The 57,671-nt window shown below is 44.1% G+C and carries 54 protein-coding genes and 2 pseudogenes (2 of these 56 cut by a window edge); 15 read left to right on the top strand and 41 right to left on the bottom strand.

The genetic code is table 11. The annotated features are described in order from the left end of the window. From BLV00_RS12450 to BLV00_RS12440, 3 genes are all read left to right on the top strand, one after another. Positions 1 to 68: the 3' end of a P-II family nitrogen regulator gene (locus tag BLV00_RS12450; protein ID WP_093045298.1), read on the top strand. It extends 274 nt beyond the left edge of the window; 68 of the gene's 342 nt are visible here — the last part of the coding sequence; the start codon falls outside the window, past its left edge; it ends in the stop codon at positions 66 to 68. Between the two features lie 20 nt (positions 69 to 88). After that, on the top strand, positions 89 to 1,471 hold the full coding sequence (locus tag BLV00_RS12445) for an ammonium transporter (protein ID WP_093045297.1): 1,383 nt from the start codon (positions 89 to 91) through the stop codon (positions 1,469 to 1,471). Between the two features lie 351 nt (positions 1,472 to 1,822). Continuing rightward, positions 1,823 to 1,921, top strand: a complete 99-nt coding sequence (locus tag BLV00_RS12440; RefSeq protein WP_143030722.1) for a putative holin-like toxin — start codon at positions 1,823 to 1,825, stop codon at positions 1,919 to 1,921. Between the two features lie 229 nt (positions 1,922 to 2,150). Here BLV00_RS12440 and BLV00_RS12435 read toward each other — a convergent pair whose 3' ends face one another. From BLV00_RS12435 to BLV00_RS12370, 14 genes are all read right to left on the bottom strand, one after another. Further along, positions 2,151 to 2,408, bottom strand: a complete 258-nt coding sequence (locus BLV00_RS12435) for a hypothetical protein (RefSeq protein WP_093045295.1) — start codon at positions 2,406 to 2,408, stop codon at positions 2,151 to 2,153. 293 nt (positions 2,409 to 2,701) lie between these two features. Then, entirely contained in the window at positions 2,702 to 3,805 is a 1,104-nt protein-coding gene (locus BLV00_RS12430; protein WP_176791512.1) for a homogentisate 1,2-dioxygenase, read from the bottom strand. A gap of 66 nt (positions 3,806 to 3,871) precedes the next feature. Beyond that, positions 3,872 to 4,789 carry a fumarylacetoacetate hydrolase family protein gene (locus BLV00_RS12425; protein WP_093045293.1) on the bottom strand — a complete coding sequence of 306 codons (918 nt, stop codon included), beginning with the start codon at positions 4,787 to 4,789 and terminating at the stop codon, positions 3,872 to 3,874. Beyond that, positions 4,786 to 5,415 carry a flavin reductase family protein gene (locus tag BLV00_RS12420; protein ID WP_093045292.1) on the bottom strand — a complete coding sequence of 210 codons (630 nt, stop codon included), beginning with the start codon at positions 5,413 to 5,415 and terminating at the stop codon, positions 4,786 to 4,788. The genes BLV00_RS12425 and BLV00_RS12420 overlap by 4 nt, the downstream gene beginning before the upstream one ends. Before the next feature lie 90 nt (positions 5,416 to 5,505). After that, positions 5,506 to 6,627, bottom strand: a complete 1,122-nt coding sequence (gene hppD / locus BLV00_RS12415; RefSeq protein ID WP_093045291.1) for a 4-hydroxyphenylpyruvate dioxygenase — start codon at positions 6,625 to 6,627, stop codon at positions 5,506 to 5,508. A gap of 37 nt (positions 6,628 to 6,664) precedes the next feature. After that, on the bottom strand, positions 6,665 to 7,885 hold the full coding sequence (locus tag BLV00_RS12410) for a dihydrolipoamide acetyltransferase family protein (RefSeq protein ID WP_093045290.1): 1,221 nt from the start codon (positions 7,883 to 7,885) through the stop codon (positions 6,665 to 6,667). Between the two features lie 15 nt (positions 7,886 to 7,900). After that, positions 7,901 to 8,899 (bottom strand): alpha-ketoacid dehydrogenase subunit beta, encoded by a 999-nt coding sequence (locus BLV00_RS12405; RefSeq protein ID WP_093045289.1) that lies wholly within the window; start codon positions 8,897 to 8,899, stop codon positions 7,901 to 7,903. Then, positions 8,881 to 9,966 carry a pyruvate dehydrogenase (acetyl-transferring) E1 component subunit alpha gene (gene pdhA / locus BLV00_RS12400; RefSeq protein WP_093045288.1) on the bottom strand — a complete coding sequence of 362 codons (1,086 nt, stop codon included), beginning with the start codon at positions 9,964 to 9,966 and terminating at the stop codon, positions 8,881 to 8,883. The genes BLV00_RS12405 and pdhA overlap by 19 nt, the downstream gene beginning before the upstream one ends. A gap of 34 nt (positions 9,967 to 10,000) precedes the next feature. Then, positions 10,001 to 11,107 (bottom strand): Leu/Phe/Val dehydrogenase, encoded by a 1,107-nt coding sequence (locus tag BLV00_RS12395; protein ID WP_093045331.1) that lies wholly within the window; start codon positions 11,105 to 11,107, stop codon positions 10,001 to 10,003. 70 nt (positions 11,108 to 11,177) lie between these two features. After that, positions 11,178 to 11,576: a thioesterase family protein gene (locus tag BLV00_RS12390; RefSeq protein ID WP_093045287.1), complete on the bottom strand. Its 399-nt coding sequence runs from the start codon at positions 11,574 to 11,576 to the stop codon at positions 11,178 to 11,180. A 105-nt stretch (positions 11,577 to 11,681) separates the two neighbouring features. Beyond that, a complete protein-coding gene (locus BLV00_RS12385; RefSeq protein ID WP_093045286.1) occupies positions 11,682 to 12,476 on the bottom strand; it encodes an ABC transporter ATP-binding protein in 795 nt (264 codons plus the stop codon). Next, positions 12,460 to 13,476 carry an ABC transporter permease gene (locus BLV00_RS12380; RefSeq protein WP_093045285.1) on the bottom strand — a complete coding sequence of 339 codons (1,017 nt, stop codon included), beginning with the start codon at positions 13,474 to 13,476 and terminating at the stop codon, positions 12,460 to 12,462. Before BLV00_RS12380 ends, BLV00_RS12385 begins: the two co-directional genes overlap by 17 nt. A gap of 19 nt (positions 13,477 to 13,495) precedes the next feature. Further along, a complete protein-coding gene (locus BLV00_RS12375; protein ID WP_093045330.1) occupies positions 13,496 to 14,485 on the bottom strand; it encodes an ABC transporter substrate-binding protein in 990 nt (329 codons plus the stop codon). 381 nt (positions 14,486 to 14,866) lie between these two features. After that, positions 14,867 to 15,832, bottom strand: a complete 966-nt coding sequence (locus BLV00_RS12370; RefSeq protein ID WP_093045284.1) for an NAD(P)H-dependent flavin oxidoreductase — start codon at positions 15,830 to 15,832, stop codon at positions 14,867 to 14,869. A gap of 69 nt (positions 15,833 to 15,901) precedes the next feature. Between BLV00_RS12370 and BLV00_RS12365 the strand changes: the two genes are divergently transcribed. Next, positions 15,902 to 16,411, top strand: coding sequence for a gamma carbonic anhydrase family protein (locus tag BLV00_RS12365; protein ID WP_093045283.1), 510 nt, complete (start codon positions 15,902 to 15,904; stop codon positions 16,409 to 16,411). A gap of 229 nt (positions 16,412 to 16,640) precedes the next feature. Here the strand turns inward: BLV00_RS12365 and paaX are convergent, their stop codons facing one another. Then, positions 16,641 to 17,519 (bottom strand): phenylacetic acid degradation operon negative regulatory protein PaaX, encoded by an 879-nt coding sequence (paaX, locus tag BLV00_RS12360; protein WP_093045329.1) that lies wholly within the window; start codon positions 17,517 to 17,519, stop codon positions 16,641 to 16,643. A 130-nt stretch (positions 17,520 to 17,649) separates the two neighbouring features. Further along, on the bottom strand, positions 17,650 to 18,222 hold the full coding sequence (locus BLV00_RS12355; RefSeq protein ID WP_093045328.1) for a M15 family metallopeptidase: 573 nt from the start codon (positions 18,220 to 18,222) through the stop codon (positions 17,650 to 17,652). A gap of 189 nt (positions 18,223 to 18,411) precedes the next feature. Between BLV00_RS12355 and BLV00_RS12350 the strand changes: the two genes are divergently transcribed. Beyond that, positions 18,412 to 19,872, top strand: coding sequence for a hypothetical protein (locus BLV00_RS12350; protein ID WP_093045282.1), 1,461 nt, complete (start codon positions 18,412 to 18,414; stop codon positions 19,870 to 19,872). Between the two features lie 125 nt (positions 19,873 to 19,997). Beyond that, on the top strand, positions 19,998 to 20,675 hold the full coding sequence (locus BLV00_RS12345; protein WP_093045281.1) for a serine/threonine protein kinase: 678 nt from the start codon (positions 19,998 to 20,000) through the stop codon (positions 20,673 to 20,675). Between the two features lie 65 nt (positions 20,676 to 20,740). On the opposite strand, the gene BLV00_RS12340 is transcribed toward BLV00_RS12345, so the two are convergent. From BLV00_RS12340 to BLV00_RS12330, 3 genes are all read right to left on the bottom strand, one after another. After that, positions 20,741 to 22,282: a BCCT family transporter gene (locus tag BLV00_RS12340; protein ID WP_093045280.1), complete on the bottom strand. Its 1,542-nt coding sequence runs from the start codon at positions 22,280 to 22,282 to the stop codon at positions 20,741 to 20,743. A 135-nt stretch (positions 22,283 to 22,417) separates the two neighbouring features. Continuing rightward, on the bottom strand, positions 22,418 to 23,464 hold the full coding sequence (locus BLV00_RS12335; RefSeq protein ID WP_093045279.1) for an ArsR/SmtB family transcription factor: 1,047 nt from the start codon (positions 23,462 to 23,464) through the stop codon (positions 22,418 to 22,420). Positions 23,465 to 23,591: 127 nt separating this feature from the next. Beyond that, complete coding sequence (locus BLV00_RS12330; RefSeq protein WP_093045278.1) at positions 23,592 to 23,936, bottom strand: hypothetical protein; 345 nt, start codon at positions 23,934 to 23,936, stop codon at positions 23,592 to 23,594. A gap of 250 nt (positions 23,937 to 24,186) precedes the next feature. On the opposite strand from BLV00_RS12330, the gene BLV00_RS12325 reads away from it, so the two are divergent. The 3 genes from BLV00_RS12325 to BLV00_RS12315 all read left to right on the top strand — a co-directional run bounded on the left by BLV00_RS12325 (position 24,187) and on the right by BLV00_RS12315 (position 28,006). Next, a complete protein-coding gene (locus BLV00_RS12325) occupies positions 24,187 to 26,532 on the top strand; it encodes a M14 family zinc carboxypeptidase (RefSeq protein ID WP_093045277.1) in 2,346 nt (781 codons plus the stop codon). A gap of 207 nt (positions 26,533 to 26,739) precedes the next feature. After that, positions 26,740 to 27,306, top strand: coding sequence for a YiiX/YebB-like N1pC/P60 family cysteine hydrolase (locus tag BLV00_RS12320; protein ID WP_093045276.1), 567 nt, complete (start codon positions 26,740 to 26,742; stop codon positions 27,304 to 27,306). Positions 27,307 to 27,373: 67 nt separating this feature from the next. Next, complete coding sequence (locus BLV00_RS12315) at positions 27,374 to 28,006, top strand: spore coat protein (RefSeq protein ID WP_093045275.1); 633 nt, start codon at positions 27,374 to 27,376, stop codon at positions 28,004 to 28,006. Positions 28,007 to 28,191: 185 nt separating this feature from the next. Here the strand turns inward: BLV00_RS12315 and BLV00_RS12310 are convergent, their stop codons facing one another. The 20 genes and pseudogenes from BLV00_RS12310 to BLV00_RS12215 form a co-directional block, all read right to left on the bottom strand. After that, positions 28,192 to 29,508 (bottom strand): aspartate aminotransferase family protein, encoded by a 1,317-nt coding sequence (locus tag BLV00_RS12310; protein WP_093045274.1) that lies wholly within the window; start codon positions 29,506 to 29,508, stop codon positions 28,192 to 28,194. A gap of 12 nt (positions 29,509 to 29,520) precedes the next feature. Beyond that, entirely contained in the window at positions 29,521 to 30,918 is a 1,398-nt protein-coding gene (locus BLV00_RS12305) for a YjiH family protein (protein ID WP_093045273.1), read from the bottom strand. Between the two features lie 84 nt (positions 30,919 to 31,002). After that, the gene (locus BLV00_RS12300; RefSeq protein WP_176791510.1) at positions 31,003 to 32,364 is read right to left on the bottom strand and encodes a sigma-54 interaction domain-containing protein; all 1,362 of its coding nucleotides are present in this window, start codon (positions 32,362 to 32,364) and stop codon (positions 31,003 to 31,005) included. 436 nt (positions 32,365 to 32,800) lie between these two features. Beyond that, entirely contained in the window at positions 32,801 to 33,679 is an 879-nt protein-coding gene (locus BLV00_RS12295; RefSeq protein WP_093045271.1) for an SMP-30/gluconolactonase/LRE family protein, read from the bottom strand. Positions 33,680 to 33,770: 91 nt separating this feature from the next. Then, positions 33,771 to 35,319: pseudogene (locus tag BLV00_RS12290) on the bottom strand (long-chain-fatty-acid--CoA ligase). 189 nt (positions 35,320 to 35,508) lie between these two features. Continuing rightward, the gene (locus tag BLV00_RS12285; protein WP_093045270.1) at positions 35,509 to 36,714 is read right to left on the bottom strand and encodes a thiolase family protein; all 1,206 of its coding nucleotides are present in this window, start codon (positions 36,712 to 36,714) and stop codon (positions 35,509 to 35,511) included. Beyond that, positions 36,711 to 37,577, bottom strand: a complete 867-nt coding sequence (locus BLV00_RS12280; RefSeq protein WP_093045269.1) for a 3-hydroxyacyl-CoA dehydrogenase — start codon at positions 37,575 to 37,577, stop codon at positions 36,711 to 36,713. The genes BLV00_RS12285 and BLV00_RS12280 overlap by 4 nt, the downstream gene beginning before the upstream one ends. A gap of 140 nt (positions 37,578 to 37,717) precedes the next feature. After that, positions 37,718 to 39,235, bottom strand: a complete 1,518-nt coding sequence (locus BLV00_RS12275) for an aldehyde dehydrogenase family protein (RefSeq protein WP_093045268.1) — start codon at positions 39,233 to 39,235, stop codon at positions 37,718 to 37,720. Positions 39,236 to 39,378: 143 nt separating this feature from the next. After that, entirely contained in the window at positions 39,379 to 40,152 is a 774-nt protein-coding gene (locus tag BLV00_RS12270; protein WP_093045267.1) for an enoyl-CoA hydratase-related protein, read from the bottom strand. 11 nt (positions 40,153 to 40,163) lie between these two features. Continuing rightward, positions 40,164 to 40,940 (bottom strand): enoyl-CoA hydratase/isomerase family protein, encoded by a 777-nt coding sequence (locus BLV00_RS12265; protein WP_093045266.1) that lies wholly within the window; start codon positions 40,938 to 40,940, stop codon positions 40,164 to 40,166. After that, positions 40,933 to 41,241: an EthD family reductase gene (locus BLV00_RS12260; RefSeq protein WP_093045327.1), complete on the bottom strand. Its 309-nt coding sequence runs from the start codon at positions 41,239 to 41,241 to the stop codon at positions 40,933 to 40,935. Before BLV00_RS12260 ends, BLV00_RS12265 begins: the two co-directional genes overlap by 8 nt. 80 nt (positions 41,242 to 41,321) lie before the next feature. Then, positions 41,322 to 41,819: a 1,2-phenylacetyl-CoA epoxidase subunit PaaD gene (paaD, locus tag BLV00_RS12255; protein WP_093045265.1), complete on the bottom strand. Its 498-nt coding sequence runs from the start codon at positions 41,817 to 41,819 to the stop codon at positions 41,322 to 41,324. 26 nt (positions 41,820 to 41,845) lie between these two features. Further along, positions 41,846 to 42,658 (bottom strand): 1,2-phenylacetyl-CoA epoxidase subunit PaaC, encoded by an 813-nt coding sequence (gene paaC / locus BLV00_RS12250; protein WP_093045264.1) that lies wholly within the window; start codon positions 42,656 to 42,658, stop codon positions 41,846 to 41,848. Beyond that, complete coding sequence (gene paaB, locus BLV00_RS12245; RefSeq protein WP_093045263.1) at positions 42,655 to 43,008, bottom strand: 1,2-phenylacetyl-CoA epoxidase subunit PaaB; 354 nt, start codon at positions 43,006 to 43,008, stop codon at positions 42,655 to 42,657. The genes paaC and paaB overlap by 4 nt, the downstream gene beginning before the upstream one ends. 31 nt (positions 43,009 to 43,039) lie before the next feature. Beyond that, positions 43,040 to 44,008, bottom strand: coding sequence for a 1,2-phenylacetyl-CoA epoxidase subunit PaaA (gene paaA, locus BLV00_RS12240; RefSeq protein WP_093045262.1), 969 nt, complete (start codon positions 44,006 to 44,008; stop codon positions 43,040 to 43,042). A gap of 438 nt (positions 44,009 to 44,446) precedes the next feature. Next, the gene (locus BLV00_RS12235; protein ID WP_093045261.1) at positions 44,447 to 45,409 is read right to left on the bottom strand and encodes a LacI family DNA-binding transcriptional regulator; all 963 of its coding nucleotides are present in this window, start codon (positions 45,407 to 45,409) and stop codon (positions 44,447 to 44,449) included. 197 nt (positions 45,410 to 45,606) lie between these two features. After that, entirely contained in the window at positions 45,607 to 46,242 is a 636-nt protein-coding gene (locus BLV00_RS12230) for a uracil-DNA glycosylase (RefSeq protein ID WP_093045260.1), read from the bottom strand. Between the two features lie 966 nt (positions 46,243 to 47,208). After that, complete coding sequence (locus tag BLV00_RS12225; protein WP_093045259.1) at positions 47,209 to 48,195, bottom strand: sodium:calcium antiporter; 987 nt, start codon at positions 48,193 to 48,195, stop codon at positions 47,209 to 47,211. A 144-nt stretch (positions 48,196 to 48,339) separates the two neighbouring features. After that, positions 48,340 to 49,455 carry an NAD(P)/FAD-dependent oxidoreductase gene (locus tag BLV00_RS12220; RefSeq protein WP_093045258.1) on the bottom strand — a complete coding sequence of 372 codons (1,116 nt, stop codon included), beginning with the start codon at positions 49,453 to 49,455 and terminating at the stop codon, positions 48,340 to 48,342. Positions 49,456 to 49,518: 63 nt separating this feature from the next. Next, complete coding sequence (locus BLV00_RS12215; RefSeq protein ID WP_093045257.1) at positions 49,519 to 50,022, bottom strand: GyrI-like domain-containing protein; 504 nt, start codon at positions 50,020 to 50,022, stop codon at positions 49,519 to 49,521. 175 nt (positions 50,023 to 50,197) lie between these two features. On the opposite strand from BLV00_RS12215, the gene BLV00_RS12210 reads away from it, so the two are divergent. Beyond that, a complete protein-coding gene (locus BLV00_RS12210) occupies positions 50,198 to 50,632 on the top strand; it encodes a VOC family protein (RefSeq protein ID WP_093045256.1) in 435 nt (144 codons plus the stop codon). Between the two features lie 109 nt (positions 50,633 to 50,741). Beyond that, a complete protein-coding gene (locus tag BLV00_RS12205; RefSeq protein WP_093045255.1) occupies positions 50,742 to 51,035 on the top strand; it encodes a phospholipase in 294 nt (97 codons plus the stop codon). A 44-nt stretch (positions 51,036 to 51,079) separates the two neighbouring features. Here the strand turns inward: BLV00_RS12205 and BLV00_RS12200 are convergent, their stop codons facing one another. Next, on the bottom strand, positions 51,080 to 51,301 hold the full coding sequence (locus BLV00_RS12200; protein WP_093045254.1) for a hypothetical protein: 222 nt from the start codon (positions 51,299 to 51,301) through the stop codon (positions 51,080 to 51,082). A 321-nt stretch (positions 51,302 to 51,622) separates the two neighbouring features. Between BLV00_RS12200 and pflB the strand changes: the two genes are divergently transcribed. From pflB to BLV00_RS12180, 4 genes are all read left to right on the top strand, one after another. Then, the gene (pflB, locus tag BLV00_RS12195) at positions 51,623 to 53,875 is read left to right on the top strand and encodes a formate C-acetyltransferase (RefSeq protein WP_093045253.1); all 2,253 of its coding nucleotides are present in this window, start codon (positions 51,623 to 51,625) and stop codon (positions 53,873 to 53,875) included. A 54-nt stretch (positions 53,876 to 53,929) separates the two neighbouring features. After that, on the top strand, positions 53,930 to 54,661 hold the full coding sequence (gene pflA / locus BLV00_RS12190; RefSeq protein WP_093045252.1) for a pyruvate formate-lyase-activating protein: 732 nt from the start codon (positions 53,930 to 53,932) through the stop codon (positions 54,659 to 54,661). A gap of 205 nt (positions 54,662 to 54,866) precedes the next feature. Further along, positions 54,867 to 55,820, top strand: a complete 954-nt coding sequence (locus tag BLV00_RS12185; protein ID WP_093045251.1) for an ABC transporter ATP-binding protein — start codon at positions 54,867 to 54,869, stop codon at positions 55,818 to 55,820. Next, the gene (locus BLV00_RS12180) at positions 55,817 to 56,593 is read left to right on the top strand and encodes an ABC transporter permease (RefSeq protein WP_093045250.1); all 777 of its coding nucleotides are present in this window, start codon (positions 55,817 to 55,819) and stop codon (positions 56,591 to 56,593) included. The genes BLV00_RS12185 and BLV00_RS12180 overlap by 4 nt, the downstream gene beginning before the upstream one ends. Before the next feature lie 130 nt (positions 56,594 to 56,723). On the opposite strand, the pseudogene BLV00_RS12175 reads toward BLV00_RS12180, so the two are convergent. Then, a pseudogene (locus BLV00_RS12175) lies at positions 56,724 to 57,671 on the bottom strand (RNA-guided endonuclease TnpB family protein); it runs 166 nt beyond the window's last position.

Below are 57,671 nucleotides of genomic sequence, written 5' to 3'. Positions count from 1 at the left end.
TCATCCACCCGATCGAAGACGTTTATCGTATCCGCACCGGCGAACAAGGAAAAAAAGCCTTAATTTAAACAGGAAGGAAGATATAAAAATGAAGAAAAAAATCATATCATTATCAACTGGATTAATGGTGATTCCAACCTTTGCTTATGCCTCTCCCTCTGTTGAATCTGTGGTCAGTTCAGTAGATATGGTCTGGATGATGATCGCTGCGTTCCTGGTATTTTTCATGCATGCCGGATTTGCTATGGTAGAAACAGGTTTTACCAGATCTAAAAACGCACTGAACATCTTAATGAAAAACCTCATGACGATGTCAATCGCCTCCGTCCTTTACTTCTTAGCAGGCTATGGATTCATGTTCGGTGAATCACTGGGCGGCTTCATAGGTTCTAACGGTTTCCTTTTAAACGGACACAGTGATCAAATCGGTTTCTTCGTTTTCCAGGCTGTATTTGCAGCTACATGTGCCACTATCATCTCTGGTGCTGTCGCCGAACGGATGAAGCTAGGTTCATACCTGATGCTGACTGTATTTATGACTGGTCTGATTTATCCGATTGTCGGTCATTGGATTTGGGGAGGAGGCTGGCTGGCTGAATTGGGATTCATCGACTTTGCCGGCTCCACTGTTGTCCACTTGACTGGAGCCTTGGGAGCAATCATAACCGTCCTATTCCTGGGACCACGACTTGGCAAATATACGAACGGCAGAGTAAATGTCATCCCCGGCCACAACATTCCACTAGGAGCACTCGGGGTCTTCATCCTATGGTTCGGCTGGTTTGGATTCAATGGCGGAAGTACCCTGGCTGCAGATCCAGCTTTGATCCCAGCAGTAATTGCCACCACCTTGCTATCTGCCTCTGGGGGAGTCATCGCTTCTGCCGCTTACTCCTACATTAAATTTCAACAAATCGATGCTTCTCTGACACTTAATGGAGCACTTGCCGGTTTAGTAGGAATTACAGCAGGTACAGCCAACGTATCACCAATTGGAGCTACTATCATCGGATTGATTGCCGGAATTATCTTAGTGGAAGCTGTCCAATTATTCGATCGCGTATTGAAAATCGACGACCCTGTCGGAGCTATCGCAGTACACGGTGTTTGCGGAATTTGGGGAACACTCGCTGTCGGTATATTCTCTGTAGAAGGAGGATTACTTTACGGCGGCGGGGCAGCACTACTCGGCGTGCAAGCAATCGGTATAGCTGCTGTGATTGCATGGACGATGGCTGCTACCTCCGTCGCTTTGGTCATTGTGACTAGATTCGGATCCATCCGTGTGTCCCGTGAAGAAGAGGTCGCCGGGCTGGACTTCTCCGAACATGGGTCTTCCGCTTACGAGTCATCCCGAGGCATATTCAATGAAAACTACAGCCAGAATGTCGGAGCAGACTTCGGTGTAGGTCTCATCAAACGGCTGGACGATTTAAAATCCAGAAAACGAAAACCAAGACAAATTCACTAGTATTTTCTTATACTTTAATCCTTTAACAAGGTTAAACTTTCTTAAAGTGCTAAAAAGAAACACCGCCTCCGGTCAGTTGATCGGGGCGGTGTGCCTATGTTGTTCCTATGTATAAAATGCGCAGCCAAAATGTCTCTAATACATCCACAAACACTCTATCGAAGACAGATGACCTTATGAACTATTTCCATGTTTAATAGCATACTTTTCTCCTATATCTTGCATATTTATCCCTAATTACAGAACGTTTGTTCCCCTTTTGTGAAATATATGGTATCCTTGTAAATAGATATCGATCTTGTAGGGAGAGGTCGGCTAGCCCCATGTCCTAAGAAGAAGGGGGTGACGCCTATGATGGGTACGTATGAAGTCCTGATGGTGATGCTTGCGTTCGGCACCTTTATTCTTACGTTGCTCGCCCTGGTCATCAAACTGACCAATAAAAAATAGACCTCCCTATTAACCCTGGACAAGTTGATTGGGAGAGGTCTATTCCTGACGGCCGATCCCCTGGGGGAATCGATATCCATATGACCGCAGTTGGCGCTGCGGTCTTCTTACCTTATGTCTGTATCACCCTAATGATACCACAAAATCTCAAAAATAGTATAATGATTCTCATTTTATTATCGAAATGACTGTTATTTTTTTGACTATATATGTTGGAAATTATCTTAACCTATTTGTCCTGCTCCTCATTATACTGGCTTTTGACTTCCTCCACTCTTTCCTTTAACTCCTCTAATTGCTTATTCATCATACTTACTTGGGCTTTCAATTCTTCAAGCTTTTCAGATGTTTGTTCTGAATATTTTTTTAATATTCCGTCCATATTCAAATCAGATGTGGTAAACTCCAACTGTTTCAACCCGGAAAGCGCGTTCGTCACAGTATCATCTTTTAGCAATGCTGCTGCAGCTTTCCACACCCCATCCATATCTATGGAGGTTTCTTTTTTTTTGTTGCTCTGACTGATTGTTTTCCTCAGACATTTATATTCACCTCTCTTTGTAGATAGTTGTTAATGTAACCCTCTGGGGAATATAGAATGAATCCCCCAAAGAGCTCACTTTGTTTAGATGGTGCCGAGAATGTCGTTGATACAATTTCTAACAATTTCCTGTTGCTCAGGTGTACCCAGAAGTACAGCAACGAGAAGCGCTACCAAGAATAAAAGCGCAATCCATAAAAATATCGAAGCCACAGACTGCAGCTTCGACCGTAATGCAATTATTCAACCCAGGTATACATATAGTTCGAGTCCTCATAACCCTTTGCATTTTTGACTACTTTAAGCGGCCGGAATGTATCGACCATGACCGCAAGCTCCAGGGTTTCTATTTTGCCAATGCTCGCTTCTGTCGTACCAGGATGGGGTCCATGCGGAATTCCGCTCGGATGCAGGGTAATCGAACGCTCATTAATCCCTTTCCTGCTCATGAAGTTCCCTTCCACATAATAAAGCACTTCGTCACTGTTCACATTACTGTGATAGTACGGAGCTGGAATTGACTCCGGATGGTAGTCGAACAGCCGTGGAACAAACGAACAAACGACAAAGTTATGCCCCTCAAATGTCTGGTGTACTGGAGGCGGCTGATGGATTCGTCCCGTAATTGGTTCGAAGTCTTCTACATTGAACACCCATGGATATAAATAACCGTCCCACCCGACGACATCCAGAGGATGGTGGTTGAAGATATGTTTATGCACATACCCGCGGGATTTAGTAAGTACTTCAAATTCTCCCTTTTCATCATAGGATTCTAACTTTTCCGGTCCACGGATGTCCCGCTCACAAAATGGACTATGTTCCAATAACTGACCATATTCATTCCGGTAGCGCCTCGGTGTAGTAATCTGGCTGAATGACTCTACAAAGAAGATAAGATCCTCATCCTCAGGGACCAGTCGATAAATGGTTCCAATCGGGATAACAATATAATCACCTTTGCGGTAAGTAATCGTACCGAACATACTTTCAATTCTTCCTGATCCAGTATGGATGAACAACATTTCATCGCCATCCCCATTGCGATAAAAAGCGTCCATCGGTTCGGTCACTTTCATGGTGCCCATTAATAAATCTTCATTTCCCAGCGTATAATTGCGAGCATCCAAAGCATTTCCGCCTCTATCAGCTTCCGGCGTCAAGAAATGGCGGTGCCTCAGTGCATCCTGTTCTTCGTATTCAGGCAGGTAATGATACAATCGCTTCGCTTTTGTTACCTCAGTCGGCATGTGATGATGGTAAAGAATGGACTGCGTCCCTGAAAACCCTTTTGTTCCCATCACTTGTTCACGAAATAACGTCCCGTCTTCTTTTTTGAACATCGTATGTCGCTTATGGGGGATCTCCCCTAAACTGCGATAAAACACCCTGCTCCCTCCTTCAACTGCTTAAATAATTTTATTCAATAGTTTTCCTAACCCTGTAATTTCAAGGGAAACTTCATCCCCCGGTTCCAGCCATCGGTGGACATCGGTTCCTAACTCTAAGATACAGCCAGTACCCACCGTGCCTGAACCGATTAATTCTCCGGGGAAGAGCGTGACATCTGCTGAAGCACGCTCGATCATCTCAGCAAATGTATAATGAATTGTCTCAAAGTTGCCCTCCGAAAGGACCTCTCCATTTACTTCCGCTTTCATTTTCAAGTCATAACGCCCGTCTTTTTGAAAAGCAGCAAGCTCATCTTTCGTGACCAGCCACGGTCCAATCGAGGTAGCGAAATCTTTTCCCTTGGCAGGTCCAAGCCCCACCTTCATTTCCTTCCGCTGCAAGTCCCGGGCACTCCAATCGTTCATGATGCAATAGCCGAATATGTAATCATCCGCCTCTGCAGCAGCTATATTCCGGCCTTGTTTACCAATGACACAGGCGATTTCCAATTCGTAATCAAGCCATTCACAATTTTTTGGCCGCGCTACTTCTTCTTCAGGACCTTTAATAGCCAGATGATTAGAAAAGTAAAAGACAGGAACCTCATACCATTCCGGCACGACCTCCAATCCGCGCTTTCCCCGCGCTGTCTTCACGTGTTCTTCAAAAGCATAGAAATCACGGACACTGACAGGCCGAGGCAAAGGCGCCAGCAACTCTACATCATCCAAATGATAGACTCCTTTATCACCGGCTTGCACTGTATTCGCCAATGTATGGACCAGTTCACGATACTCTTTTTCATTTTCAATGAATGTCACTAGTTGATCTGGTAATTCTCCATTTGAAGCCTCGTGCATATCCACTATTATCTCTGTATCTATCCAGCCTGCAGCTATATCCCCTCGTTTGTTGCGGAACGTGATATATTTCATTTCAATCCCTCAGAGCTTTTCTTTCGTTCTAACGTAAATGTTTCGGCAATTGCTTTTGTATAATTCTGTCCCGCCAGCCGTCCAATCGGATTCAATTTATCTGTATCGATTCGCCCGTTTTCGTATAAATCATCGTTGACTTGAACAACCTTTACCTTTCCGATCACCAGGCTGCCGGCTCCTGGCTCATTTCCGAAATGGAGCAGCTCATGAAGCTCGCACTCCAAATGTACCCTGCTTTCTTTCACACGAGGCGGCTTAACGGAGGCACTCGCTACTTTCGTTAAAAGGGCAGCCTCGAATTCATCGGTACCATACTGGTATTCGATCGCGGTGTTATTCATTTGTTCTACGAAATCTTCACTGACAACGTTAATGACAAACTCCTTCGTCGCTTCAATGTTCCGTAATGTATCCTTCTTTTCTCCATCTGTACCCCGCAGCATCGGCGCGAAGCACACCAGCATCGGATCGGCACAGATCCCGGTAAAAAAGCTGAACGGAGCCAGATTCGCGTTTCCTTGTGTATCGACTGTAGAAACGAAAGCAATCGGCCTCGGCAGTACGGAGCCGATCAAAAGTTTATAAGCGTCTTTCCAGGCTAGACTATCCGGTTTAATTTCCATACTCCATCCCCACACTTTCCTATAAGTCTATTTCTAGTAAAAAAAGGGAGAATACTATACTATTCTCCCTTCCTTTTATTTGTTCCGGCCTTATAGATTACCTCGTCGTTCTTGTTCCCGTTCGATGGACTGGAATAAGGCTTTGAAGTTTCCTTCTCCGAAGCCGCGAGCCCCTTTACGTTGGATGATTTCGATGAACATGGTAGGACGGTCGACGATCGGTTTTGTGAAAATCTGTAATAGATACCCTTCATCATCACGGTCTACTAAAATCTTCAACTCTCTCAATTTATCTATTTCTTCGTCAATTTCTCCCACACGATCAGTGAGCTCATCGTAGTAAGCATCTGGGGTATTGAGAAATTCCACGCCATTTTCACGCAGCTTGGTTACCGTGTCGACGATATCCCCAGTAATCAAGGCGATGTGCTGGACACCAGGTCCGTTATAGAAATCAAGGTACTCTTCAATTTGGGACTTCTTTTTGCCTTCAGCTGGTTCGTTGATCGGGAATTTGATCCGTCCGCCGTTATGCATCACTTTTGACATCAGCGCGGAATATTCGGTTGTAATATCTTCATCTGAGAAGTGGCGCATTTCCTTAAAGCCCATGACTTTTTCATAATAAGACACCCATTCTTCCATCCGCTCTACATTTCCGACTACATGGTCGATAGCGGCAATGCCAGTGGATTGATGCGGGATTTCGAAATCTGCAGGAAGGAATCCAGGCATGAACACCCCTTTATAATCTTTGCGCTCTACGAGCGTGTGGATGGTATCGCCATACGTGCCAATCACCGCTTTTTTCACTGTTCCGTACTCATCATCAATCGTGAATGGTGGTGTGATTTCAATGGCACCACGGGATACCGCTTCTTTATAAGCTTTATCGACATCGTCTACCGTCAGGGCGACGTCTTTCACCCCATCCCCATGCTTTTTCGTGAATTCAGCAACTCTGCTGCTTTCTGTCAATGTACCCGTCACAACTATTCTGACCTTGCGCTGTTGCAGCACATAGGAAACCGTTTCGCGATTACCTGTTTCCAATCCGGAATAAGCGACTGGTTCAAACCCGAATGCGGTACAGAAGAAATGGGCTGCCTGCTTGGCGTTACCAGTGTAATACTCCAAATAGTCTACTTCTTTGACTGGAAAAAAATCCTCAGCCGCTTCTGGCGCCTGCTTTTTCGTCACTTGTTCTTTCATTCGTGATCCCTCCATAATCAATTAATAAAAATTCTTATCATTTCAAGTCAATTAATAGTAAATACGGACGTTCAATTAAGGCCTGCACCCGGTTGGTAAACGCAACAGCCGTGCCACCGTCTGCCACTCGATGATCGAAAACCATCGAAATATTCATCATGGAACGGATCGCTATTTCATTTTCATTAACCACCATCGGACGCTTTTTTGTTTTATGAAAAGCCATCAGTCCGACTTCTGGATAATTGATGATCGGGGTAGCCCCGATACTGCCTCCCAGCGGGCCGACATTGCTGATGGTAAATGTGCTTCCTGTCATTTCCTCTCGCTTCAGTCGATTCTCGCCAGCTTTTTGTGTCAATTCTTTCATCTCTTCATGGATAGTCTGCAATGACTTCTTCTCTACATTTTTAAGTACGGGGACAATCAGTCCCTCTGCTGTATCCGTAGCAATTCCAATATGATGCTCTTTTACCAGCCGGATGGCTTCGTTCTCTTCATCGAGCCTGGAATTGAAAACCGGAAACTCCTGAAGCGCCACGGATACTGCTTTGATAAAAAAGGCTGTCGCGGAAATAGCCAGTTTTTCCTGCTTCAGTTCTTGTCTGATATCAAGCAATTCGGTGACATCTATTTCTTCAAAGTGGGTGCAATGTGGAATAGTGAAAAGGGACTGCGTCATTTTATTAGCAATCTGCTTCCTTCTTCCCCGGAATGGTATCATCTCCGACTCATCCACTGATTCCACACTTACCTTTTGCTCTTTAACCTGATGGGAGTGCTCAGGTTCCGGTACAGCAGCGAAGCGTTTGACATCGTCTACTGTAATCCTCCCCCTGACACCTGTCCCTTTCACCTGTTCAATATCTACATCAAGCTCGCGGGCCACCTTTCTCGTGTATGGAGCAGCCTTGACACGCCGGTCCGGAGCGGTAACTTCAAAACTTTGCACAAACGGTGTTTCTGCTTTCACCGGTTCTTTCTCTATTTCCAGCGTAGCGGCGGTTTCCCGCTCCGCTTCTCGGGCTGTTTCAAGCACTACCACTGTAGTCCCGATGGAAATGGTCTTTCCTTCTTCCACTAACAGTTCCTTTACGACCCCTTGCTGCGGGGCCGGGATTTCCGCTGTCATTTTATCCGTAGAAACTTCTACCACCGGTTGATCGACAACCACCTCGTCCCCAGGCTTCACAAGAAAATGTGTAACCTCTGCTTCGGTCATCCCTTCCCCGATATCATGAAGCTTTATCTCAACCATCGTCATCCTCCCCTGTTAAAACTTGATCACCTTTTCAATCGCATATTTCACCCTTGCAGGTGTCGGCAGATATTCATCTTCGAAGCTGAAAAATGGAACCGGGGAATCAAAACCTGTTACCCGCTCGACTGGAGCCTTTTGATACAGGAAAGAAGTATCATTGACGATAGCCAGCACATCGTTCCCCACTCCTCCTGTCCCGTGGGCTTCATGGACAATGACTGTCCGCCCGGTTTTTTGGACAGATTCGGCAATCGTATCCCGGTCGATTGGATACAACGTTCGGAGATCGATAAGTTCACAGGAAACACCTGTCGCTTCCATCTCTTTTACTGCCTGAGCGGCGACGGGTACCATTGCCCCCCAGGTGATGACAGTTACGTCCTCCCCTTCCTGGACCTTTTTCGCTTTCCCGATTTCAACCGTATATTTCCCTTCCGCTACTTCTTCCCTCGAAGAACGATAGCATCGCATCGGTTCCAAATATAAAACAGGATCAGGGTCTTCGATAGCGGCAATCAAAAGGCCTTTTGCATCCGATGGCGAAGCGGGACAGACGACTTTCAAGCCCGGCATATGTGTAAAAATCGCTTCCGTGCTGTCGGAATGAATTTCAGGAGCCCGAACCCCCGCCCCATAAGGAGCACGGATTACGATTGGTACGGTGTAATGTCCCATTGTTCTGGAACGCAGCCGTGAGGCATGGGTCATGATCTGTTCATAGGCAGGATAAATGAAGCCAAGAAACTGAATTTCGGCTACAGGTCGAAGTCCGTTAACCGCCATCCCAATTGCCGCACCGATGAATCCCGCTTCACTTAGCGGGGTATCCATGACACGATCCTCCCCGAATTCTTCCTGCAGGTGATCGGTCGCCCGGAATACACCGCCGTTCTTCCCGACATCTTCTCCAAGCACCAGCACCCGGTCATCTTCTTCCAGCATCGTGCGCATCCCATCTGTAATTGCCTGGACGAGGGTCATCGTTTTCTTCTTTACTGCTGTTGATTCCATACTGGAACCCCCTTTTTCGCTTGGAAGTATTGCTGCTTTTGCTCCTGGAGCTGCCAGGTAGGTTCCGCAAACACATGATCAAAGATATCGTTAGGATCAACAGGCGGAAAACTTTCCATCTCAGCAACTGCAGCATCTACTTCGTGAGCCGCTTGTTTCTTAACTTCTTCCGCCCACTGTTCATCAAACCAGCCTTGATTTTTTAGCAGACGTTCCACCCGTAATACAGGATCTGCCTCTTCCCGTCTTCGTTCACTTTCCAATTGGTCCCTATATTTAGTCGGGTCATCTGCGGTGGTGTGCGCCCCATAACGCCATGTCACCGCTTCGATCAACGTCGGCCCTTCCCCGCTGCGCGCACGGTCAAGTGCTTTCAATGTTTCAGCGTAAACAGCAAAAACATCGTTGCCATCCACCCGGACCCCGGGCATATCATAAGCCAGGGCTTTTTGGGCGATCGTTTTTGTATTCATTTGTTTTTCCATTGGAACAGAAATCGCATAGCCGTTATTCTGATTGAAAAATACGACTGGTGCGTCAAACACACTCGCCATGTTTAAACCTTCATGAAAATCCCCTTCTGAGGTTGCTCCGTCACCAAAGTAGACGATGGCAGCGTTTTTGGACCCTTTCCGTTTTTCCGCAAAAGCTGCTCCTACCGCATGCGGCAACTGGGTGGCAATCGGAATTCCAGGGGGAAAGATATTCTTCCCTTCAGGCGGGATGCACCCTTCGTTTCTTCCATTCCAAAACAATAAGATATTTTTCAGGGAGTGCCCGAAAGTCATCGTCGCCCCATGATCCCGATAAGATGGGAACATCCAGTCATTCGTTTCCAGAGCCATCGCACTCCCGACCTGGCTTGCTTCCTGGCCTTCAAATGGAGCGTAAGTGCCGATCCTCCCCTGGCGTTGCAGGCTTATCCCCTTCCTGTCAAACGTACGAATGCGGATCAGCTGTTGGTAGAAAGTTCTAGTCAGCTTCTCCGTCACCACTTCTTTGTATTCTTTTTCCTGGACATTTCCATTTTCATCTATCCACATTTTTATAGGAAAGTCATTTTCCATCGAATCACCCTTTTTTAAGGCATTAACTACTTGGTTAATTTCGCACGGCCCATTTCGGCCGCTTCATATGACTGAAGAAGCTATTGCGCTGGGCACGGGATTCAATCCGTCTTTCACATAACAAATTAGAAGCTTCTACTGTACAGATGCCGCTATCCATCGATTCCTGAAAAACATCCAATAATGATGTATAGATAGCTTTCGTTTTTCTCAAGACCCTTGCCTTGTTCGGTTCATATAATTCATCTGCGACCTGAATCAATCCGCCTGCATTGACGATATAATCAGGGGCGTAAAGGATGCCTTTTTCCTGCAATGTCTTCCCATGATGGATATCCAACAGCTGGTTATTCGCCGAACCTGCCACTGCTCTGACCTTCAGCTGCTCGACTGTCTCATCATTGATGACACCGCCAAATGCACACGGCACGAAAACATCAGCTTCCACATGATAAATCTCTTTATCATTGACTACTTTTACAAAACCGTTATATTCTTTCGCTTTTGATAACACCTCATCGATGGCTGACTGGTTGATATCCGTCACATACAGATTGGTTCCTTCTTGAAGAAGGTGCTCAGCAACTTTAGCACCAACTTTGCCTAAACCCTGGATGGCATAGGTTTTTTCTCCCAGCTCTTTGCTTCCCCATACCGCCTGGTTCGTGGCTTTTATTCCATAAATGACACCTAGAGCAGTAGGCACAGATGAATCGCCACTGCCTCCATATTCTTCTTCCACACCTACAATGCAGTTCGTTTCTTTTAAAGCATGCACAAAATCTCCAGGAGTGGTGCCCATGTCTGTCCCTGTGTAGAAACGCCCATTCAATGACTCGACAAACTGCCCAAACGCGCGGAACAATTCCGGGTTTTTATCTTTTGCCGGATCCCCGATGATAACAGCTTTTCCCCCGCCAAAATCGACATCGGCTGCAGCACATTTGTAGGTCATCCCTTTGGACAGGCGCAGAACATCTTCCAATGCTGCATCGACACTCTCGTAAGGCTGCATCCTGCATCCGCCAAGAGCAGGCCCAAGGGTTGTGTTGTGAATCGCGATAATTGCTTTCAACCCTGTCGCTTGATCGTTACAAAACAACACTTGCTGATGCTCACTAATACGTTCAAACATATCCATATTCATCATGAGTCCCCCTTTTGCAATACTTCCCCGGTAAGCGCTTTCATTTATGGCTAAAAGAATTTATCTATGTTTTATTCTCCACCCGCAGTATTTCTCTAATTTTTACTTTAGGAAGGATGACTTGCTTCACTTCTCCCGTGCCAATGATATTCCCATCACTTTCTGCCACCACTTCCGTGACCACTATATTACGCTTTATTGCTGTCACAGTAGCGGTTATATCAATGGTGACCCCCTCTGGAGCAGGACTGACATGTTTGACCGAGACAGCACCACCCATCCCTTCTTCACTATCTTCCAGATAGGGCAATATAATCTTCCTCGAAGCCCATTCCATATAATATACTAGGGATACCGTGGAAAAAGTCGGGTGGACGACCTCACCTCCAAATTGTGCGAACATTTCACTCGCCACTTCCGTTTGGATGGCAGCTGATTGCCCTTCCCGCATGCCTGGCTTCATCATGCTCCCCCCTTATCCTGAATTTCTACCAAACTGCTCTCTATGTATCCTGGCCAAAAAAATACCAGATCCGGTGATTTTTTTGACAGGGATATTTGCCACCGATCAACTTAGCAATGCGCGATCGTTAGCCATCTGTTCGCCTCGGATCCGCTGGAACTCAGCCATCAATTTGTCTACGGTAAGGTGCTTCTTCTCTTGCTCGTCAACTTTCAAAATGATTTGTCCTTTATCCATCATGATCAAACGGTTGCCCAAATCTAAAGCTTGCTGCATATTGTGGGTCACCATCAAAGTAGTCAGATTATATTTGCCTACGATTTCTTTGGTCAGGTTGGTGATCAATTCTGCTCGTGATGGGTCAAGGGCAGCTGTATGCTCATCCAATAACAGGATTGCAGGCTCTGTAAATGTCGCCATCAATAACGACAACGCCTGCCTTTCCCCACCTGAAAGCAGTCCTACTTTTATATTCAGCCTGTCTTCCAGCCCCAAATGGAGCGTCTCCAATACTTCCTTGAAGTAAGCCCGGCGACTTTTAGTCACACCTTTTCGAAATGTCCTTCTTTTATTTCTGGAATAAGCCATTGCTAAATTTTCTTCGATTGTCATTGCAGGCGCGGTTCCCGCCATCGGATCCTGAAATACTCGCCCAATCAGCTTTGAACGCTTATACTCAGGAACAAGGCTGACATCTTTTCCGTCAATGCGCACCATCCCTGTATCTGGAAGCAGCACGCCGGAAATGATATTCATCAGCGTGGACTTGCCTGCACCGTTACTCCCGATGACCGTCACAAAATCCCCGGAATTCATGGAAAGGTCAACATCGTCCAGCGCTATTTTTTCGTCCGGTGTGTTTTCATTGAATACCTTGTGAATTCTATTTAGCTGCAGCACGTTGCTCTCCCCCGCTTTCCATTGGTATATCCATCATGATTTCTTTATGCTTCTGTTTCTTACGTTTCTTTTCACGGTGGCTTTCAATCATTTTTGGTAAGGTCAAAGCTAAAATAACGATGGTAGCTGTAATCAACTTCATATCTCCAGTTTCCAGGAATTCAACACGGAGTGCCAAACTGACAACGATCCGGTAAATGATTGCGCCTCCAACCACAGCAAGCGTAGTTCTTGCAATCGTTTTTGTACCGAAAAGTGCCTCTCCTATAATTACAGAGGCAAGCCCGATGATGATCATGCCGATACCCATTCCGACATCGGCGAAGGATCCGTACTGTGCAATCAACGCTCCTGAAAAAGCGACCATGGCATTTGATAATCCAAGTCCCAGGATGACAAGCATATTGGTATTAGCAGAAAAGCTGCGGATCATCCGTTTGTTGTCTCCCGTTGCCCGGACAGCCAGCCCGATTTCTGTCTTCAAAAAGCGATCGGTTGTAAACTTGATCAATAAGGTAACGATAATCATGAAAAATAATATTCCCCAGGTAGAAGGCAAGCTGTCACCTAAACCTATCAATTCCAAACCTTTATTCAGCATTGGATCGATGCCAAGTTTTTCCCAGAACGAAGAGACAGTAGTAAAAGCTGTCTCTTCATTGAGTAAAGGTATATTCGATCTTCCCATTATTCTGAGATTAATAGAGTAAAGCGCAATCATCATCAGTATCCCGGATAATAACGCATTTATTTTTCCAATCGTATGAAGCATTCCAGTAATACAACCTGCCAGAAAACCGATGACTAAGGCAATGACAGTAGCAAAAAACGGATTGGTGCCATTCACAATCATAACGGCTGCTACTGCAGCACCAGTGACAAAGCTGCCATCAACAGTCAGATCGGGAAAATCCAGGATTCGGAATGATAAGTAGACTCCTAAAGCCATGATTGCATAGATGATACCTGATTCTAGTGAACCAAAGATTGCCGTAAACAAGTTGAATCATCCTTTCCACTTATTCTCCCTCGTAGAACTCAGCGGTTTCGCCCCATTCCTCCTTGATTTCCAGACCTTGAGCTTCCGCTGCTTCTTTATTAATAACCAACTTCAATTTTTTAGGATAAGAGACTGGAATATCGGAAGGCTTTTTGTCTCCGTCCAATACTTGTGCGGCCATTTCACCAGTTTCATAGCCAAGGTCTTTATAGCTGAATCCACTACCGGCTACCGCACCAGCTTTGACAGAATCCAACTCACCCGCGAACATCGGGATGTCCTCTTTTTGGGCGACATCTATCACGGATTCCAATGCAGAGACAACCGTATTATCCGTAGGGATATAGATAGCATCGGCACGGCCGACCAGTGATTCTGCCGCTTGTTTTACTTCAGCAGAAGTTGAAATAGATGCTTCAACCAATTCAACATCTGTGTCTTTTAAGACGTCTTTGATGACATCAACTTGTACGGTGGAGTTTTGTTCACCAGAATTGTAAATGACACCGATTTTCTTAGGTTTCAATTCATCAACGATAAAATTAATAGTTTGAGGGATAGCATCTGGATGTGTATCAGAGGTTCCCGTAATGTTTTCACCTGGTTCATCGAAAGACGCAACTAGATTAGCGCCGATCGGATCGGTGACCGAGGTAAAAATAATCGGAATATCTTTGGTTGCGTTCAAAGCACTTTGAGCACTAGGGGTTGCATTAGCAAAAATCAAGTCTACTTTGTCCCCGACAAAGTTGTTGGCAATCGACTGGGCATTGTTCATATCACCCTGGGCGATTTGAACGTCGTATGTAACATTTTCTCCTTCGACATACCCATTCTCAGCTAAAGCTTCTTTGAATCCTTCAAAGGCTGCATCCAATGATGGATGTTCCACAATCTGCGTAACACCAATTGTCACTTTCTCATCACCTGAAGCATCACTATTACATCCGACAAGTAAAACCATACTTGCCAACAGCAATATCACTACACCAACTAATCCTTTTTTCATCTTGGTCCCCCTTAAATTTTTTATCATAACAGGAACACTTTCCGGCATCCGCCTCCTAAGTATTCCTATCATTAACTATTCAGATTAATATGATAAACAACATGCATAACGTGTTATTACCGTTATATTATCATCAGCATCAGATTACGTCAATTTGTTTTCAGAATATTTCCTATTGTTTTATTATTATTAATTCGACTGAAATCCTCATTCTCCTGCATGATTAGCGGAGATAAGAATCTTTGTGGAAACTTAGAAATACTTGGCTTATCGCCAAGTATTTCTAGTGAAAGCCTTCGTATTTTCTTATACTTAAATCCATTAACAAAGTTAAAATTTGTTAAAGTAAAAAAAAATCCTGCAGCTAAAATCAGCTGCAGGTCATTTTACATACGTGGAAAGAAAATTTTTATGTAACTGTTCTATCCTTGCATAAGCAACGTCCATCATGGACTCGATAAGCTCAGCAACAGTCGGGACATCGGTAACTAAACCGGATACCTGGCCGCCATTAATAAACCCTTCTTCCAAACGTCCTTCCAGGGCACCAATTTTGTGATGATCTTCTGAGGTCATTTCATTGAATTGTTCTAATAAAACGCCACCTTTTTCATAATCAAGCAGCTTCTGGCTATACGGAGTATTCATGACTCTACGCACACGCCCGACCGATCGTCCGACAATCACTGTATCATTTTCATGAGCTTCTATCAGCGTACGTTTGTATGCTTCATGAAATGGTGCTTCTTGCGTGGCAATCAGTCGTGTGCCTATCTGTACTCCGCTGGCACCTAAAGTAAGAACTGCAGCCAGCCCTCTACCATCCCCGATACCGCCAGCAGCGAGTACAGGCAGATCGACTGCATCAACAATCTGAGGGATTAATGTCAACGTAGTCAACTCAAGGTTCGAGTTGATCCCAGCTGCCTCATAGCCTTCTGCGACAATGACATCCGCCCCTGCCTGTTCGGCTTTGACCGCTTGCTTGACCGAGGCAGTGACGGTAATGATTTTCTTACCATGCTCCTTCAAGCGGGGGATAAGGGGCGCTGGGTTACCCGCGGATAAAGACACCACAGGCACATCATGTTTGATGATAAGTTCCATAATGTCTTGTAAATAAGGGGTGACCTTGATTGCAACGTTGACAGCAAACGGGCGATCGGTTCTCTCCTTTGTTTCTATGATAATTGGTTCTAATTCTTCCGGTGACATCGTTCCTGCAGCGATCGTGCCTAAACCACCAGCTTTCGAGACAGCGACAGCAAGTGGGGCATTACTGATATTGCCCATCCCCCCTTGAATGATTGGATAGCGAATATTCAATACATCACAAACATGCTTCATAATTTTCCTCCTTCGTATAAATAATGTTATAATATTTTTAATCTTTACACAACGATAAGGAGGAAGAGCATGATCCATAATTATGCAGGAAAAAAGCCGGAAGTAGACACTTCGGTGTTCATCGCGCCCGGAGCCCACGTGATCGGAGATGTATCCATTGGCAAGGAATCAAGCATCTGGTTCAATGCTGTATTACGAGGAGATGAAGCACCAATAAAAATAGGGGAAAGATGCAGCATTCAGGATAATACAACCTGTCATTTATATGAAGAATCTCCACTTATTGTGAAGGATGAAGTGACCGTCGGCCATAACGTCATCCTGCATGGATGTACGGTGGAAAACCGGTGTATCATTGGCATGGGATCTACAATTTTGGACGGTGCAGTCATTGGGGAAGAATCGATTATTGGTGCAAACACACTGATTCCACCCGGAAAACAAATACCGCCGAGATCCCTGGTTGTCGGGTCTCCTGGTAAGGTAGTCCGCGAGTTGAATGACAAGGATTTTGAGCTGATCCAGTTGTCGATCGATACATATGTTGAGAAAGGAAAAGAATACAAAGAACAAATCTAGTAAATAAACGGCTTGTTGCCATTATAGAGCCGGAAAGTCGAAGACTTGATTTCGAGATGTTTATCTTAATAACGGTCCGGTTGGGAATGACTCCCTTTCCCAGAACCTCCCGCTCCTCTCATGGTAACGGACCCCACTATCTCTAAACTGAGTCTTCAATTAAAGGGAGCTTAATTGTAAAATCAACACTTAAAGCCAAGCTAAAAGCCGTCTCTTGCGAGACGGCTTTTTAAGGTTCGATCATTAGGGGATGGTCCAGAACATTATAGGACTCATCTTTATGCTTGATTTCATTTCCTTCCTTGAAAACTTGCTCAAAGAATCGGGAAGCAGGTTCTGCCAACGTCCGGTAATAATCACTGAACAAAGAGGCTGCATGGTTACCCAGCCATTTCTTCGGCAGTAATTCCTCCGGCAGACCTGGATCCACAAATAGGAATTTACGGTATTCATGCACCAGACTTGTACGTTCTACAAAGCACTCTGCATCCGTCATTTCACCATTTTGAATCTTATTCCGATCGATGATGAACTTCTGACTGTAATAGGAAATGAACTCTTGATACTTCTCGTTGATCTCTTCTAAATTCCAGCACTTCTCCACCAGTTTAGCATCATCATTAGGGCCTTTATACTCGGAAACAAAGAATTCGACGAAAGGTTCAATTTCGTATTTTTCAACTAAATCTTTGACCTGTTTTTCTAAATCATTCGGAGAAATCCACGTAGAGGTCGACATGGCTCCGAAACCGCTCCACACCAATTCTTTCCGGAACTCATCACGGGCGTTCCGCTTCGTTTCCGGAATGGTGTACATTAGCATTCGCCATTTGCCATCCCACTCTGCAGGCTTGAATTTGAAAATCCGGTCCGCAGCTTCTTCCATCCGGTTGACACCACGTTCTGTCAAATAATAATAACTTTTGTTTCCTTTTTTCGTCGATTCTACCCAACCTTGTTTATACATGCGGGAAATCGCTGCCCGGACCGCCTGCTCATTATGGCCGAATTCCTTTAGAAGGCTGATTAAACTGCCTATCCAGATTTCGTTGCCATAGTGGCGGATATAATCACCGTACAGGGTAAAGATCATTGACCGTGTATTCATGCCCATTCGCTTAACCTCTTTCTTTATGATCTATGATGAAATACTATAATTGTCAGAAAATAATGTTACCACAAACATGACGTTTTCGCAACGAAGTCCAGGAGTGACGTCACTAGGAAAGAGCCTATTTTTATTCACCCTCAGGGGATTGGGTTGAATCTTTCGGGACTTCCGGTCGGAACCCGTTTTTTAATTCACGGATACTGTAACCCATATCCATCTGAAAGTGCGGATAATCTTTGAAACGACGCCAATCTCCGCCCCAATCGAACCCTAGCTCCTTGGCTATTGCCACGACTTCCATCCAATCGGACTTTCCGTTACCATTACCGTCATATTCCGTATCCCATATCAGTTTTTCATTCTTATTGCGTAAGGCAAAATCAATCGCTAGTCCATAATTATGATAAGATTCGCCCCCTTCCGCATAGGTGACGATATTACCTTCTTCAGACCTTCCACGTTCATAAATCTCTTCTTGCTCCTCAATGGTACGGAACCCTTCGGTGATGACTACTTCAATTCCTTTTTCTTCCGCTCTGGCAACTAACTGATCGCGCTTTTCCGCCACAGTTGGATGGAGTTTAGTCGGCATCGGGGCGTCTCCTTCCCCTTTTGGAAAATCGAATTCTACATCGTCTTGCTCCAAATAAAAAACGAAAAATAGTACGATTGCCAGGAGTATAATCAAACTCCCAATCATACTGAGGAATTTATTAATCAATTCATCCCCTCATTTATTTAATATTTCCAGATGATAGTTATATGTAACATGACTCATTCTTTTATTTCAAATCATAGGCTCCTGGCAGGAGAGTTTTCATGAATAGTGCAGGAATCTACATATTTTTACAGAATTAATTATTATCTAGTTTTAACGGGGGATATGTAAATGAAAGAGAATGAAAACAACAGAAGCAAAGTTCAGATCGTGATGGCAGGGGCCATCATATTAGGTTTGTTCATAGGCACCCAATTTTTTATGGGTGACCCGGTGATGGATGCATCTATCCCGGATACAGAAGCAGAAGACAAAAAAGAACAGGAGATAGACTTACCAGCCCAATGGATAAAAGTGGATTCTAAAGAGAAAGTTTATGAGCACTATGAAAAATACATTCCTGGTATAAAGACGGCGAATGAACGGGGACTTTTCCAGGAAATCGATCAGACGCTATCTATAACCGATCATGACGGTGAAGTTCATTTGGATAAAATCTGGTTTTCGAATCAGGCAACATTTTTATTTTACAGTTTGGACTTAGAAGGATTAAAGCAGCTTTCCAGCAACTATCAGGATATCGGTTTGAACCGTATGACAATCGAATCATTGGATGGAGAACTTTTCAGGCATCCGCCATCACTGCATTCGGCATTCTCCACTGAAGCAGTGGTCCATGATGGAAAAGTATTCCTGTTGGCCACAGCCAGTCCTTTTATGGATGATCAAGGGCAACCCATTGAGAAAATGAATGAAACTGTTTCCATTGATTTTAACCTTAAACTTCCAGACAGTACCTACAAAACCCGTGAAACCACCTTACAACTGGAATATGACCTGAAAGATAACCAGATAGCTTCGATTCCAGTAAACCAGACATTGAGTCTGGGGGACACTGCCCTTCAAGTGAAAAACATCAATCTGGATGTAATGTCGACACAGATTGAATTTTCGCTTGCCAAGGACCAAGCCAAACCGGCACAATTAGAAGGAAAATTAAAGACAGGGGATAGGGAAGAATCTTTCCATGCTTATTTTGACCCTATGCGTCAAAATGACCAGCCTCAACAAACGGAGTTTTTTGCGCATACCAGACCATATACAGAAGTACCAAAGGAGATGACTCTAGCGATTGTCCAAAGCAGTTCGGTCAGCGATCAATCATTCACTTTGGAAGTAGACGTTTCTGATTATAATGATGACTGGATAAAGGATGAAGACACCCCCTATCGATATACCAAAATAGATAAAGAAAACGCTGTAAAAGTAGCCGAAGTGTTCCATACAGAAGTGCTGTTGGATCAAGTCGAATATATCAAAAAAGATGGAGCTCAGTTCACTATCCGCTACCAGCCGCTTAATGAAGAAAATCCCAGTGAGTATTTATCCGTAGAATCACCTAGTTTTGCGAGCGAAAATCCATGGATGGATACTAATATTGAGGTAGAAAATGAAGAAAAAGAGGATCCCCTCTATTCCGGGGGAAATATCATGAGGAGAGAAGAAGATAGCTATACTTTCATGATCCCCGATTCCTATCTCCTCAGGTCGGAGCAACTGACTATTAAAGTCAGTGACCTGCTTCACACCAAAGAAGTAAATAAATCAATTACTATAGATACGAGTAACTAATCATTGTTAAGCTGTCGGGGCTGCATGTTCAAAAATAAAAAAACCTACTAATATGACGCCCTTCGTCCGAATACTATTATTATTCAGTAGGAGATTTCATCCTAACAGAAGGGCGTTGGTCAAAAATGTCCAAAGATTGGCATGCAGCAGCTAGCGCATTATCCAATATTAAAGTCAGTTCCTCACCTGGCAATAATCCGGTAGCTATTCAAGGAAACTCACAGCATTTAAAGTGCATAGGTGTCGGGACAGATGCGGCTGTATTCCGGCATAAAGAAGTACCATCAGTGGCATTTAAACTATACGCTGGTGATAAGCTCTATAAAAAGGACATCGAACAGCAGGTTTATGAAAAACTTAGCGGCATACCAAATCTATCAAAATTATATGATACCGGAAACCGCTACCTGGTTTTACGGTATGAACCAGGACCGACCTTATATGATTGTCTTTTACAAGGCATCCATATACCATTACAAGCCATTCAAGATGTAGAAGAAACAAGAAACTGTATTAAGAAATACGGCCTGAATCCAAGAGATATTCACCTAAAAAATATACTCCTGCAAAATGGCCGGGCCAAAATTCTCGATGTTTCTGAATATATCAACCCGGGCAACGACTACCGCTGGGAGCACCTGAAAAAAGGTTACGATGCATACTATCATTATATTGATGGGAAGCCCGTTCCTTTTTGGCTGCTGGATACGATCCAAAAATGGTACAATCACTCAACAAAAGACGTAGACACCATAGATGAATTTATGAAAAAGATATCGAAGCTTACATTGTTTTGGAAATAGTATCTAAAGAGGGCTGGCGCACTCCGGTGCACCAGCCCCTTTTATTAATTATATTTTCCTTTGAACTATCCTTCCTTTTTTGGAGTAAGAGGTTTTCCTTTATCCTTGAAACGTTTCTCCTTCTTTTCTTTCGCCATTTCCTTACGTGCCGCCTTGAAAAATGACGCTCCCATAAATAGGACTACGACCGAAAATGGCAGTGCAGCAATAATCAGCACATTCTGCAAGCCTTGGGTCCCGCCAAAATAGACAATGATGGCAGCCATTGCTGACAATGTCAGACCCCAAATGATTTTGACAGCACTCGAAGGATTCAAGGAACCCCCGGCACTTAACATGCCAAGTACAAATGTTGCCGAATCAGCAGAAGTAATGAAAAATATCGCTATAACAAAGATAGTGATGAACGACATCAGCGACCCTAATGGATATTGTTCAAGCACTCCGAATGTGGCTGTCTCCATGGCGAATTTAGAAATTACAGCCATTCCATTTTGCTCCAGATTCAACGCTGATACTCCAAATACAGCAAAGAATATAAAGCACACAAGGGAAGGAACCACCAATACTCCAAGCATGAACTCTTTGATGGTACGGCCTCTGGATATCCGGGCAATGAAGATTCCTACGAAAGGCGACCATGATATCCACCAGGCCCAGTAAAAGATTGTCCAGGCATTAATCCACGACCTGTTTTCTTCATTCAAAGGTGCGATACGGAAACTCATATCAAAGAAGTTGGTGATATAACTTCCGAGCGTACTTGTAAACATATTCAAAATATACAGGCTTGGTCCGACTATGAATAATATTATCAGCAATAAGAATCCGAGCCCCATATTGATGTTGCTTAAGTACTTGATCCCTTTGTGGATCCCTGACCAGGCAGAAATGATGAATAATGCTGTTGCTACAGCTAATATCAGTAATTGAAAACCGTAGTTATTCGGAGTATCAAAAAGGAAGGCCAACCCTTCGTTAATTTGAGCAGAGCCAAAACCGAGCGTCGCTGCGACACCAACTACAGTAGCAAATACTGCTAACGTATCAATCAGCTTACCAGCTATGCCTCCCATGCTCTTTTCACCGAACAACGGAACCAGCGTGGCACTGATCAAGCCGGGATATCCTTTATGAAATTTAAAATATGCAAGGACTAATGCGACTACGCCATACACTGCCCAGGCATGCACACCCCAGTGGAAAAAGGAATACTGAAGCGCATCCTTGATAGCCTGATCCGAACCCGTTTCTGCCACAGGGGCATTTTTAAAAGCATGGGAGATCGGTTCCGCAGTTGTCCAAAAGACCATTCCCATCCCCATCCCTGCACTGAATAACATGGCAAACCAGGTGGGTAAGCTGAAATCAGGACGTTCATTGTCTTTTCCGAGTCTGATTTTACCAAAACGGGAAAAAATCAAATAGACACAAAAAACTAACATCACCATCACGATCAATAGATAATACCAGCCAAACACATTCGAGATATAGCTGGTTACGTTACTAGAAACCGACTCTAAATGATCCGGAGCAAAAACTCCCCAAAGCACAAAAGCCGTACAAATCGTAATAGAATACCAAAAAACTAACGTTACGTTATTCATAGCTCCTCCCCTTAATTATGTAATCAGATTTCGTAGTGTTATAGCCTTATATACATACCACTATTTCATCCAAATCAAACGATTACATAAAAAATAAAAGAATGAGAAAAAGAGCTTTAGCCCCAGCAAACCTTCTTATAAGTGACCCAGGTATTGATCCATTTCCTTTGGAAGTGATGCCAACGCTTGTTCCTGAACATAGTATCCGGATTTTTCTGCTGCTATAAGCCTGGCAGACTTCAGGATTTTCAGGTGATGATGTACCGTAGTTTTACCCATCTGTAATTCGGTGGTCAACTCTTGGAGCGAACGAGGTTGTTCACTGAGCATCTTCATGATCTTCAACCGAACTTCATCCCCTAACGCTTTATATTTTAATACGAGCATCTGATTAGGAATATAGTTGTCTTTCGGATGCAAGCTTTCATTCGCAACCGGATAATAAAAAACCTTTACTCCTTCCAAATCAGCTTCCACATTCCAAGGACGATAGGTGTATTGAGGAATCAGAAGAACTTTGTATACACTTGGCTCCGGCAAATAGCTTATGCCATTTGTCGCCCACTCTACAAACGGTTCGGAGCCAAGCTTTTTCATCATTCGCTGCTTATCTTCCACGTCTCTTTGCAACATAGCATGCAGCTCTTCTTCTTGAGGTTTAATCACTGTCTCAAACCATCCTGCCATTACACCTGCGAGGTGGCTTTTCAACTCGTCTGCCCCTACTTTACAAATAAACTCAATATATGTGGGGAAGAAAGGATTATTGGATGTAAAATCCTTTAACTGATCAATCGCTTCCCCTGCTCCTGAAGCAGCCTTTTCCCTGAGGTCTTGCTTATCTTGCCCTATATAAGGAATACAAAGATACCTGATTTCTTCATCCGATAGATTTTTCAGATACGATCTGAAAGTCTTTAAGTCCGTTGTACCGCTCGCATGTAATAATTGCAGCAATGCTTTCCAGGTATTGTTTTTTTCTACATACTCCAGATGTTCGATCATTTCTTCTGATAATGAAGCTTTAATAGTCTCCCAATAACCCTGAGGCTGTTCCAATGTTTGGATCAACGACTTATTTGTAATTGCCGCTATACCCAATGCGCTTTCCCATAACAACGAGTACTCCACTTCCACACGGTAAGTTTCCCGCCCCTTATTGCTTGTAGAAAATAATTCCATATTTATCACCTCTACCTTATTCTATATGGATAGAATCAATAATTCAACATATTTAGAATTATTTATTTAAAAAATTTAGAATATTTATTCTGCCATAAAAAAAAAGAACGCCGTTAAAGGCGTCCGTTTACCTGCTAATGTTTTCAACGCTTCCCCCAAACTCCTGCGAAAATCTGTCTGCCATCGGTTCAATCACTCCAAGGTTCCACGTTTTGCGTCTATTATTATGTATGTCTATCCAGAGCCTTGCTTTCTTCGGCCAATAGGTTATTTCTAAGACGCCCGTTTCATCTTGTTTCTTGATATGCCAATGTACAGAACCCTTTTTAGTACTTAGTGTCGTCTTTTCGGATATGATGAGGTCAAAATCGGTTACGATCGCTTCGATTTCCTCACTTATTACGTCCTGATCCATTAGTTTAACCTTATGTAGCTTAGAATCTATAATTTCATAAGTGATCAGTTGATTCACCTCCCCTTAATTATCATCATGTAGTTATTTCACGTGGATGCTTAACCAAATTTTAACACATTTTTGGAGGAGGTTTATAAACCACATACAAAAACAGGCATTTATTTCTAATTCATTTCTCCTTATTTGTAAGGGTTAAAAATTCCTATAGAGATAGGTCATTTTATTGATTTTGGATTATCTGAGTGGAAGATTATTGAATTTATATTCATAAGTATAGTTGAATATTTATGAAGGGAGAGATTTACATATGCAAAAAATAATTATTCGAGCGCTCTTGTTGGCCGTTATTGTTATGGGGCCATTAGCTATTGCTTCAACAAAAGCAGTTTTGGCAGACCAGCAGAAACAAAGTCCGTTTAATTCGGAACACTATGATTATGTTACTTATGAAGAAATAGTGGAACACCTGAAAAGGATTGAAAAAAACAGCAACCGGGTATCCTTGGAAGTCGTGGGACAATCGACGGAAGGACGTGATATATACGCTGTTACGATCAGTGACCCGGAAGCCAAAGGAAAATACGGCAAAATCCAGGCACTAAGAAATAAGATGTTCCAAAATCCTGAAGATGCACAAAACTGGGTGGACAAACATCCAGACTTCAAGGTTCCGATCATGATTGATGGATCTATCCATGGTAATGAGTTCGTCGGCTCTGATGCTGTTTTGAAGCTGATTGAGCGTTTTGCTTTTGAAAACGATCAGGAGACAAAAGAGATTTTAGAAAATAACATCCTGATTTTCAACGCCATCGTAAACCCTGACGGTCGTGTAAATGCCACCAGGTATAACGCGGAAGGAATCGACTTAAACCGTGACTATATTACGCAATCCCAGCCGGAAACAGAAGCATCCGTGAAGCTGCTTACAGAGTGGAACCCGATGGTTTTCCTGGATTTGCATGGATATGTCAATTATTCAGATGAGAAGCCTGGGTTAATCGAGCCTACTACCCCACCACATAACCCCAACTATGAATATGACTTATATTCCAAGTGGGCACTTGACCAGGCAGAAGCGATGGAAGCAGAAATTGTAAACAATAAAGAAAGTTATGAAACTGACTTCTATCAAAATATTGAAGGTGTGCACATTCCCGCCCGGGACGCAGCATCCGGCTGGGACGACTACCCACCTATATTCGCACCAATGTACGCGATGTATCATGGTGCGTATGGAGCGACAATCGAAGCCCCATCCAACACTTGGGATGGAGTAGAATGGCAAATTAATTCCGTTATGGGTGCTTTGAAATTTGCTACGGAAAATAAAGATGAGATGATCAAAGACCAGATTGAAATTTTTAAAAGAGGCATCAATTTTCAGCACCCTGACCATGAGAAAGGGTTCTTCCCGGAAGCTTACGTGCTTCCAACGGATAAAGTCGATCCTAACTCCACGCTTAAAGCAATCGAGCATTTACAGCAGAATGATATTGAAGTAGAAAAAGCAAAGCAAGCTTTCACCTTGAATGGGAAACCATATGAAGCTGGAACATTCATCGTTTCTATGAATCAGGCAAAAGCCGGTCTTGCAAACACAATCCTATGGGATGGCGAGGATATCAGTGATGATACTTCCGCTATGTATGATATATCTGCCTGGAGCTTCCCAGAGTTATGGGGGTTCGAAGCAATACCAGCTCAAGCAGAACCTGATGTCCAGTCCGTGGAGATCAATAATATTAAGGCAGATGGAGAACTTTCAGGCAAGGGGCCTTACCTGATCCCAAATAGCTCAACTGAAGCTGTTTCCCTTGTAAATGAGCTGCTTCAAAATGGAGGGGCAGTCTATAAGGATACCAATGGTGACTTTTATGTAGAAGACCAGCCTGGCAGCAACCTGCGTACGCTTGTCAAAGATTCAGGGCTGACATTAGATACAAAAGAGATTCCTGCCCAGGCAGAACCCTTGAAAAATGTTGACGTGGCGATCTTAAAAGATGGAGGCATTTGGAAATCACAATCTCATTCCGGAACTAAAATCGCTCTTGAAAAGTTAGGGTTTGAGGTTGATGAAATCAGTCCTCAACAAGTAGCAGAACAAGGTTTGGCCGGCTACGATGTGTTCGTATACAGTGGTACTGAAAGTCTGATTTCGTATCAGCTATCGGAAGCCAACCAGCCATTCGGTTTAAAGAATGCTCAGCAATTCGAAACTTTCCAACAGCAGATAGACAACTTTGTGACAGGTGGCGGGAAATATATTGCTGTCGGAGCCGGTGCATCTAAAGCTACAAAAACAATCGGGCTTACAGATGTCGCTATCGAGACCGGACCACGCAATAGCAATGGAATCGTGAAAGTAGACTATCTGGAATCTCCCTTAACTGCAGGTTACGTCAGCAACGATATCGGCTTTGTCTACAATCCTGTATGGTACACCAACCTGAATGATCAGACTTTGGCAGCCTCTTTTGCGGAAGCTGACTTTTTCCAGGCAGGTTTCTGGAAAAATAGTGAAACAGCAGCCGGTGAAGCTGTCATTATTCAGGAGAAAGATAAAGATGTGACGTTGATCGGGTTAGAAGCTGGATTCCGTGATCATACTTCTCATCTCTATCGTTTGCTTTCCAACACAATTTTTGAATAACGATTGTGACCCTCTCGTGATGGAATTCGAGGGGGTCTTTCTATGAACATGGTATAGGAATGACAGAAGAAACATTTGTCTCATGAATCTTTTTTGTAAACACGTTTTTCACCTCGAAAACAAGCAGAATCACCGATTTTTTTAGTTGAGTTTTACTTCTGATTGCCCTACGATTGACTTAAACTATTGTCAGAAAGAAGGACACGTATGAAGAAGCCGTCTGTACTCACCTTATTGCTTAGTCTGGCTACTGGTCTTTTTGTATTTTTATTAAGACCCCGGAAAGCCCGGGTTCCCATCGTTCATAATGATTCAGCTACTTATCCAGGAACCAATATAGCTATTTCACCTGGTGATTTGTTGTTTTCTCCAATTGGACAAAGTGAATCGAAGTACATTGGCCACGTGGGTATCGTAAATCAACACAGGGAAGTCATCCATTCGATACCATCCGGTCTCATGAAGGACAGCATAAGCCGCTATTTTCAAAAATTCCGTTCCATATCGATCTATACTCCGAATGAACCGGAAGTCGGTGTAAAGGCAGCCGGTTACCTGGAAGAACTATATAGAAAATATCCAACAGCTGCCTACCGCATCATGACTCCGCTTGGCAGTGTGGATCATGAGCAGTATTGTTCAAAAATCGTGTGGCAGGCTTATTATTATGGAGCTGGAGTGAATCTAAAGAATCTCTCCCCTTCCAGAAAAGCCATTCATCCAGAATGGCTGAAAGACAGTAATTTTTTGGCTCGGAAAGCTAAAAACCTATAATCCTTCCTACATAATTTTCCTTACCTTGCTAAAAATAAGGAAGAAGTTATGATATGGAGGGAAAAATATGCAAAATCAAAATCAAATGAATCAAGCCCAAATGAATGGCAGCCAGCAGGTTTCTTCCAATATGCCCCCCAATATGAGTCACGGAGGGCACGAGCTTTTTGATGCGCACGAAGTAATTAGCGGAGTGATAGGTATGCTCGATCAATATAAAATGTTCGAGCAGAATATCCAGGATCCCGAGTTAAAAGACATTTTAACTCGACAGGAAAATTTCACTACCGAGCTTTATAACACCATGACGGAAAGCTTCAAGACTGGCCAAAAGCCATCGCAGTCCACCCATGTCTACAAAATGACACTAAACAATGATGTCGTTTATGGGATGAAACCAGGACAGCCAAAAAAACCTGCTCAAAATCCGACAGAACTGACTGATGCCGAATACTCTTCATTCATGCTTGGTCAGGTGAAAGGATTGGCATCGACCATGGCGATGACTGCGCTTGAAATGACGAATCCTGTGTTGCGAAGAGTTGTTGCCGACAGCGTACCGAACTTAATTGAAATGAGCTACGAGCTGTTCTTATATCAAAATAAGCATGGCTATTACCAAGTACCACAGCTTGCCCAGCAGGATATGACACAGATGCTCCAAAGCTACGCGCCTGCTCCCCAGCAACCATTGAATTAATAATAACGTAAGCTAACAGGGTCATTTTTAGAAATCAAAACGTTTTTTTACAGATCAAGTTAGAAGATTATGTTAACTCTAATGTTGTTATTTGCATAAGAAGAAGGAACTTCACAAATTTGAGAAGTTCCTTTTTTCTCTTAAAAATATGACCCTTGAATGATTTCCTCTACTAACATAACCATCTAGTAAACCGTTAGGGCTTTTTCATATTCAACAACAGCTTCTTCAAACACTTCCAACCCTTGATCGATCTGCTCCTGAGTAACAATCAATGGTGGAATCATACGAATGACTTCTTGATGCTTCCCACAAAGGTAGAATAAGACACCTTTTTCAAGGGACAGATCCAATACGCGCATCATACCTTCTCCGTCAGGTTCCCCACTTACAGGGTCAACGATTTCGATGCCGATCATCAAGCCGACACCACGGACGTCGCCGATCACTTTATGGTTTTTCCGTAGTGCCTTCAGGTGATTCACCGCATAAGCACCAAGTGTTTTTGAATTATGGAGGAGGTTTTCTTCTTCTATGACGTCCAAAGTGGCAAGAGCAGCGGAGCAGGCAATGGGATTGCCACCGAAGGTTGTGCCGTGGGTACCCATCGGCCATTTGCTCATCAGTTCTTTGGAAGCAACCGTGGCACTCAGCGGCATCCCTGAAGCAATTCCTTTGGCAATGGCCATGATGTCAGGAGTTACCCCGAAGGTTTGAGCGGCAAACCATTCGCCTGTCCGACCAAATCCAGTTTGCACCTCATCAAAAATCAATAAAATGCCGTGCTGATCACAAATTTCACGTACTTTTTGCAACCATTCTCTTGGAGGAATGATATATCCTCCTTCTCCTAGTACCGGCTCGACAATGACGCACGCGACTTCCTCCGAGGTCACTTGATGGTCAAACAGTAGCTCGAAATCTTTTTCCAGCTTGTTCACACAGTACTTGGCTACATCTTCTCCTTTAGGACACCCTTCCATATCTGCATAAGGAAGTTGATAGGTCAGACCATTCGGCTGTAAAAATTTACGATACTTACTTTTCGATGTACTGACACCGAGCGCTCCCACCGAACGGCCGTGGAAACAGCCAGTGAAGGATATGACATAAGGGCGTTGGGTCACGTATTTGGCCAGCTTCAATGCTCCTTCAATCGCTTCTGTTCCGCTATTTGCAAAGAAGAAACAATCGAGGTTCCCCGGTAAAATACCTTGCAGCCGAGCTGCTACCCGGAGAATCGAATCATACATGATTACTCCAGACGGACCATGCATCAACTTATCAGCACCTTCTTTTATGGCCTTGACGACTTTCGGATGGCGATGGCCTGTGTTGGCCACTGCGATTCCCGACGTAAAATCCAAATACTCCTTGCCGTCTGTCCCATAATAATAGCACCCTTCCTCTTTCACCACAGGGAGGTTTGGATGGTCTTTGGCCATGCTAGGTGCGAGTAAATCCGGCAAACGTGTATATAATTCTTCAAAAGATGTTTTCATTAGAATGTCCCCCTATAAAATAAAATGTGCAATCACTACGATAATTGGAAGAGTGATGATGGTTCTTTGTATAAAGATAATCGCAAGCTCCCATACTGAAATCGGAATCTTGGATTTGACGAGCAGTATTCCTATTTCAGACATGTAAATCAGCTGGGTCAACGAAATAGCAGCAATGATGAAACGAGTCAGTTCACTTTCGATACCAGCACCGATGACAGCTGGCAGGAACATATCCGCGAATCCGACGAGCATCGCTGGAGCTGCTTGAGCCGCTTCCGGGATTTGCATCCATTGGAGAACCGGAACTATCGGCATCGATAAGTAGGTGAAAAATGGAGTGAATTCCGCGATGATCAAGGCAATGGTCCCGAGCGCCATCACTAATGGAATTAAGGCAAAATAGATATCAAGGACAGTCTGTAAGCCTTGTTTGCTTACTTGCTTGATCCCCTTGACCTCTGACGCTTTTTCGAGCGCTCTTTCTACACCCCATTGAAAATTGGACATCCCTTTCGGGGTATTTTCAGAAATTTGTTTCCCGGTCTCTTCGTAGTATGTGTCCGCTTTCCTTGATAACGGAGGGATACGGGGACAGATGAAAGCTGCAACCAAGCCCGCGACTACTACGGTCAAATAAAAAGGAACAAAATACTCTTCTAAACCTATAAAACTAATGACAACCAAACTGAACGCGATACTATTGATGGAGAAGTTCGTAGCGATGATCGACGCTTCACGCTTCGTGTAATATCCTTCTTCATATTGTTTGGTGGTGATTAAAACTCCCACTGTTCCCGCTCCCATCCAAGAAGCCAGAGCATCAATTGAGGAACGGCCAGGCAATTTAAAAACCGGCCTCATAACCTTACGCAACATTGTTCCGATAAAATCCATCAGACCGAATTGCATGAGGAGCGGCATCAATACTCCTGCAAAAAGGAACCATGCCGCCAAAACTGGTACGAGAGCATAAAGCATAGTCCCTCCTGTCACGTCAGAGGTTATGATAAGCGGTCCGACCGCGAAAATGGTCATGAGTGCGAACAAGGCTCCGATCATTCTAGTAATCATCCAAAATGTATTAATGTAAAAGAGTTGTTTCATAAAAGGACTATTCATAATCACCTTTGGCTTTATTGATTTTGCAAATATCGGAATAACAGCAGAGAGTACAAGAATACCTGTCATCAAACCCGGAAGGATTGGCTCAAGTATCGCTTGAATGGTTTCGGCCATAACACCGACACCGATCGTAATTTTTCCTCCGTAAGGGATTGGGAATAAAAATAACAATACTCCTAATAGAGATGGAACAATGAACCAGAAGTAATTGCGTTTGGTTCTGTAATCCACCCTATCTTGCTCCCACTGTCCTCTTTCCAGACTGCTTTTCTGTTTAGCCTCCATCTTCCCCACTCCTTAAATAAGTAATAAAAAAAGCAAAAGATTTTCATCCCTTACCTTCTTCCTTGCAAAAGCCATGCCAAATTTTTATTTTATTCTGTGTTTTTTGAGTTTTCTGACTACACTAGGTTGACTGATCCCTAAAGCATTAGCTATTTTTGTTGTCGTTTTAAATTTTCTTCTTGCCTGCACGAGCCTTTCTTTTTCCACTCTTTCTAGTGTTTCGTTCAGAGATTCTTCAAGATTATTCATTTCTGAATAAGTATCGATATTCCTTCGGTAGCCTTCAGGCAGATCAGCTGGATGAATAATGGGGGTGGGTGAAGTGACAACCAGTCGTTCTAAAAGGTTGGTCAGCTCTCTTACATTTCCCCTCCACTCCAGCTCGTTTAAGTCATGAAGAACTTCTCTGCTCAATACTCTCTTTCTGTTATAACGACTTGTGAAGTGATCCATAAAGGATTGGATCAGAGGAGTGATGTCTTCTTTTCGTTCTCTCAAAGGGGGAATCGTGATGGGCACTACATTTAAACGAAAGTAGAGGTCTTCCCGGAACTGCTTGTTCTCAACGGATTTTTCAAGCTGTCTATTGGTAGCACTGATCAACCGGAAGTCAGAATGGGTCTCTTTGCGACCACCTACTGGGTAGAAGGACTTTTCCTGGATCAGCTTCAATACCTTCACCTGATTCTGTAATGAGAGTTCACCGACTTCATCAAGGAACAACGTGCCGCCGCTAGCCATTTCCACAAACCCTTTTTTCCCACCTTTGTTCGCGCCTGTAAAAGAACCCCCTTTATATTCGAAAAGCTCTGCTTCGAACAAGGCATCCGGTATCGCCCCACAATTGACCTCAATAAAAGGGCCATCAGCTCGTTCACTTTTGTCATGAATCATTTTCGCCAGATGCGTTTTCCCCACACCAGACTCTCCGAGAAGCAGGACATTCGCATCCACGCCAGCCACTTGTTCAGCTGTAGCAAGCACATTGCGCAATCCATCACTTTTTCCAATGAGTTTTTCTTCACTCTGCTGTTTCAAACGATGCAGCTCACCCCGTACACGTTCCATTTCCACCGTCATTTCTTCCATACCTGCTTTAATTTCCATAAGTTCCGTTACATCATGGGAATAACTGACCACTCGAACGAGTTTCTCATCATCATCAAACACAGGCAATCCCGTAACCAGAAGCTTCTTACCATCAGCAACTGTTTGGACAAACGTCACTCTTCCCTTAGATTCGACCACCATCGGCGTTGCCAGCGGTGTGAAAAGACCTTCTCTTTCCAAGTCAAAGACAGACCTCCCCATCAACTCATCGACATTGACATCATAAATCTTGCCCGTCGCTTCACTAACTTTGACGATCGTTCCATCTGTTGTCGTAACTAGAATATCTTCTTGAAGAGAATGCAAAAGCGTTTTGTATTCATCCCACTCTGTCATCGAACCCACCTCATTATTCATATTTGAATAACTTTCTTTATTGTTTCAATAAGCCCATATGTTAAACGAAAAAATTATTCAATTCTGAATAGTCATATATTTTATCTTAGCATACATTCGACAAAAAAATTCAGATGAATTCAAGATTAAGATTATATAGCTAAAGAAAAGATTATTGAAAATACACTTGAATTCGTAACATACTCAAATGTAAAGAAACTTCTATCATATATTTATGAGTCACTCTTATTTTCCCTGAGGCTGCTTCCCTTTTCCTAGGTGGTCATTCATTGCTTGGGGTCCTTAGACTCTTCCCAGCCGAAATCCTAAAAACGTTGATATCATACTAAGAGGACCCAATCATGTGCGATTAGGTCCTCTTATCGGCTTAATATTTAGTGTTTATTTCCGGAAACTAGAACAGTTCATAAAAATTTTAACCTTTGAAATGGTAAGTTGGGGTTCCGGTTACCTCTGTTTCAACTTTGAACAGACCACCTGCTGATGGAAACCTCAATAAGTCTGCTTCCTCCATCCCGACACTGGCAGTTGTAATGTATAACTCGTTCATTTTTTCTCCGCCAAAAACGCAGGAGGTTACATTCAAGGCGGGGACAGGGATAGTGCGTAATTGCTCACCTTTGTCAGGGTTCCAGACAGAAACTTTCGAGCCGCCCCAGTGAGCGATCCACAAGTTACCATCTGTATCTATCGTCATCCCGTCCGGCTTTCCTTCACCTTCAGGGATTTCCACGACAATGGCGGGGTTCTGGATAGATCCGGTTCGTTGATCATATTCATAACGTACCACCTGCTTTGTCGGTGTATCGATGAAGTACATAAACCGGTGATCCGGTGACCAGGCCAACCCGTTGGAGGTACTGACGTGATCGACCTTTTTTTCAACTTTCATCTCTGTATCAAGGCAGTACAACGCGCCGTTTTCGGGGGTGCCGCTATAACTCATCGTGCCTGCCCAGAAGCGCCCCTCTGGATCACACTTGCCATCATTGAAGCGGTTTTCCGAAACACCAGCTTCCGGGTCAGTGATCTGCCGATTTTCCCCTGTTTCTAGATCCAATGAATAAAACCCCTTTTCCATAGCGGCGATAGCCCCACCGGAATTCCTCGGGACCACCGCGCCTACCCGCTGATCAACATGAATTTCTCTATTTTCTCCGTCTTCAGGATTGTAAATATGGACTTTTTTTCCTTCGATATCAACCCAGTAAAGCATCTGTTGTACACGATCCCAGCTTGGTCCTTCTCCTAAAAACGCTTTCGCATCCAATACCAATTCTACATTTCCGATCATCTACATTCCTCCTTACCCGTTCATTTCCCCTTCTTCCAATAAAAAAACAACCCCTGATATTATGTTATCAGGGGCCGTCAAATACCCAGTCTTAATTGACCATCCGATTCTTATCTTCCCAGAAAGATTTACGGATGACGACTTTTTGTATTTTACCTGAGGCGGTTTTCGGCAGCTCGTCTGTGAGCGTGACACTTTTTGGAGCCTTGAAATGGGCCAGTTTTTCCCTGCAGAACGCGATGATTTCACCTTCACTCAAAGTTTCTCCCTCTCTTAGGACAACGACCGCATGAGGGACCTCACCCCACTTTTCATTAGGCACGGCCACGACAGCCGCTTCGAGGATAGAGGGGTGTTCGTAGAGAGCCCCTTCTACTTCAATCGAAGAAATATTTTCACCACCGCTGATGATGACATCCTTCTTTCGATCGACGATTTCGATATTCCCGCCTTCATCAACGACAGCCATATCGCCGGTGTGCAGCCAGCCATTCCGGATTGTTTCGTTTGTGGCTTCCGGGTTCTTATAATAGCCTTCCATCATGCCGTTGGTACGCGTAACGATTTCCCCAATCGCTTTTCCATCATGGGGTACTTCGTCACCAAGTTCATCGACAACTTTCACTTTGCTGCCAATCATCTCATATCCAGCTTTAGCCTTCAGGCGGTACCGCTCCTCTGCCGGACGATCAAGATCCATGGAACGCAGTTCGGAAGTGGTAATCAATGGAGATATCTCGGTCATGCCGTATACCTGGATAAACTTCCAGTGCAAGTCTTCTTCCACTTTTCTGACAAAAGCCGGAGGCGGAGCAGAGCCTGCAATAACAACTCGAACGTCCTGCTCCAAAGCAGGATTTTCTGCTTCAAATGCTTCAATGACCATATTCAGCACGGTCGGAGCCATATGAAGAATCGTAACGTTATGCTTCTTGATTTTTTCTAACCTGAGTCGCCCCATTGGCTGTATAGTAAAAAGGGGAACCCCATCCGTTGACATGGAACATTGGTAAAACATGAAGAAGCGTATCCTGATCAGAAACTCGAAGATGATGCATCGTTGAAAGGGCATGGAGGTAATTCGCGCGATGGCTCAGCAGCACTCCTTTAGGGTTACCTGTCGTTCCACTCGTATATAATAAGGACGCGATATCGGATTCTTCTAATTCCACTCTTTCAAAAGATTCATCAGGAAAAGTTTCCAGCCATTCTTCATAAGCAAAACAGCCATCTTTAGCGTTGCCGTGGATGATGACCTGCTCCAAATTCGGCAGCTCTGGCAACACTTCTTCTACTAATGGATATAAATCCTGATCCACAAATAATACTTTGCTTTCACTATGTTCCAGGATGAATTGATAATCGGCTGGCTTTAATCTAGTATTTAATGGCGTCATGATTGCACCAACCTGAAAGACACCATAGAAGCCCTCCAGCATTTCGGTAGTATTTGGTGCCAGATAAGCAACTTTATCCCCTTTTTCTATCCCAAGCTCCTTCAGCCCCCGGGAAAGTTGATTGACCCGTTCATTCATTTGCCGGTATGTAAGCACCCGCTCATCATCGATGATTGCCGGCTTGTCTCCGTAAAGTTCAACCGCTCGATCTAAGAAATCAGTCAATATTAATGGTACATGCATCGCATCAGCTCTCCCTTACATGTGATTAAAGCGTTTACACGTTCTATTGTAATGATTTTACTGTTATATATCAACAACCTACATAAAAACAACTGTTATATTTTCTGTTATTCTCATAGAAAAACACAAGCCTCCGCTTGTGTTCATCCAGCAATCTAATTTCTTAGAAACAAGATAGGCAGCCACTACTTATGTACGTATATTTTCTATAATCGCAGCTATGCCCTGACCGACCCCGACACACATCGTGGCGAGACCATACTGGACATCCTGTTTCTTCATTTCATGGACTAATGTAGTCAAAATTCTGGCACCACTTGCTCCTAACGGGTGGCCGAAGGCGATGGCTCCTCCATTGACATTTACTTTGTCCTCATCCAACTCCAATTGTTTGATGCATTCGAGTGATTGGGACGCAAAGGCTTCATTCAATTCTACTAAGCCAAAATCAGAGATTGATAGATTCGAACGCTTCAATGCTTTTCTGGTGGCATAAATCGGTCCCAGCCCCATCATTTTCGGTTCAAGTCCCGCGGTGGCAGATATAACATACTTAGCGAGCGGCTTCAGCCCTAATGTTTCTGCTTTCTCCCTCGACATCAACAACAGTGCGGATGCTCCGTCATTGACTCCGGAAGCATTTCCAGCCGTAATCGAACCTCCCTCGAACAATGACCTTAGTTTTCCGAGTTTTTCTAAAGTAGTTTCAGGACGCGGGTGTTCATCCGTATCCACAGTGGTTTCATTTCCTTTCCGATCCTGATAGACGACCGGTACAATCTCCTCTTTAAAACGACCTGTTTCCATCGCCTGTTTCGCTTTCTGTTGACTATTATAAGCAAATCGATCTTGTGCTTCCCTGGAAATCTGGTAACGCTCAGCTACATTTTCTGCTGTTTCCGGCATACTGTCGGTCCCGTATTCCCTGGCTAGCTTATCATTAACAAACCGCCAGCCGATTGTCGTATCGAACATTTCCTGATTACCACGAGGAAATTCACTTGTCGGCTTGGCCATGACAAACGGGGCCCTGGTCATGCTTTCCGTTCCACCTGCAATGAAAACCTCCCCTTCATTTGCCATAATTGCCCGTGCTGCGTAATTGACTGCATCAAGTCCCGACCCGCACAAACGATTGACCGTCACGCCAGCAACTTCTACCGGTAGTCCTGCAAGCAGCGCCGACATCCGGGCAACATTCCGGTTATCCTCTCCTGCCTGATTGGCATTGCCAAGCACGACTTCTTCCAGTTCCTCGGCCGGCACGTCAGCATTCCGTTCGAGCAGAGAGCGAATGACAACAGCACCCAAATCATCCGGACGGACGTGCTTCAATGCACCACGATATCTTCCTATTGGGGTACGAACAGCATCTACGATGACAACCTCTTTCATTTCATCACTTCCTTTTCACGGTAGTCATATACTCCGCGCCCTGTTTTCCTTCCTAACCGGCCAGCTTTAACGTATTGCTCTAACAGGGGTGCAGGACGATATTTATCGCCAAGTTTTTCATGCAAGTACTTCAAGTTATTCAACCGGGCATCGAGCCCAACCATATCGCCCAGTTCAAATGGTCCCATCGGATAGTTGAGTCCCAGCTTGATCGCTTTATCAATTTCTTCCGGTGTGCCGACGCCTTCCTGAAGCATATAAAAAGCTTCATTTCCGACGAGCGTGCTGATTCTGCTCGTCACAAACCCAGGGAACTCATTTACGACCACCGTTTCTTTCCCCATTTGTTCGGCTACATTACGGATCACTTCCGCTGTTTCATCGCTTGTCTCCAGTCCGCGTACAATCTCTACAAGCGGCATCTTATAGACAGGATTGAAAAAGTGCATCGCTATCAGCTTTCCGGGGCGTTTCGTATAGGAGCCGATTTCTGTGGGGCTCATCGTTGAAGTGTTGGTAGCGAAGTAACAGTTCTCTTTGGCATGCTGGTCCACCGTTTCAAAAACCTTACGCTTGATTTCTTGCTTTTCCGGCACCGCTTCTATCACCAAATCGGCATCTGTGACAGCTTGTGCCAGATCAGTAGCATAGCCTAATAGTCCATGAGCCTGATCACGCTGTTCCGGTGTAATCTTGCCTTTTTCAATTCCTTTATGGAATACTTTCTCCAGTTCAACCTCTGCACTGGCAAGCTGTTCTTCTTTGATATCTACAAGCACTGTCTCATAACCGCCCACGGCACTTACATAAGCGATCCCTCGCCCCATCACACCTGATCCGACGACTACTATTTTATTGATCACGACCTAACCCCCAGTAATCTATTATTCTTATTTGATAGACAGCTTTTCCGCCTTAACTCGCCCATATTCCACCTTAAAGCTATGCTTACAACCGAAAGGAGAAGGCTGCCTCCAGGAGACAGCCTTTATTTGCTGATTTATCATACGCCGAGCGGATTAATTGGCTTGCTGCCGTAATAAGAGATGATACTCTTTGTCTCCGTATATAAATCAAGCGTTTCCACACAAAGTTCGCGACCAAAACCTGACTGTTTATAGCCTCCGAATGGTGTGCCCGGGAATGCGGAGAATGGGCAGTTGACCATTACGATACCCGCTTCGATCTGGTTAGCTACGCGAGTTGCACGGCCATGATCCTTTGTCCAAACCGCGGAACCTAAACCATAATCACTGTCGTTGGCAAGCTTGATCACTTCTTTTTCATCGCTGAACTTCATGACAACCACGACTGGCCCGAAGATCTCTTCCTGAACTGCTTTCATATCGTGGTTGACATCTGTAATAATAGTTGGCTCGTACCAGTGGCCATTTTCATACCCTTCTACTATCGCAGGCTTCCCGCCAGCCAATACAGTCGCTCCATCTTCAATCGCTGATTTTACATAACCATCAATGACTTCCAGTTGCTGCTGGCTGATAATCGCACCGATATGGGTGTCTTTTTCGAACGGGTTCCCCAGGTTCAGCTTCTTCGTTTTCGCCACGAATTTTTCCATGAACTCATCATAGATATCTTCATGTACGTATAAACGGGAGCGTGCTTCACAGGACTGCCCGGTGTTATAGAAAATACCGAACAAGGAACCATCAACAGCTGCATCGACATCGGTATCATCAAACACGATGCTAGGAGATTTTCCGCCAAGTTCCAATGTGACTCGTTTCAAAGTCTCGGAAGCTTTTGCCATGATGTCTTTCCCAATAGGTGTAGAACCGGTGAAGGCCACCTTGTCGACATCTGGATGCTCTACTAAATGGTTACCTGCTTCAGAACCAGAACCAGGAACAATGTTGACGACACCTTCTGGAACGCCGGCTTCGATACAAATTTCGCCCATTACAATGGCAGTCAAAGGAGTAAGTGACGCGGGCTTTACTACTACAGAACATCCAGCAGCAATTGCCGGAGCTATTTTCCAGGCCGCCATCATCATCGGATAGTTCCATGGAATAATCTGGGCACAGACCCCGACCGGCTCTTTTTCTGTATAGTTATGGAACGCGCCAGGCAAATTGTTGACGGTACCGCGGTGACCGACAATTGCCCCTGCATAAAACTCGAAATCCTCAATGGCTTGCATGACCTGTCCCTGTGCGGCTGATAGCGTCTTACCTGAATCAAGAATCTCCAACTCTACTAATTCGTTGAAACGGGAACGCATGATTCCTGCGATTTTATTCATCGTACGTGAGCGCTTGTTGATAGGATAGCGCTTCCATTTTCCGTTATCAAAAGCATTACGTGCTGCTGCAACGGCGCGATCGACGTCTTCAATCGAAGCTTTGTCCACCTGCGCAATCGCTTCGCCTGTCGCCGGGTTATGAATGGTCATCGTTTCACCTGTAGAACTCTCCGTCCGTTCTCCATTAATGATCATATGGTAACGATCACGCTTCATGTCCAACTGTTCCAACTTTTGTTCTTTTACCTGTGCCATAATGTCTCCACTCCTTTTTAAAATTAAATAAAACAAACGCCTGATTACCTGGCCTAAACCCCAGATTGTTTACTCTAATCGCTTAATTATTCGATAGGAACGCCAAATTAACTGCTTCGAACGTTCTTAATAGGAAAGGACGCCTATTTACCGACAAACTCCGGCTTGCGTTTTTGCAAGAATGCCTCGACGCCTTCTTTGTAGTCAGCAGTCAGCCCTGCAATGCGCTGTCCCTGGGCTTCTTTTTCCAAATACTCATCAAGCTCCATCGTCCAACTCTCTTTTAGGTTACGTTTGATCAATTGGATCGCTTTTGTCGGCATCGATGCCAACCTCTCAGCAAACTGTGTCACTTCTGTTTCCAATGAAGCTTCCGGAACCACTCTTGTCACCAGTCCGAACTCTTTCGCTTCAGCAGCTGTGATTTTTTCACCGAGAATGGCTAATTCCAGTGCTTTAGCATGCCCGACAAGTCGAGGCAAGTAATATAGATTCCCGGCATCCGGAATCAGGCCGACATGGATGAACGCCTCCACCATGCTCGCCTTTTCGGAAGCTATCCGGAAATCACAGGCCAGGGCGAGACTCATCCCGGCTCCTGCAGCTACTCCGTTCAGGGCTGCCACAATCGGCTTGTCACAACGCGCTATTTCTTTAATCATTGGCCCGTAATTGGAACGAATGATATCACCCAGGTTCGTGTCCTCATTAACTTCTGATAAATCCTGCCCCGAACAAAAAGCGCGCCCTTCCCCAGTGATGACGAGGCACCTTACCGATTCTTCTCCATTCGCCTGCTTAACGGCTTGCTGTACTTCCTTGTTCATTTGACCAATGAAAGCATTCAGCTTGTCAGGCCGGTTCATCGTAATCCACGCAATGTTGTTATGTACCTGGTAGTTGATCGTTTCGAACATGGTATCCCTCCTCACTTCCCTTTGAAGTCTGGGCGCCGCTTCTCAAGAAAAGCGTTCATTCCTTCTTTTTGATCTTCAGAAGCGAATAACAAATAAAAATTCTTCCGTTCCAGCTGCATACCTTCATCAAGCGGGTGATCGACGGCTTTGTCGACAGCCTCCTTGATTAACCGCAACGATAGCGGTGGTTGTTTTACCAGCCTGCGTGCAAATGCTTCTGTTTCCTCAAACAATAGTTCAGGTGCAGTCAGGCGGGTTACTACCCCATAGTCATAGGCTTTCCGTGCACTCATTTTATCCCCTGTCCATAACCATTCCAGTGCTTGTGGTTTTCCTAACAATTTGGTCAGACGCTGTGTCCCCCCTGCGCCTGGCATTACCCCGATGTTGACTTCAGGAAAACCGAAAGCTGCTGTATCTGCTGCAAAAATCATGTCACAGGCCAGTGCCAGTTCGAATCCTCCTCCCAGAGCAAATCCGTGGACAGCACAAATGACCGGTTTTTTCACTTTAGCAATCCGATCCCAATCCGCAAAGGGATTGTTCATTTCAAAATCGATCGGTCCATCACCGGCCATTTCATCAATGTCAGCCCCGGCAGCAAATGCGCGACCCTTTCCACTTAGCATCATCACTTTCACATCATCACTTCGGTCGAACATTTCCATTGCTGTGATAACCTCTGTAACCATCCCCCGGTTCAGCGCATTAAGAACTTTTGGGCGATCCAATTGAATCGAAGCCACCTGATCCTTGACGCTTGTTCGGATGAATGTAAAATCACTCATCTACTTCTTCTCCAACCATCAAGGTGACATAATCACCCGCAAACCCCATTAAATCTTTCCCGGAAGCTTTACCTTCGTCCGTTTTCATCGCTTCCTGCAACGCATCATAGCTGTCGTAATACATTTCGCACATCAGGTAGTATTTTCCTTCTCCGCCCATCGGAGACCCTGTGACTCTCGTAACCTTCATTTCTCTTAAACCAGGTATCTTCGCTGTGATAGGCGCATGCGTGTTGAAATAATGTTCGTCAAATTTTTCTTTGTCCTCCGGGTGTTTGTAGAGCGCAATCATTTTAACCATTTTTCCATCATCCTTTCCTGATTTATTTAAAATAGCTGTCTGGGTTCCCTTCCTTCTCATCCTTAGTCTTCCTATTACAATTACATCATGGTGGAGACAGGCTTCATCGCTTCAAAAGGGTTCTTACATTGCTTGCAATATAAAATACTGCGGCAGGCGGTAGGGCCAAAGATGTTTTCCATGGTGGTGTATGTCGAATGACAATATGGACAGTCCACATGCCATGCACCATCCGGTCCAGGTTTTTCAGGTGGAGGGGCTATCCCGAACTCCTTCAATCGCTCACGACCCTCCGTTGTGATCCGCTCTGAAGTCCATGCTGGGTGATAAATGAATGTCACATTCGCTTTTTCCACCCATTCCAGCTCCAATAATTTGTTTTCTACGTTAGTCTTGATAATTTCCAACGCCGGGCACCCCATGAATGTCGGCAGCATCTCTACATGGACGGATGACTCTGCGACTGCTATATTTTCGACCATTCCTAAATCGAGCACGCTGACAGAATCGATTTCGGGATCTTTCACCAGCGCAAGCATTTCCCGAACGGACTGTTCTGAAGTTGACACCAGGCTCATGACCACCCCTCCTTTCCATTTTTTAATTACCAGCTGGCGACCGGATCTTGCTTGTATACTTCTCCCAATGTAGCGAGGGCACTGTTTAAGTCCTCCGTATGGACACCCTCTCGCCCGTTGCCACGTTTTGCCTGAACGGGTGGGAGAGAAATCGGAAGCGGCTCGAATACCTTCTCCATCTCATTGTGCCAGCGCTGAGTCAGCAGTTTTTCCTCTTCAATCAGTCCTAGCGCAGCCATATTAGCCCCCTTTGGACCGAGCGTCAATACACCTTCCATATCTTCACATACTTTATCGATCGCATTTTTCATACGCTCTGGCGCTTCCCCTTTAGCGGTAACCAGCTGCGTGAACCACGTTTTCCAATGAAGCAGATGATAGTATAATTCCATATTGATTTTCACAGCCGCGTCAGCCAGCGGCTGGTAGGAAGAATTCTTTAAAGATTCGATGCGAACTTTCTTCGCCTGGGCGTAAAAATAGTGACGAACTACCGCAAATGCCCAGTCGTAGAGAGGCTTCTTCAGGTAATGTCCAGGACCATTAACCTCTTCCAGTAAAATTGCGTTTTTCCTCTGTCCCGCTTCGCGGTCATGAGCGAGCGCATCCGCATCACCTTCTCCTAAAGCTTCAAGAAGCTGATAGTAGATGGCCGCATGCCCCATCGTGTCCTGGTTGATAGAAGAAAATGCCACGTCCTCTTCAATATGCGGGGCAAGGCCAAGCCACTCTGAACCACGGAAAGCGATAATGAAATCATCATCCGCCAACTGATAAAGTAATTCTGTGACGGCTGTTTTATATTTAGGATCTGCTTGCGCTTCTTGGGCTGATTTCATTTTTTGTCGTCCCCTCCCCAAGACAAGATTTCTTTCTCATCTAAAATATTTTGTTCATAATGACGCCATTTTTTCTTTAAATAGCCGTACCCTTTTGTGGTGCGGTACTCTTTGTTATCCAGTCGCTGCAGCGATCCCTTTTCTTCTTGTGTCATTTTCCGGACATTTGAACGTTTCACTACCCAAATATCTGCGACAGGCTGCCTGCGCATGAAGTTTTCCTGCGCCATTACCAGAGCGATTTCTTCATTGGGAGCCAGCAAGCTGAACTGATGCTGCACCTGCTCACCATTAGACTTACTGCTGAACACCTCGAATTCCTGGTAAAACTCTCGGCCATTATTTGTCATATCCATCCCCCCCGTCATTATCCTGCATTTTTCAAACTACAGCTCCATCAGGACTTAATGCTTCGCGTACCCAGGCATTATTTTCATACGCTGTAATTCTAAGGTCCAGCCGATCCTTTGACTTAGGTCCATTATTCCGTACGATATTTTTAAATTCATTCCAGTCCGGCTGCTGATAAACCCATTGTTGTTTTTCCTTATCGTAATGAAGCGTTTCATCTGGAATGGTCAAACCTAGTGAGAGAACTCTCGGAATATATTTATCTAGAAAAGCTTGACGCAATTCTTCATTCGTTTTTGTACGGATACGATATTTAATGGTTGTATCCTGTTTCGATGTTCCTGTCGTGGTTGCACTCGCCGGGCCAAAGAACATCAACAGCGATTCCCACCAGCGATCGATCGCATCCTGAATCAATGCCCGCTGCTCTTCTGTCCCTTCTGCCAAAGCCATGATAATCGCCTCTCCATGCTGGGCATGAAAAACTTCTTCTGCACAGATACGTTTCAACGCACGGGCATATGGACCATAAGAAGCTTTCAGCATATTCGTCTGAGTAATGATGGCAGCACCATCAACGAGCCAGCCTATCAAACCGGCATCCCCCCACGTAGGCGCAGGCATATGAAAGACATTATGAAACTTCAAATCTCCTCTGAATAAATCTTGCATGATCTCTTCCCGTGTTTTTCCCATTGGCTTCATTAAATCCTCTGCAACCCTCAACAACAACTGGCCGTGACCCATTTCATCCTGAACTTTAGCCATGATTCCGAGCTTTCTCCGTAATGAGGGTGCTTTCGGTACCCATTCTTTTTCCGGAAGTGCCCCCATGATTTCACTGATTCCATGCATGGAAATCAATTTAATCAATGTCATCCGGTAATCCTTTGGCATCCAGTCATCCGCTTCGATTTTTTCTCCACTTTCGATACGCTCCATAAATTGTGAATGCTTCTCTTCTTCTGATAAGCGATCATAAGATAAAGTCGTTGACATCTCATTACCTCCCTTTCAATCATCACGATTGATAAACGCCAGTAAATTAATATGTCATGCCAGGTAAGCAGTCATTCCCTCTAAAAAATCAATTTCTATCGTTTTAAATGGAAGATTGATTATTTTTATGTAAGAGGCATCACCATTATTATTTATATAACGTTATAAAATCGTAACGATAAATATGTGTTATATTATTTAACCTAACGATAACGTGCAAATAGTGAAAAGTCAATACGTTTTCAGAAAATTATAAAGAATTCAAAAGCAGAAGCTATTGGTTAACGAAGATTGGACTGGACTGCACCGGAAGAGATAAAGGAAACACGATGAGCAGAGCGAAGCGATGTTAACTTATCGTACGCAATTAACTTTCCTAAAGTATAAAAAATAGCCTTCCATTATCCAATGGTCGGCTATCACTACTCTCAACATTTCCTATACGGTTTTTCGTTCAACAAGCTCAAATGGTAAAGCTTTATGAATGATTTGCAAGTCCTGGATAGCTTGCTGAAATGCTTCCTTTCCTATTCTTGGAAGCGGTAGCCGGATGGTAGTAATCCGGAGGGCTTTTGCCAACGGCTGATCATCAAATCCGATGACTGCCAGACTCTCCGGAATCGAAACTCCTAGTTTTTCAGCTTCCAGGATGATTCCTGCTGCCACTAAATCATTCGTTACCACAAGAGCGGTTGGTGCTTCTTTCATATCACGCCATTCCCGGAGTACACGCACTCCATCTTCCATATGTAAACATTGCTCAAAAATCCATTTCTCTGTCACTGGTTCCCCAATTTCAGCTAGCTGATCACGGTAGGCTTCATGCCGCTTCTGACTATTGCTTCCCTTTCTTCTGCCGATACAGTAGCCAATTTTCCGATGTCCTTTTTGTATCAGCAATTCCATCCCTCGCTGAAAAGCTCGATAGTGATCGATATAAATAGCCGAAATCTGATTATCCATTTTATTCTCACAAACAACCACCGGGCCATATGCACGATACTCTTTCAGTATGTTCCAAGGAGAACTTCGTGAAGTGAAAATAACCCCATCTACCTGCTTCAGTCGCAGCATGTCGAGTGCTTCCAATTCTTTATCCACTTGATAATTGGTTTGAATGACCATCAGCTTATATCCATTTGCTTCTGCGGCGTCAGCGATTCCCTCCAGCAGACGGCTGAAGTACGGATGGTTGATATAAGGAAGGACGACCCCGATAACAAATGTCTTCCCTTTTGATAGGTGGACGGCGTTGATATTCTGCTGGTAATCGAGCTGCTGTACCGCATGCCAAACCGCTTTCCTTTTCTCCTCTTTGACGTATGGATGGTTGTTCAAAACACGGGAAACCGTAGCAACGGACACCTGTGCAAGTTTGGCAATATCACGGATGTTGCTCATGTATTTCCCTCCTTACTGAAAATTATCCTTGCTCTGAAACGCGTTTCATAAATTAAAGTATAACCAACAAAGGAGGTGCGAAACATGACAGGTTTAATCGTATTATTCGTTATGTGCACAACAGTCCTTGCTGCGGCTCACTCAGTCGTTAAAGAAACCCACAATAATGAACCGCACAGTATTCAGAGCTTCAATGATTACTTCATCAAATGACCTTTCAACTGATCCAGCGCTGTATATATGTCCTCTTTGATCACAGGATTATAAAAGACAGCTGCTGGATGGTATAGCGGAATGACTGTGAATTTCTCATCTGTATAGGTGTACGCTGAGCCTGTTTGATCTTTTAATTTTTTTATCGGTGTCTCGATGGGTTTCCCCACTATCTCGGTCATTTTATCCTTACGCCCTGTCAACCGTTCATAAGCAACACTGCCAAGTGCTATAATCCAGCGGGGCTTCATTTGTTCGATTTGGTAATCGAGAATAGGAGCGTGGGCCAGTATCTCCTTTTGATTAGGCTTTCGGTTGGCCTTACGCTTTCCTCCTGTTCCTTTCTTGGTTGTCTTGACCCATTTATAAGGGCGGCTGCGGACAGCACTGGTAATATAGACATCATTCCTGGTCAGTCCAAGATAATCCAATTGCTTATCCAGCTCTTTCCCAGCCCGTCCGATGAATGGCTTTCCTTCCACTGCTTCTTTTTCTCCAGGAGCTTCTCCGACAATCATGATCTCACCATTTTCATTACCTGCTCCAATCACCAATCCTTCGGTATCGTAGGGAGCTATTCTTTCTTCAGCAAGTCGCAGTAACTCTTTTGGTAATTTCATATTCTCACCTTCATCTATTAATTTTGCTGCTCTTTAACCGCAATGTTTCCCTTTTTATGAGCATTCAAAACAGCTAAGCACCCGCTGTCTCCCATCCATCTCACATGGTATTCACTTTCTATTGTTAAGGTTATGTTAAACATTGTTGTTGATATTTCATAAGAGGCTTTTTCAACAAAAGGGCCGAATTATGGAAGACTCAGTTTCGAGATGTTTGTCTGAATACCGGTCCGGAGGGGAACGACTCCCTTTCCGCGGGCATGCGCTGAGCCTCCTCAGACTTCGTCTTCCGGGGTCTCACCTGTCATTTTCATCCCGCAGGACTTTGAAATTTCACCCTGAATTAACCCACGCACGAAGGAAATGCGTAGCATTTTCGAGGAGTCTCGCCGTTTCCCTCCGTACCTTGCCGTAGATAGTTCTCAAAATCACCCTTTAGAATCACCCTATGATGTTGATAAAAGACGTTAGCCTCTATATATCCTTTATAAATGCGTCAGGGTGAAGGTTTTAGTTGTGCACTATTCTCTTTTTGAAGGATCCGTTTAGTATAAAACTTGCTGGATGGCAGGGAAACGATCAGACTCCCGCGGGAGAAGGGGCTAGGCGAGATCCCACAGGGCTTTAGCCCGAGGAAGCTTGCCAGGTCCCCCGCAGGAAAGCGAGTCGTTTTCCAGCCCATCCCAACTCCATCTTGGTAACGGACCCAATTATCTTGAAACTGAGTCTTCAGCAAAAGGGAGCTTTAACTGTAAAATCAACACTGAGATTTAACAGAGCTATTGTTAAAGTATGATTTTCAAGGGTGAACATAACGGGAAGGCAGGATGGACATAACTGTCTCATTCCTGCTTATAGAATCTTATCAATTAATTGTAGCATTTTGTTTCACTTTCACCGTTCTAAACGCGTAGGAAAGCTATTAAAAATGCGCAAGGAAGCAGGAACGCTTCCTTGCGCATTTTTTCACTTCATTAAGAACATTACAACAGTAGCAGCCAAGTAGACACCAACTATTAATAGGGGAGGCAGGATATAGACAAACGTAGACCGAGGCTTTTTCCTGGAAATGCTATATAAGACCAGCAGAACCGTTAATATAGTACCACCACTAGTAACCATGTGGGTAGAGCCGGCGTGCTGGAATAAGTTATTTCCAAAATAAATCGCATCTGTGAAGGAAAGCAGCATAATATTGAATGCGCTGCTTCCGAGCATTGAACTTACCGCCATATTGTAATTCCTTAACTTCAAGACAGTGGCAACACTGACAGCATCGGGCAGAGAAGTGCTTGCGCCTACCAGAATGGAACCGATAAAGGAAGTACCTAAACCGGTGATTTGAGCAATCTGATCTGCTGTAATGGTCAAAACAGAACCGGCAATCATGATTAATAAACCGTAAATAATAAAACGTAATACAACCTGGTTTTTAGAATGATCGTCAAAACGTCGGTTCTCTCTTGATCTCCGTTTAACCTTTTCTTCGGAACGGCTATTGATCCATTTGATTCCGCCAAAATAAAGTAATACCAACACTACAGAGGTATAACCGACATGATAGATCCCTTCTGGAAGTGTGAGGGACAGAGCCATCATGACGACCATCGTCATAAGAATCAATAAATAACTATATAATTTACTTTCCAGGTTCGTGTGTCCCATGATTTGCTGGCGGCGATAATGGATATCCAGTAAAGCCAGGGCCAGGATATTGAATAGATTACTGCCAAGCAAATTACCCATTGCTAAGTCAGGGCTATCAATCATAATAGCTGTAACACTTGCCGTCAGCTCGGGCAATGAGATGGCTACCCCGATCAGTATTCCAACGAAAGCAGATGAAGCTTTCGTCTTTTCTTTGACCCCATCTCCATACGACGCTAACTGCACAGCAAGGTAATAAGCAGCTATAGCAGAAAGTATAAACAATACAAACATTAATATATCCATAAACTAACTCCTCGTTGTTGTCGTTAACCCTATACCTTTACCACTGCTTGATTATTATAAAACCACGTGGAGCAAAACAATGCGTAGAGGCACACCCCCTATCAGGAAGTGTGCCTCCTACCAATTTTTCATCTAAAATTGCTCCTAAATAATGGCTTCTGAGACATCATAATCAGCAGGATCCAACTCTGTCTTCTCTCCAAGTACCATTCTGGCCAGCTCTGCTCCCAGATATGGACCGACTGTAAGACCGGAAGCACCTAAGCCATTAGCTATCAGGACACCTTCCCACCCTGGTACTTCCCCAAAGACTGGAAGAAAACCAGGTGTGAACGGACGGAACCCTGCTTTTGCTTCCAACATTGTGCTATCCGCCAGACCAGGAGCTATCTTTAAGGCCTTATCAAAGATTTCATGCAGCCCGCCGGCAGTCACCCGATGGTCAAACCCAACCCCGTCATCATGCGTCGCCCCGACCACAATCCGTCCATTTTCAAAGGCAAGCATATATTGAGGGGTAGGGGGCATGACGACAGGCCATGCGCTTGTGTCTTCCCCGGGAATTTCTACATGGGCAATCTGGGCACGCTGAGAAGTAATATCGAGGGATAGGCCCAGTGGACGAAACAGTTCCCCACCCCAGGCGCCTGCAGTGACAATTACTTTGTCCGCCAGGAGTCTTCTCTCCTCTGTTTCCGCTCCAATCACACGACTATCTTCATGGATGAGGGAAGCATGCGAACGGTAAAAGACAGCTCCATTCTTCTCAGCCGCACGAATAAGCGCTTGCCGGATCGCCTTCCCATTGACCCGGGCACCACCACTAACGTGCACAGAACCATATTCAGACGATAAGGGCGGAAAAAGCGCTCTCGTTTCTTCGGGAGACAGCCGGGTAATCGTTCCAATTTCAGGAGCATCCTCCCTCCGTTTATAAGCGCGTTGCTCCATTTTCTCTAATTTGTCTTCATCGGTATGGAGACTGATGGCTCCGACTTTCTCATAACCGGTTTCTGTTTCTCCGTCCTCTTTCAGTTTATCGATTAATTCAGGGTAATACCTGGCTCCCCCTTTGGCCAGTCGGTACCATTTTTTATTACGTCGTTGGGAGAGCCACGGACATACGATTCCAGCAGCCGCATCTGTTGCCTGCCCTGGTTCTTCACGATCGATCAAGGTCACCCTTGCCCCTGATTTTGCCAGATGATAGGCAGTAGATGCTCCCAGGATCCCTGCCCCAATCACAATATATGAATGCATTTGAAACACCTTTTCTGTTTATGTCTTATCATCTAGCTATTCTACAAGACATTGGCACAAGACTCAATTCTGGCTCTCCGTCTCCCGCACAGGCAAATGGAGGGTGAACATCGTTTGTGATCCCGTATAAGGCTCATAAAGCTCAAAACCATATCCTTTTATTTGCTCATATCCGTTTTGGTTGATCCATTTGTGTAAAAATGGATAAGGGTCAAACTCATGCTCAGCAGGGTCGAATTGCAAAGCAGCATACTGGTGGTCAGGGAATGTTCTGGCAACCATTCCAGTGGGAAGGACGTCATGGCTGTCCACTTCCACCCCAGCCATCCAGGTAAATGGTTCCGTTTCCGGATTCCAGTTGGGTGGATCGATAAACACTCCATAAGAAACCGGGGCATTCACGCGGTTTTCAATATCGACAATTCTTTTCGTATGAAATTCCTCGACCAGCCGTGGAATCTTTATATCCTTTTCCGCCATGGTTGTCTCAAAAGCTAATCCAATAATTTTGAATGCTCTTTTGCTGATGATTTTCGGCTCAACCATTGTCTTTACTTTTCCGTTCATGTCGAATCTCCTCCTTTTTTAAAGATGTTCTAGACATGGTTAGTAATTCCTTCCATATCACTAAAAATCAATCCTTTTACTCACAAAAATGTATCCATCGCACCGTAAATATTTCAATAGCAAACTAGAAAACTGCTATGATGGAGGATACAAATAACTACAGGAGGAACTTCAAATGAAATATGAACTGGATCACATCGGAGTTGCTGTACGGAACCTGGATGAAAGTGTCCAATTTTACCAACATATACTTGGAGGCCACTTAATCGACCGCTACAGAAGCGAGGCAAAAGGTGTGGAAAGTGAGATAGCTATAATGGAAATAAATGGTGACCGGACAGAACTGCTGGCACCTACGAATAACACTACGTCTCCAATCGCCCGCTTCATCAAGCAAAAAGGGAAGGGAGTCCATCATATCGCCTATCACGTCCACGAATTGGACGAAGCCCTGGAAACACTACAGCAGCAAGGGATTCGAACATTGGAAGAGACATTACGAACCAATAAACATGGCCGAAGATTGATCTACCTCAATCCCGCAGATACCGGAGGTACAATCATTGAATACTGTGATTACCCTAATATGAAGAAACATGCGCGACCTTAACCAGATCTGGTTAAGGTTTTCTTTTTATTCAAACTACCTAGGCGAATACTCTCCCTTATCCCTTCAACTAAACATAACCTAAACTAAATAACTATAGGAGGAAACTGACATGTCCGGCTACCAAAGTGATGTTACATTAGAAAGGGGCCTTTGTGTATTTCCCGGCTATAATTGGTGCGGACCAGGGTGCAGCGGTCCCGAGGCACCAGTAAATGGGGTGGATACCTGTTGTATGTATCATGACATTTGCTATCAGCAGTACGGCCCCTCCTGCTTCTGTGATCGTGCCTTTATGGATTGCCTCCAGGCAAAAATCAACCCTTATACACTAGAGGGAAGGCATGCAAGCACCATTTATAATTATATGAAATTCCAACAGCTGTTCACTTGTTTATTCCGTTAAAAAAAAAGTAAAGCGACCTCGTTATCGTCGCTTTACTCTTTTTTCTATTTTCGTATTTTATCTTTTTGTTCTGTTCGTTGTTTGTTGATCGCTTCACGTACGTGATACAACTCAGCAAATATTGCCGTAAGCAAAATTGTGATGATACTTAAGAAAATCGAATAAATCCCCAGGTGGACATCGCCGAAGATAAGACCCACCATAAGTCCGATAAATACCCCGATACCGATATAAAGTAAAATTTTTTGAAAAGTTACCGAATACATCCAATCTCTCCTTCTCTGTCTGCGATTTCATCCTCTATTCTTCCATACCCTCTAAAGAGGCGGTTTAACACCTGTACCTCCCCTGCTTCTTGAAAGAAAAATGCGCACCTGCCTACAAGGAGGTTGTGCAGGTTTTCTGAAATTATGAATGTATTGGCCAGTTTTCATTTATATTGGCTATTTTTTAATTTTATTAGCCAATCTACAATCCTGGAAAATGTTCACATAATCTCCAAATGTGAAATGATTCACATAGGGCTTTTTATTTTACAATAAATACATAACCATAATAATAATAATCACAGAAAGGAAGGGGTTAACATGACAACTGTTATGGCCCTGCCACAAGCATGGAGAACTTTTACTGATGGTAAATGGCAAAATGAAATTGATGTCCGGGATTTTATTGTCCACAATTATACTCTTTATACCGGAGATGATACATTCCTCGCTGGTCCGACTTATGAGACAACAAAACTATGGAAGCAAGTGATGGAGCTTACGGTGGAAGAACGTGAGCGTGGAGGCGTATGGGATATGGATACAAAAATCCCTTCTTCAATCACTTCGCACTGCCCTGGCTATCTAAATCAAGAAATTGAAAAAGTGGTGGGTGTCCAGACCGACTCACCTTTCAAAAGATCGATGCAGCCATATGGTGGCATAAGGATGGCAAAACAATCTTGTGAATCTTATGGATATACACTCGATGAAGATACCGAGCGAATTTTCACCGATTACCGAAAAACACATAACCAGGGCGTTTTTGATGTTTATACACCTGAAATGAAGCTGGCGAGAAAAGTAGGGATTATCACCGGCCTCCCTGATTCTTATGGACGTGGCCGTATTATTGGTGATTACCGGAGGGTCCCACTTTATGGAGTGGATTTTCTTATTGAAAAGAAACAAGAAGATTATCATCACCTCGGGGCAGACGGTATAATGTCGGAAGAAATTCTACGTGAACGGGAAGAACATGCCGAGCAAATCCGCGCTCTGCATGAACTGAAAAAAATGGCCACAAGTTATGGCTTTGATATTTCACGCCCTGCTGTCAATGCGCAGGAGGCATTCCAATGGTTGTATTTCGCCTACTTAGCTGCAACTAAAGAGCAGAATGGAGCGGCGATGAGCCTAGGCCGTGTTTCTACTTTTCTGGATATTTATATGGAGCGAGATTTAAAAGAAGGCGTTTTGACCGAAGAAGAGGCCCAGGAATTAGTCGACCATTTTGTCATGAAACTGCGGTTAATCAAATTTGCACGTACACCTGAATACAACGAACTATTCAGTGGAGACCCGACATGGGTGACGGAATCGATCGGTGGAGTGAGTGTCCATGGCGATCCATTAGTTACGAAGAACTCGTTCCGATTCTTGCATACCCTAACTAATCTGGGTCCCGCACCTGAGCCTAACTTGACTGTATTATGGTCTACAAAGCTGCCAGAAAAGTTCAAGCAATACTGTGCGAAGGTATCGATTGAATCCAGCTCGATTCAATATGAAAATGATGATCTCATGTGTGAGCATTATGGCGATGACTATGGGATAGCCTGTTGTGTGAGTGCCATGGAGACTGGCAAACAAATGCAGTTCTTCGGGGCACGTGTCAACTTGGCAAAAGCTTTACTTTACGCCATCAATGGTGGAATTGACGAACGAATGAACGTACAGATGACTCCTCCGTTCCGACCGGTGACTGCAGATATATTAGATTACGAGGAGGTCCGTGAAAAGTACGATAATGTTTTAAATTGGCTGGCGAAGTTGTATATGAATACGTTGAACGCCATCCATTATATGCACGATAAATATGCTTATGAACGGATCGAAATGGCACTTCATGACCAAAAAGTCTTACGTACAATGGCTGGAGGCATCGCTGGATTGAGTGTCGTAGCTGACAGCCTTAGCGCGATCAAGTACGCCAAAGTCCACGTCATTCGAGATCAGAATGGGCTGGCAGTCGATTATGAAGTCGCAGGTGATTATCCTAAATATGGAAACAATGATAACCGTGTCGATGATATTGCTGTCGATATCGTCAAAACGTTCATGAATAAGTTCAAACAGCATAAGACATACAGGGATGCCGTGCCTACTATTTCCATTTTGACCATTACATCCAATGTCGTTTATGGAAAGAAAACAGGCAGCACGCCGGACGGCCGTAAAGCTGGAACACCATTTGCACCAGGAGCCAACCCATTACACGGCAGGGACGAATCAGGAGCGCTGGCATCCTTGAACAGTGTCGCTAAAATACCTTACGAATACGCTTTAGATGGCATATCCAATACGTTCAGTTTTGTTCCAAAAGCTCTTGGACGTACACTTAACGATCGAATCGATAACCTGGTATCCATTTTAGACGGCTATACCATTAAGGAAGGGCACCATTTGAACATCAATGTATTTGAGCGGGAAACATTGTTGGATGCCATGGATCACCCGGAAAAATATCCACAGCTTACAATCAGAGTTTCTGGCTATGCCGTAAATTTTGTAAAGCTGACTCGTGAACAGCAGTTGGACGTCATCAACCGTACATTCCATCAAAGTATGTAAACCAGCAGACAGGAGGCAGCCCCCCCTCCTGCTTTCTATAAGGGAGGAATCTTTATGAACGGTCGGATACACTCAATCGAAACTTGCGGAACAGTTGATGGTCCCGGTCTTCGATATGTCATCTTCACTCAGGGATGTCTGCTCAGGTGTCAGTTTTGCCATAACCCTGACACCTGGAATCGAACAGGAGGAACGGAGAAATCAGTCGATGAAATCATGGAAGATATCAAGGAATACCTCCCTTATATCCAAGCGAAAGGCGGCATTACCGTAAGTGGCGGTGAGCCTCTGCTGCAAATCGATTTTTTGACGGAACTCTTCAAACGATGCAAGGAGCTTGGCATCCATACAGCCATTGATTCATCGGGTGGTTGTTTCAGCAGCTCCCCTACTTTTTTAGCCAAGATGGACGAACTGCTGAAGTACACCGATTTAGTATTGCTGGATTTGAAACAGATTGATCCAGAAAAACACAAGTCCTTGACCGGCATGTCTAACAATCAGATCCATGCATTCGCACGCCTATTAGCTGAAAAAAACATTCCTGTCTGGATTAGGCGCGTGCTTATTCCTGGCCTTACTAATGAAGCAGAAGAACTCCAGCAAATGAAAGAATTTGTCGATGGATTGGGTAACGTAGAAAAATTAGAAGTTCTTCCTTATCACACAATGGGTGTCTATAAATGGGAACACCTCGGATTAACTTATCCTCTTCTGGGATACCGTTCCCCTTCCGAGGAAGAAATAGAACAAGCAGAAGATATTTTACAACCCGCTTCTTTTTAAAGAAGCGGTTTTTTCTATAAGGGCATTTTTTTATGTGACGAGCAATTTTCCCGGCTTACGATTAAAAATATAACTTAATGATCAAAAAACAATTTATTTTTCTATTTTCCGTCTCGAGACCGATGCCATTTACCTTAAACGGATGATGTGATTTCCTTAAAGTTCTATATAATGTAAATCAGAGGTTTTGGAAGGAGCTGGATATATGGATAGTATCATCAAGGTAGATGGCATACGAAAAATCTATAACATGCGTAAGGCTAAAGAAATGTTCGTGGCGGTAGATGATGTTTCTTTTGAAGTAGAAAAAGGAGAAATACTGGGCCTGCTCGGTCCTAACGGTGCTGGTAAAACGACTACAATCAAAACGATATGCGGATTGCTGGTACCCGATAAAGGCAGCGTTATAATCAATGGCTATGATAGTGTCAAAAAACGGAATAAAGCTCTGCGACATATCAGTGCTGTCCTGGAAGGTAACCGTAATCTTTACTGGCGGATGACCGTTGAGGAAAATCTCGAGTATTTCGCTGGAAACCGCGGCATGGCAAGGAAAGCAATGAAGCCACATATCGATAAATTATTGACGCAGTTCCGTTTGCAAGAAAAAAGACAGGAGTTAGTAAATAAGCTGTCCCGCGGGATGCAGCAGAAGCTGGCGATCGCAGTGGCTATGCTGGCTAACACCGATGTCATCCTGCTGGATGAGCCGACCTTAGGCTTGGATGTGGAAACCGGCTACGAAGTGCGGGAGATTCTGAGGACAATAGCTAAAAAAGAAGGCAAGACCATTATCATCAGCACCCACGATATGCCTGTTGTCCAGGATTTATGTGAGCGTACGGTTATCATTAACAATGGGAAGGTGATTGCCGATGAACGCGTAGATCATCTCCTTCAATTATTCAAAACGAGCGCTTACCAAATCAACTTACAAGAACCGCTTACAGAAGAACAGCAGGAGATGCTTCATTTTGAATTCCCAATACACTCCTGGGAGGGGTTGAACTTACAGGTCAGCCTGCAGGAAGAACAGGAAATCTATGCTTTGATGGACATTCTTAAGCGTAACCACACTCCAATTGAAACAATTAACCGAACCGAAGTGAATTTTGAAAAAGTATTCATGCAATTGGTCAAAGAGGAGGCGGCCTCATGACGACACTATGGAATGTCATCCGGGTTAATACGAAAAAAGAATATATTGAAATGAAACGTTACTTTGCAAATACATTGAGTCTGCTGCTAACCTTCTATATCATTTTTCTCGCCATGTTTTTCGGAATCCAGGTCATCGGCGATCCGGCAGAAGCAGGTGCCAACACGCAATTCATCATCGTCAATTATATTTTCTGGTACTTTTCAATGATGACACTCCAGTCGATTGGCTGGACCGTATCTGACGAAGCGATGCGCGGGACGCTGGAACAATTATATATGTCGCCGATGGGAGCATGGCGGATTCTACTCTCCCGATTATCGGGGATGATATTCATCCATTTTTTGATTGTGATTGTATTGTTATTTTTATCGATGCTCACCACTGGTGAATGGCTGAACTATAATCCAGCAGCCACCATACCGATTTTGCTGCTGACCATTGCCAGCATGATCGGTGTCGGTTTCATGATTGCTGGCCTCTCAATCATCTTTAAGCAAATCAGTGCATTTTTGCAAATTCTTCAATTCATTATCATGGGATTGACCTTTGTACCATTATCTGTCGCTCCATACCTTATAGCTGCACCATTCGTAAAAGGTGTCGATATGACAAGACAGATCATGATCCAGAACTATACCCTGGCTGATTTCTCACCATCGGATTATACGTGGCTGATTGCCAATGCGCTTGTTTACGGAGTTATCGGTGTTTCCGTCTACCTTGTCTGCGAAAGATATGCGATGAAAAAAGGACTTCTTGGACATTATTGATGTGAACTACTCCTACCACTTACCACCCTTACGGGTTGCTTGAAGTGGGGGCTTCTTGGGTAATCGCCACTTTTGGCAGCTGACGAAATTGACCAAGCTAACCCTCTTGTTCCAAGAGTTTATATTTTCATTAGGCATTTGCTAATAAGCGGATGCCTTCTTTTTTGATATTGAGTGCTGAATTATAATCTCTATCTAAATTTAGACCACACGAACAGGCGTATGTCCTAACTTCCATAGGCATTGGTTGGGTATTTCCGCAACTCGAACAAGTTTTGGTAGAGGGGGAACCATTTGTCAATTTTGATAAGTTGTTTCCCTTGTTCTTTTAGTTTGTACAGTAAGAAAAAGGTGAATATTCCCCATCCATTATCAGCTATGCTTTTACCGAAGTTAAGTGCTTGTGACATTCCTTTCATGTCTAAATCTTCAATCACAACAGCATCGAAGTTAGATACTAACTCCTTTGATTTATGGTGAAGAAAGTTTTTTCGTTGATTGGCGGTCTTTTCTTGAATTTTAGCTACTCTAATACGTTGTTTATTCCAATTTGAAGAACCTTTCTTTTTACGGGAAAGTTTACGTTGTTCCATTGCTAATTTATCAAGCATTTGTCGATAAAACTTAGGGTAATTGGCTTTCTCACCCTCACTATCGACAAACAACCCTTCCATCGCAAAATCTAATCCAACAACTTTTTCAACTTCCTTACTTTCAACCTCCTTCTCGTACTCTGTAAGAATAGAAATATAGTATTTTCCTGATGCAGTCATAGATAGGTTACAAGATTTGATTTTGTACGCTGAAGGGATTGATCGGTGTTGCTTGATTTTGACCATTTTCAATTTAGGTAATTTGATATGACCATCTAAAAATTGAATATTATTGTTTACCAAATTTGTCGTGTAGCTTTGCTTGTGTCGTTTACTTTTGAATTTGGGGAATTTGGCATTACCTTTGAAGAATGCTTTATAAGCTTTATCCAGGTTTAGCTGGGCGTTTGCTAACGCTAATGAATCTACTTCCTTTAGCCATTCATACTCTTTTTTGTATTTAGCAGGAGTAGGATGTTTTACCT

This window comes from Thalassobacillus cyri, assembly GCF_900107755.1.
GTDB classification, from domain to species: domain Bacteria; phylum Bacillota; class Bacilli; order Bacillales; family Halobacillaceae; genus Thalassobacillus; species Thalassobacillus cyri.
The sequence above is the reverse complement of the archived record's forward strand: the minus strand, read 5'-3'. Positions and strand labels throughout refer to the sequence as shown.

Excerpts from the sequence above, each read along its gene's own strand:
- BLV00_RS12445 (WP_093045297.1), top strand. The coding sequence starts at position 89 with ATGAAGAAAAAAATCATATCATTATCAACTGGATTAATGGTGATTCCA.
- BLV00_RS12440 (WP_143030722.1), top strand. The coding sequence starts at position 1,823 with ATGATGGGTACGTATGAAGTCCTGATGGTGATGCTTGCGTTCGGCACC.
- BLV00_RS12435 (WP_093045295.1), bottom strand. The coding sequence starts at position 2,408 with ATGGATGGGGTGTGGAAAGCTGCAGCAGCATTGCTAAAAGATGATACT.
- BLV00_RS12430 (WP_176791512.1), bottom strand. The coding sequence starts at position 3,805 with ATGTTCAAAAAAGAAGACGGGACGTTATTTCGTGAACAAGTGATGGGA.
- BLV00_RS12425 (WP_093045293.1), bottom strand. The coding sequence starts at position 4,789 with ATGAAATATATCACGTTCCGCAACAAACGAGGGGATATAGCTGCAGGC.
- BLV00_RS12420 (WP_093045292.1), bottom strand. The coding sequence starts at position 5,415 with ATGGAAATTAAACCGGATAGTCTAGCCTGGAAAGACGCTTATAAACTT.
- hppD (WP_093045291.1), bottom strand. The coding sequence starts at position 6,627 with ATGAAAGAACAAGTGACGAAAAAGCAGGCGCCAGAAGCGGCTGAGGAT.
- BLV00_RS12410 (WP_093045290.1), bottom strand. The coding sequence starts at position 7,885 with ATGGTTGAGATAAAGCTTCATGATATCGGGGAAGGGATGACCGAAGCA.
- BLV00_RS12405 (WP_093045289.1), bottom strand. The coding sequence starts at position 8,899 with ATGGAATCAACAGCAGTAAAGAAGAAAACGATGACCCTCGTCCAGGCA.
- pdhA (WP_093045288.1), bottom strand. The coding sequence starts at position 9,966 with ATGGAAAATGACTTTCCTATAAAAATGTGGATAGATGAAAATGGAAAT.
- BLV00_RS12395 (WP_093045331.1), bottom strand. The coding sequence starts at position 11,107 with ATGGATATGTTTGAACGTATTAGTGAGCATCAGCAAGTGTTGTTTTGT.
- BLV00_RS12390 (WP_093045287.1), bottom strand. The coding sequence starts at position 11,576 with ATGAAGCCAGGCATGCGGGAAGGGCAATCAGCTGCCATCCAAACGGAA.
- BLV00_RS12375 (WP_093045330.1), bottom strand. The coding sequence starts at position 14,485 with ATGAAAAAAGGATTAGTTGGTGTAGTGATATTGCTGTTGGCAAGTATG.
- BLV00_RS12370 (WP_093045284.1), bottom strand. The coding sequence starts at position 15,832 with ATGAAGCATGTTTGTGATGTATTGAATATTCGCTATCCAATCATTCAA.
- BLV00_RS12365 (WP_093045283.1), top strand. The coding sequence starts at position 15,902 with ATGATCCATAATTATGCAGGAAAAAAGCCGGAAGTAGACACTTCGGTG.
- paaX (WP_093045329.1), bottom strand. The coding sequence starts at position 17,519 with ATGAATACACGGTCAATGATCTTTACCCTGTACGGTGATTATATCCGC.
- BLV00_RS12355 (WP_093045328.1), bottom strand. The coding sequence starts at position 18,222 with ATGATTGGGAGTTTGATTATACTCCTGGCAATCGTACTATTTTTCGTT.
- BLV00_RS12350 (WP_093045282.1), top strand. The coding sequence starts at position 18,412 with ATGAAAGAGAATGAAAACAACAGAAGCAAAGTTCAGATCGTGATGGCA.
- BLV00_RS12345 (WP_093045281.1), top strand. The coding sequence starts at position 19,998 with ATGTCCAAAGATTGGCATGCAGCAGCTAGCGCATTATCCAATATTAAA.
- BLV00_RS12340 (WP_093045280.1), bottom strand. The coding sequence starts at position 22,282 with ATGAATAACGTAACGTTAGTTTTTTGGTATTCTATTACGATTTGTACG.
- BLV00_RS12335 (WP_093045279.1), bottom strand. The coding sequence starts at position 23,464 with ATGGAATTATTTTCTACAAGCAATAAGGGGCGGGAAACTTACCGTGTG.
- BLV00_RS12325 (WP_093045277.1), top strand. The coding sequence starts at position 24,187 with ATGCAAAAAATAATTATTCGAGCGCTCTTGTTGGCCGTTATTGTTATG.
- BLV00_RS12320 (WP_093045276.1), top strand. The coding sequence starts at position 26,740 with ATGAAGAAGCCGTCTGTACTCACCTTATTGCTTAGTCTGGCTACTGGT.
- BLV00_RS12315 (WP_093045275.1), top strand. The coding sequence starts at position 27,374 with ATGCAAAATCAAAATCAAATGAATCAAGCCCAAATGAATGGCAGCCAG.
- BLV00_RS12310 (WP_093045274.1), bottom strand. The coding sequence starts at position 29,508 with ATGAAAACATCTTTTGAAGAATTATATACACGTTTGCCGGATTTACTC.
- BLV00_RS12305 (WP_093045273.1), bottom strand. The coding sequence starts at position 30,918 with ATGGAGGCTAAACAGAAAAGCAGTCTGGAAAGAGGACAGTGGGAGCAA.
- BLV00_RS12300 (WP_176791510.1), bottom strand. The coding sequence starts at position 32,364 with ATGACAGAGTGGGATGAATACAAAACGCTTTTGCATTCTCTTCAAGAA.
- BLV00_RS12295 (WP_093045271.1), bottom strand. The coding sequence starts at position 33,679 with ATGATCGGAAATGTAGAATTGGTATTGGATGCGAAAGCGTTTTTAGGA.
- BLV00_RS12285 (WP_093045270.1), bottom strand. The coding sequence starts at position 36,714 with ATGAAAGAGGTTGTCATCGTAGATGCTGTTCGTACCCCAATAGGAAGA.
- BLV00_RS12275 (WP_093045268.1), bottom strand. The coding sequence starts at position 39,235 with ATGGCACAGGTAAAAGAACAAAAGTTGGAACAGTTGGACATGAAGCGT.
- BLV00_RS12270 (WP_093045267.1), bottom strand. The coding sequence starts at position 40,152 with ATGTTCGAAACGATCAACTACCAGGTACATAACAACATTGCGTGGATT.
- BLV00_RS12265 (WP_093045266.1), bottom strand. The coding sequence starts at position 40,940 with ATGAGTGATTTTACATTCATCCGAACAAGCGTCAAGGATCAGGTGGCT.
- BLV00_RS12260 (WP_093045327.1), bottom strand. The coding sequence starts at position 41,241 with ATGGTTAAAATGATTGCGCTCTACAAACACCCGGAGGACAAAGAAAAA.
- paaD (WP_093045265.1), bottom strand. The coding sequence starts at position 41,819 with ATGAGCCTGGTGTCAACTTCAGAACAGTCCGTTCGGGAAATGCTTGCG.
- paaC (WP_093045264.1), bottom strand. The coding sequence starts at position 42,658 with ATGAAATCAGCCCAAGAAGCGCAAGCAGATCCTAAATATAAAACAGCC.
- paaB (WP_093045263.1), bottom strand. The coding sequence starts at position 43,008 with ATGACAAATAATGGCCGAGAGTTTTACCAGGAATTCGAGGTGTTCAGC.
- paaA (WP_093045262.1), bottom strand. The coding sequence starts at position 44,008 with ATGTCAACGACTTTATCTTATGATCGCTTATCAGAAGAAGAGAAGCAT.
- BLV00_RS12235 (WP_093045261.1), bottom strand. The coding sequence starts at position 45,409 with ATGAGCAACATCCGTGATATTGCCAAACTTGCACAGGTGTCCGTTGCT.
- BLV00_RS12230 (WP_093045260.1), bottom strand. The coding sequence starts at position 46,242 with ATGAAATTACCAAAAGAGTTACTGCGACTTGCTGAAGAAAGAATAGCT.
- BLV00_RS12225 (WP_093045259.1), bottom strand. The coding sequence starts at position 48,195 with ATGGATATATTAATGTTTGTATTGTTTATACTTTCTGCTATAGCTGCT.
- BLV00_RS12220 (WP_093045258.1), bottom strand. The coding sequence starts at position 49,455 with ATGCATTCATATATTGTGATTGGGGCAGGGATCCTGGGAGCATCTACT.
- BLV00_RS12215 (WP_093045257.1), bottom strand. The coding sequence starts at position 50,022 with ATGAACGGAAAAGTAAAGACAATGGTTGAGCCGAAAATCATCAGCAAA.
- BLV00_RS12210 (WP_093045256.1), top strand. The coding sequence starts at position 50,198 with ATGAAATATGAACTGGATCACATCGGAGTTGCTGTACGGAACCTGGAT.
- BLV00_RS12205 (WP_093045255.1), top strand. The coding sequence starts at position 50,742 with ATGTCCGGCTACCAAAGTGATGTTACATTAGAAAGGGGCCTTTGTGTA.
- BLV00_RS12200 (WP_093045254.1), bottom strand. The coding sequence starts at position 51,301 with ATGTATTCGGTAACTTTTCAAAAAATTTTACTTTATATCGGTATCGGG.
- pflB (WP_093045253.1), top strand. The coding sequence starts at position 51,623 with ATGACAACTGTTATGGCCCTGCCACAAGCATGGAGAACTTTTACTGAT.
- pflA (WP_093045252.1), top strand. The coding sequence starts at position 53,930 with ATGAACGGTCGGATACACTCAATCGAAACTTGCGGAACAGTTGATGGT.
- BLV00_RS12185 (WP_093045251.1), top strand. The coding sequence starts at position 54,867 with ATGGATAGTATCATCAAGGTAGATGGCATACGAAAAATCTATAACATG.
- BLV00_RS12180 (WP_093045250.1), top strand. The coding sequence starts at position 55,817 with ATGACGACACTATGGAATGTCATCCGGGTTAATACGAAAAAAGAATAT.